Below are 57,186 nucleotides of genomic sequence, written 5' to 3'. Positions count from 1 at the left end.
CTTCGCTCGGCCTCTACGAGGGCCGCCCGACCCTCGCCTTCGGCACGCCGGGCGGCGATCAGCAGGAGCAATGGCAGCTCTCCTTCTTCCTGCGCTATGCCCACCACAGGCTGAACCTGCAGGCGGCGATCGATCAGCCGCTGTTCCACACTGCCCATTTTCCGAGCTCTTTCTATCCGCGCACCCGGGAGCCCGGCAGCCTGATGGCGGAGGCGAATTTCGGCACCGATGTGCTCGATGCGCTGGCGCGCAAGGGCCACAGGCTGACGGTCGCCGAGCCCTGGACCATCGGCCGGCTGACCGCCGCCCGGCGCGATGCCGACGGGCTCATACGCGCCGCAGCCACGCCGCGTTTGATGCAGGCTTACGCGGTCGGACGATAGCCATCGTCAGGCCGCTCCACATCGCGTCAACGGAAGCAAGTATTGCTGAAAATAGCCTGTGCCAGACGGGTGAAAACCTGTCCTTTTGCTGCACTGCTTATATTACTTATCCTAGATAGTATTTCACGGATAATTATTAACACCATCCCTGCCGCTTTTGTGTTCTCTTATCCCTACGAATCAAAAAGGTTTGATTTGCCGGGGGACGCCTACCATGTTGAACCATGGGGCGATGCAACAGTTGGGTAGGAGCCTATGCTGCAACGGATTGAAGACATTGATGCCGCGCTCGTCGACAGGCTGCAGCATTCAGCATTCAAGTACTTCCTGAAATATTCCAATCCCGAAAATGGCCTGGTGGCCGATACCTCGATCGGCGGCGTGCCGGCGAGCATCGCGGCCGTCGGTTTTGCGCTTTCCTCCTATCCCGTCGGTGTCGAACGCTCCTGGATCAGCCGCGGTGAAGCGGCCGAGCGTACGGTCAACACGCTGCGCTTCTTCGCCGAGGCGCGCCAGGGCACGGAGCGCCACGCAACCGGCCATCGCGGTTTCTTCTACCACTTTCTGCACATGGATACCGGCCATCGCGCCTGGAACAGCGAGCTTTCGACCATCGATACCGCCTTGCTCGTCGCCGGCATCCTGACCGCTGCACAGTATTTCAACCGCGAGGACGACGAGACCGAGACCGAGATCCGTGAACTCGCCACCTTCATCTACGAGCGCGTCGACTGGCGCTGGGCGCTGAACAAGGGCGACACCATCTCCATGGGCTGGAAGCCCTCTTCCGGCTTCCTGCGCTGGCGCTATCACGGTTTCGACGAGGCGATCATCCTCTATGCGCTGGCGCTCGCCTCACCGACGCACCCGATCCCGCAATCCTGCTACGACGCCTTCACGTCGAGCTATTCCTGGATGCTGCACGGCGAACAGTCCTATCTCTATGCCGGGCCGCTCTTCATCCACCTCTTCTCGCATGCCTGGATCGATTTCCGCGGCATTCAGGACAAGCCGATGGCGGAGCGGAACTGGGACTATTTCCGCAACACCCAGGTCGTCATCAATCTCCAGCGGGATTATGCCGAGCGCAATCCCGGCCGGTTCGTCGGCTACAACAGGAATATCTGGGGCTTCACCGCCTGCGACGGCCCGCCGCCGACGCGGCGCATGCGCGGCGGCCGCCAGCCGAAGGTTCTGGGCTATGCCGCGCGCGGCGCCCCGCTCGGGCCCGACGACGGCACGATCGCACCCTGGGCGGCGCTCGCCTGCCTGCCCTATGACCGGCAAGCGGCCCTCGACGGCACCAAGGCGCTTCTGACCAGCTATCCGAACCTGCTGTTGGAAGGCGGCTTCCCCGGCGGCTTCAATCCGACGGTCCAGACCAAGCGTCCCGAAGGCTGGGTCGACGACCGCACCGTCGGCATCGACCAGGGCCTCGTCGTCATGACCGTCGAGAACGAGCGTTCCGATTTCATCTGGAAGCTGATGCGGCAATCGCCGACCATCCGCCTCGGGCTCGAGCGCGCCGGCTTTACCGGCGGCTGGCTCGAAGGTATCGAGCCGGAAGAGCTGGTGCGCAAGTTCGGCTGAGATCAGCTTTCGAAGACGTGCGCCTTGCCTGAAATGTCGAGGCGGACGAGATCGCCTCGCGCGGGAAGCGCGACGCTCGAGGTCTTGATCCGGATCGGCGGCAGGGCGACTCCATCCAGCGAGACGGCGACGGTGCAGACCGCGCCGCCGAATTCCACCTCAACGACACGTCCGGCATGGCTGCGGTCGCTTTCATCAGCGACGACGCGGATCTGCTCGGGCCGCAGCATGATCTCAGCCTTGCCCTGACGGCTGCCCTCGACGGCGACGTGGCCGAGAGCGCAGTCCGCAAGGCCGTTTCGGATGATGGCGGGAAGCAGCACGGCATCACCGAGGAAAAGCGCCGTTTCGCGATCCCTGGGATGGAGATACAAGGATTGCGGCGATCCCGCCTGGATCAGCCGCCCTTCCCTCAGCACCGCGACCTGATCGGCAAAAGTCAGCGCCTCTTCCTGATCATGCGTGACGAGGATGGTGGTAATGCCGGCCGCCTGCAATACGCGGGCAACCGCCTTGCGCATGTTTTCGCGCAGGCCCGTATCGAGCGCCGAGAATGGCTCGTCGAGCAGCATCAGCCGGGGCTTGCGGCCGAGCGCGCGGGCAAGCGCCACGCGCTGCTGCTGGCCGCCGGAAAGCTGATGCGGGCGCCTGACCAGCATGCCGCGGTCGAGCTCGACCATGTCGAGAAGCTCGAAGATACGCTTCTCGCGGTCCGCAGCCCTTTTCTCGAAGCCGAAGCCGATATTCTCGGCGACGCTCAGGTGCGGAAACAGCGCCCCATCCTGCGAAACGATGCCGATGCCGCGCTTGTGGGCCGGCACCGCATCCGGACCGTCCGCCAGCACCTCGCCATCCAGCGTCACACTGCCGGCATCCGGCTGCTCGAAGCCGGCGATGATGCGCAACAGCGTCGTCTTGCCCGAACCGGAGGGGCCGACCACCGCCGTGCGGCTGCCCGCCTGCACTTCGAGAGAGATGTTCTTCAGCGCCTGGACCGGGCCATAACGCTTGCTGATAGTGTCGATCGTGAGCAGCGTCATTGGCCGGCGGTCCGTTTCGATTGGGCGTGGAGCGTCAATGTGAGCGGCAGCGACAACACGATCATCATGAAGGCATAGGGAGCCGCCGAAACGTAGTCGATCTCGCTGGTCAGCGACCAGAATTTCGTCGCCAGCGTATCGACGCCGTTGGGCGACAGCATCAGCGTCGCCGTGAGTTCATTGGTGATGCCGAGTGCGGCGAGCGCCACGCTGGCGGCGGCTCCGGGGGCTGCAAGCCGCATGGTGATCTGCCGCACGGCCTGGCCCGGCGTGCGGCCGAGGCCCATCGCCGCGCGTTCCAGTTCCACCGGCGCCTGGGCGATGCTGGCGCGCAGCCCGACCATGGCGCGCGGCAGGAAAAGCATCACATAGGCGACGAGCAGGGTTGCGAAGGTTTGGTAGAGCGGCAGCACGAGGCGCACGGTGATCGTCACCAGCGCCAGCGCCACGACGACGCCGGGCAGAGAGCCGACATAATAATGGCAGGCTTCGAGCACGCGCTGGAAGCGGCCGGGCGCGCGCACGGAAAGCCAGGCCATAGGTGCTGCGGCAATCGTCGCCAGCACGCCGCCGGCAACGGCCAGCACGACCGTCTGCAGGAAAGCGCTGCCGACCTCGATGCGCCAGATATCGATCCCGCCGAGATAGAGCCAACGGCCGAGCGTCGCCAGCGGCACACCGAGCGTCAGCACCGCCAGCGCCACAGGCAGCAGGACGGCCGGCACCGTAAACCAGCCGAGCCGCCGGCGGTCCGCCGGGCGCGGCGAACCGGAGCCGACGCGGGCATAACGTTCGTTGCCGCGCAGCAGCACTTCGAGGCCGAGCAGGAAAAGGCAGCAGCCGACGAGCACACCGCCGAGCATGTTCGAGGCCGGGCTGTTGTAGGAAGACTGGAACTGGTCGACGATCGCGGTCGCGAACGTATCGAAGCGGATCATGACGAACAGGCCGTATTCCGACAGCAGATGCAGCGCGATCAGCAGCGAGCCGCCGCAGATGGCAAATCGCAGCTGCGGCAGCACGGCGCGGAAGAAGACGCGCCAGGGATCGAGGCCGAGCGAGGCTGCGGCATCCTCGATCGCCGGATCGAGACGGCGCAATGCGGCCGCGACCGGCAGATAGAGGAAGGGATAGTAAGCGATCACCGAAACGAAGACGCCGCTCTCAAGACCGCGCATGCCGGGAATGAGGCTGACCCAGGCATAGCTGTGCACAAAGGCAGGCACGGCAAGCGGCGCGATCGCCAGCCAAGCCCAGAGCCGGGCGAAGGGAATATCCGTCCGCTCGGTCAGCCAGGCAAGCGTCACGGCAAGCGCGATCGACAGCGGAATGGTGATCGATTCGAGGAGAACCGTATTGACCAGGAGTTCGCCGACACGCGGCCGGAAGACCAGCGCCTTCACCGTTTCCCAGCCGACATCGCAGGTGATCCAGCCGATGAAGCCGAGCGGCACGAGGCTGAAGATCGCAACCACCGTTGCAAGCAGAATCACGGAAGCGTGCGGCACGCGTCCGCGCGGCAAAACCAGTCGCACGGCCTTCGGCGCGACCGGCGCCTCGTTGCCGGATGCGAGCAATCTGTTGTCCTGCAGCAAGGCCGATGCCTTCACACGCTGAAAAAGGAAGGCAACCGCCTTTGAGGGACGGTTGCCGGATATCGTCATGCCCTAAGGTTTTCTTGAGCCAAAAGCAATAGTTTTGGCCGGATGAAGCCTGCGGCAGAAAAGTCAGATCAGGCCGGCGGCCGTCATCAGTTCCACGACCTTCTTGCTGTCGAGGGTCGAAGCTTCGACCTTGGGAGCGTTGAGATCGGCAAGCGGGACCAGCTTGTCGTTGGAGGCCGCATCCTTGCCGACGGCATATTCATAGGAGGTGCCGTCCTTGAGGACAGCCTGACCCGCCTTGCCGGTGATGAACTTCAGGAAAGCCTGCGCTTCCTTCATGTGCTGCGTGGACTTCAGGATGCCGCCGCCCGAAACGCTGACGAAAGCCCCCGGATCCTGGTTCTTGAAGTAGTGCAGGCCGACATTCTTGCTGTTCTCGCCGGTCTTCGCCTGATCGCCGAACCAGTAATAGTGATAGATGACGGCCCCTTCGACTTCGCCTGCGTTGACGGCCTTCATGGCGACGCTGTTGCCCTTGTAGGGGGTGGCATTGTCCTTGAGGCCCTTCAGCCATGCCTTCGTGGCGTCCTCGCCCTTCAGCTGCAGCAGGGCCGCGACGATCGCCTGGAAATCGGCGCCGGCGGGTGCAGCACCCCAGCGACCCTTCCAGGCCGGATCTGCGAGGTCGAGCAGCGACTTCGGCAGCTTGTCTTCGGTGAGCTTGGTCTTGTCATAGGCAAAGACCGTGGTACGGGCGGCAATGCCGGTCCACATGCCGTCAGCCGGACGATACTGCTCGGGAACCTGGTCCAGCGTTTCCTTTTCGACCGGGGCGAAGAGGCCCGCGCCATCGACCAGCGTAATGGCTGGCGAATTCTCGGTCAGGAACACGTCGGCCGGAGAAGCGTCGCCTTCCTGGATGATCTGGTTGGCGAACTGCATGTCGCTGCCCTGACGCATGGTGACCTTGATGCCGGTCTCCTTGGTGAAGGCATCGATCCATTCGCGGCCCAGGCTTTCGTGCTGGGCGTTGTAAACGACGAGACCGTCATCCTGCGCATGGGCGCTGCCTGCGAACGCGGTGGCAGAGAGAAGCGACGCGGTTAGCGCGAGCACATGGGAAAGACGATTGATAGCAACGTTCATGATGGCCTCCGTGGCGATGTCACCCGGGCTACCCGGCGGTGATATGAGGCGTATATTTTTCCTGACTGCCTATTTCAAGTTTGGCCTTGCCGAAAAAGACATCACAATATCTTGACTAAATCTTTCAAATTTCAGGGAAATAAATCTCAATTCGGTCAAGAAAGGCGCCACTGCGCGAGCAACGCCTTCCTTCTGCACCGGGCTTATTCGACGTCGAACTTGACGCCTTGGGCGAGCGGCAGGGTCCTGCCGTAATTGATCGTGTTGGTGGCGCGGCGCATATAGGCTTTCCAGGCATCCGAGCCGGATTCGCGCCCGCCGCCGGTTTCCTTTTCGCCGCCGAAGGCACCGCCGATCTCAGCGCCAGACGGGCCGAGATTGACATTGGCGATGCCGCAATCCGAGCCGCGCGCCGAGACGAAGGTTTCGGCCTCGCGCATGTCGTTGGTGAAGATCGACGACGACAACCCCTGCGGCACGGCATTGTGCAGCGCCAGCACCGCGTCGAAATCACTGTATTTCATCACGTAAAGGATCGGCGCGAAGGTCTCATGCTCGACCGGGCCGGTCTGCTCCGGCATTTCGACGAGCGCGGGACGAACGTAGAAGGCATCGGTCAGGCCATTGCCGACACGGTCGCCGCCGGTCACCTTGCCGCCGGCCGATTTCGCCTCGTTGAGCGCTGCCTGCATTTTCTCGAAAGCCTGGCCGTCGATCAGCGGTCCGACGAGCGTGCCGGTTTCGAGCGGATTGCCGATCGTGACGGAGCCGTAGGCCTTCTGCAGGCGCGGCACCAGCTGGTCGTAGACGCTGTCATGGACGAAGAGACGGCGCAGCGTCGTGCAGCGCTGACCGGCCGTGCCCATGGCCGAGAAGGCGACGCCGCGCAGCGTCAGGTCGAGATCGGCGCTCGGGCAGACGATGGCCGCATTGTTGCCGCCCAGTTCGAGAATGGCGCGGGCAAAACGCTGCGACAGGCGCGGGCCGACGGCACGGCCCATGGCCGTCGAACCGGTGGCGGAAACGAGCGGGATCTTCGGGTGGTCGACCAGCACTTCGCCGACATCACGGCCGCCGATGATCAGCGTCGACAGATTGGCGGGCGCGGTGCCGCCTTCGGCGACGAAGCGCTTCAGCGCCTTTTCGAACAGCGCCTGCACGGCGAGCGCCGTCAGCGGCGTCTTTTCCGAGGGCTTCCAGACAGTGGAATTGCCGCAGACGATCGCCAGCGCCGCATTCCACGACCAGACGGCGACCGGGAAATTGAAGGCGGAGATGATGCCGACCACGCCGAGCGGATGCCAGCTTTCCATCATCCGGTGTTCGGAGCGCTCGGTGGCGATCGTCAGGCCGTAGAGCTGGCGGGAAAGGCCAACGGCGAAATCGCAGATGTCGATCATCTCCTGCACTTCGCCAAGGCCTTCGGAGGTGATCTTGCCGACTTCGATCGAGACGAGACGGCCGAGCGCCGTCTTCGCGGCGCGCAATTCCTCGCCGAGCAGGCGGATCAGCTCACCGCGCTTCGGCGCCGGAACGTTACGCCATTCGAGGAAAGCCTTGTGCGCCTCTTCGATCGCCGCCTTCGCCTCGGAAACGGAATGCTCCCTGAGCCTGCCGATTTCCTTGCCGGTGACCGGTGAGGCGACGGACAGCGTGCCGCCGTGATAGCGGCCGGCATCGACGCCGAGTTCGGCAAGCAGCTTGGCGGTTTCGGTGGCGAGATCGAGGACGGCGATGGTCATTGTCGTGTTTCCAATCTTATTATTCCCAGAAGCGTTCATCGCTTCCCGGAAGCGCGTATCGCTTCTCAGAAGCGGGCATCGGCGAAATGGGCGACTTGAGCGCCGGCTTCGTACCATATTTCCTTGAGCGCCCGGAAGCTCGGTTCGGTGGGCGCGGTCAGCGGCAGCGGCAGATCGGCTTCCGAAAGCCGGCCAAGGATATGCTCTGCCAGCGTCCGGCCGAAGACCGTGCCGGGGGCGATGCCGCGGCCATTGTAACCGGAAAAGCCGATGACGCCGGGCGCAAATTTGTGGAAGCGCGGCAGCGCGTTGTCGGTCATGCCGATCTGGCCGTACCATTCGCATTCGAATTCGACATCGCCGATCTCAGGGAAAAGCCGCTTCAAAGCACGCTTGGCCCAGCTCTTGTGCACTGTAAGCCCGGTATTGCGCAGCGCCCCGACGCTGCCGAAGACGAGCCGGCCGGCCTGGTCCATGCGGAAGGAGGAGAGGATGTCCTTGGTATCCCATGCGCCTTCCCGTCCCGGCAGGATCGTCTGGCGCAGATTGTGGCCGAGCGGCACGGTGGCGAAATTGAAATAGGGCAGATAGACCTGCTCGTTGCGCACCTGCTCGAACGGGCCGGTGCTGTAGGCATCCGTCGCGACGATGATCCAGTCCGCGCTGACGTCGCCCTTGGCCGTCTTCACGCTCCAGCGGCTGCCGCTGCGCTCGGTTGCAACGACCGGGCTCGATGTGTGGATGGTAACCCCCGCCTCGACCGCGGCATGGGCAAGGCCACGCGCATAGGCCAGCGGCTGCAGCGTTCCGGCGCGCATGTCGAGCAGCGAGCCGGCATAGGCATCGCTGCCGACGCGTTTGGCCGTCTCCGCCGCATCGAGCAGCGTCACCGGCGCGCCGCGGGCGGACCATTGCGCCACGCGCTCTTCGAGTTCCTTCAGCCCATCGTCGCCCACGGCGCAATGCAGCGTGCCGTTCCGTTCGAGCTCGCAGGCAATCCCGTGCTTGTCGATCAGTTCCATGACGAGCTTCGGCGCGCCGCCGAGCAGATTGAGCAGGCGTTCTCCATGTACGGGACCGAGCACGCCGGGCAAGTCGTTCGGCATCACCCACATGCCGGCATTGATCAGCCCGACATTGCGTCCCGCGCCGCCGAAGCCGATTTCCTTCGCCTCCAGCAGCACGACCTTCGATCCGGCTTCGGCAAGATGGAGCGCGGCAGAAAGGCCGGTATAACCGCCGCCGACGATGACGACGTCGGCCGAGACCGCGCCTTCGAGAGGCGAAGTCGCCGGCGCTTGCGGAGCGGTCTTTTCCCAGAGGCCGTGGGAGCGCGGATCATTCAGCATGGCTCGGTCCGATCGAATGGAATGGAATGGAATGGAATGGCGGTAGTCTAATGCATAAAACCAGGACTTGAAGCGCCGGCCCGGCACATCCGCATGGAAATGAAGACTTTCGGCATCGGGAGGCTCCGGCTCATTCCGTTTTTGCAGGATGAAACTCTTTACAAGCTCGACAAAGCCGGAAATATCGACATTTCGGAAATAGCTCATTCTGAACCGGAATGACCATGCTCGCTTCAAGACGTTTTCTGCCGTCGATTTCGCATCTCGCCGCCTTCGAGGCGGTCGCCCGCACCGGCAGCGTCACGGCGGCGGCGCGCGAACTCGACCTGACGCAGAGCGCCGTCAGCCGCCAGGTGAGCGCGCTGGAAGAGCAGCTCGGCGTCGAGCTTTTCCTGCGCGAACGCCAGACCATGCGGCTGACGCTTGCCGGCGACGGCTACGCCCGCGAGATCCGCGAGGCGCTGCGGCGGATATCGAGCGCCTCCTTGAACCTGCGCGCCAATCCGCATGGCGGCACGCTCAACCTCGCCATCCTGCCGACCTTCGGCACGCGCTGGCTGGCGCCCAGGCTGGGACGCTTCCTCGCCGCCAATCCCGGCGTGACGATCAATCTCGTGACCCGGCTTTCGCCCTTCGATTTCCGTCTCGATTCGATCGACGCCGCCATTCACTTCGGCCATCCGCACTGGCCGGGCGCCGAACTGACTTTTCTGATGTCGGAGCGCACGGTGCCGGCCTGCAGCCCCGATTTTCTGAAGCGATATGCGATTTCGAAACCGGAGGATCTGCTCACCGTTCCGCTTCTGCACCTGACGACGCGGCCCGACGCCTGGGAGCAATGGCTCGCCGGCAACGGCGTTGCCTTCGATAGCGTGCACGGCATGCTGTTCGATCAGTTCGCCACCGCAGCACAAGCCGCGATCACCGGTCTCGGCGTCGCGCTATTGCCGACATTCCTCATGCGGGAGGAACTCCGGCGCGGCGACCTCGTCGCTGCCGTCGACCGTGAAATGGAAAGCCGCGAACGCTATTATCTCGCCTTTCCGTCCGAGCGCGCCGACTATGCGCCGCTTGCCGCCTTTCGCGACTGGATCGTCGCGGAAGCGGCCGCCGGCCCCGCCTTGTGAGGAACGGCTTGCATCGGCATGGCGGTTTCGACCATTATGCGCCCCAAACAAACCTTTCAGGAAATCCCCATGAAGCCGATCTTCGTCCAGCTCCAATGCGCCCCCGGCAAGACCTATGAGGTCGCCGACGCCATATACCAGACCGAACTGGTCTCGGAGCTCTATTCCACAAGCGGCGACTACGACCTGCTGTTGAAGGTCTACATCGAGGAAGGTCAGGATATCGGCAAGTTCATCAACGACAACATCGCCAATATACCAGGCATCGTCCGCTCGTTGACGACCCTCACCTTCAAAGCCTTCTGAATTCCCGTCAGATACGGTTAACCCTGTCGCCAAGAATCGCCTCTCCACGACACCGCTGAAACCACGCCTTAACGCCTGAGATATCTGGTCGCTGCTATAAAATCCGCGCCAACACGAGCTTGGCACGCGCAGCGATAGGTGAAAAATGGCGATCGTCGAGGCAGACAGGGAGCACGGGAATCCGCAGCCGGAAACCGCTCCGCTGATCGTCCATGTCGTGCGCCAGTTCCTGCCCAATCGCGGCGGCCTGGAAGACGTGGTCGCCAATCTCGCCCGCCAGACCGTCCGCCGCGGTTATCGCGTCCGCGTCGTGACGCTGGATTCGCTGTTCACCGCACCTGAGAAAAAGCTGCCGCCTCGCGAAGACATCGACGGCATCGAAGTCGTGCGCATTCCCTGGTCGGGCAGCAGCCGTTACCCGCTGGCGCCACAGGTTTTCCGCCATCTCGGCGATGCCGATCTCGTGCATGTCCACGCCATCGACTTCTTCTTCGACGCTCTCGCCTGGGGTCGGCTGCTGCACGGCAAGCCGATGATCGTTACCACCCATGGCGGCTTCTTCCACACCAGGAAATACGCCGCGATCAAGAAGATCTGGTTCAGGACACTGACCCGCGCCTCGGCGATGGCCTACCGGCGCGTCGTCTGTTGCAGCGCCTCCGATCTCAAGCAGTTTTCCGAGATCGCGCCCGACAGCCTGCTGATCGAAAACGGCGCCGATATCGGCAAATTCGCCGATACCGCTTCGCGCCGGCCAAAGCGCCGCGTCGTCACGATCGGCCGTTTCTCGGTGAACAAGCGGCTCGACCACCTGCTCGATGCGATGGCCACGCTGAAGACCCGCGACCCCGAATGGCATCTCGACATCGTCGGCGCCGAATCCGACCTGAACCGGAGGGATGTCGACGGCGAGATCGAAAGCCGCAACCTCACCGGCCGCGTCACGCTGCATGTGTCGCCCGATAACGACACCATCCGCCGCGTTATCGCCGAGGCTTCGCTCTTCGCCTCCGCCTCGGAATATGAAGGTTTCGGGCTGGTGGCACTGGAGGCGATGAGCGCCGGCCTGCTGCCGGTGCTGAACGCCAACGATGCCTTTCAGACGCTCGCCGCCCGACATCCCGCCATCAAACTCACCGATTTCACCCATCCTGAAGCAGCCGCCACGGCGATCGAATCAGCCTACGAGGATCTTTCGCGCGAACCGGACGTCGTCCGCGCGAGACTTCTCGACGCCGCGCGCGGCTATTCCTGGGATATCGTCGCAGGCCGCTATATCGATCTCTACAGATCGCTTGATATCGCCGCGGAAAGCCGCTGATCCCACCTGTACGAAATCCCGATCATGCTCTGGCGAGACGGATGATCTCGTCGAGCACGAATTTCCGCGACTGCGGCGGCGTCAGATTATGGTCGGCATCCGGCAGCATCAGCAGCCGCACGTTCGGATAGCGGGACAGCTTGGCCCCGCGCGGGCCGAAATGGAAATAGACGTGATCGAGCCCGACGTCGCCCTCACTGTAAATCAGCGTCAGCGGCACCTTGCGCTTGCCGAACTGCGCGAAGGAATGCCGGACTTCACGGGCGATATGGCGCCGGTCCGGAAGCAGTTCGAGCAGCGGCGCGACAAAGGGCGACAGACGCCGGCCGCCGGCGATGACGATATTCTGCAGCGCCGACACCACATCCACCTGGCCGCTGATGAGCCGCTTCAGCGTATCGAGCCGCGCCAGGCGCTGGCCGTAATCGTCGAGGCTGCGGGGGACGGAGACGACATGCTCCTTGCGCACCGGCACCTTCGGATCCCAGTAGTAGACGAAGGGATTGATCGAGACGACCGCCTTCAACCGTTCGTCGGCAACGCCGGCGCGGAAGGCGACGTAGCCGCCGCTGCATCGGCCGGCGACCATGACGGGACCGGCGACGAAGCTTTCGAGCAGATCGAGCGCGGCAATCGCATCCTCGGTCTGCGTGCTGGAATAAAGCACCTGCTCCGGCGCATCCGGCCGCGGCGGGCTGTCGCCGACATTGGCGGAATCGAAGCGCAGCGAAACGACGCCTTGGCGTGCGAGCTCGCGCGCCATATCCACCGTCGTCCGTCCCCAGCCGGCATGCCGGTCATAGGCGGTCGACAGGAAGAGCACGCCGTTGCCTTTGATCTCGCCGAGCGGCCGGCTGACGACGCCGACCAGATGATCGTGGCTTCCGAAACGCACGGGCGTTTCCACGAAACCCTCGCCGGCAAGCGGCGCGCTGCCGATCACTGCCGGCGAATGACCGGCTGACGTTTCGCTGGTTGCCGTCTCGAGCCAAGCCGTCAGGGTCTCAATAACGGCCATCGGCGTCTTGGCAAAAAGCGGATTGGTGACGAGTTCGTCGTAGCCTTCGAAAGCCTTCTGTTCTACGTCGGCCCCAAATGTCCGCAACGCATCGGCAAAACCGGTATCCTCGGCCCGGATGGGGCGTTCGAGGATCAGATAGCGGGACGCAGCAAGCCCCTGCGGCGAGGCGATATTGAGCTTGCCGAGTTCGGCGGCGATCTCCTCGGGCATGACGAGCCCGGCGATCTGAACCTTTGCGACAGGCACATGCTCCTTGCCGAGTCCGAGATCGGCGTCGATGATCTTGGACCACATGTTGAGTTCACGCAGATAGGCCCGGCCGCTCAGTACCGGCGCCAGCATGACGAGGCTGTCGATGCCTTCGATCGTGGAGCCGATGCGCTGGGCAAGCGTCGCGCCGAGACCTTGGCCGATGAGGATGACGCGATCGCAGCCGGTGAGCGACTTCAGCTCGGCGGCGGCCGCGCGGATCGAATTTTCCCAGGTTTCCAGGCTTGGCGGCAGCGCATCGAAATCGAGCGCATCGCCGGTGCCGCGATAGTCGAAGCGCAGGCTCGGCACGCCGATATCCGAAAAATGCTCGGCCGCGACACGGAAGAATTTGCGACTGCACATTTCCTCGAAGCCCCAAGGGCTGACGAAGAGCACGGCGGCCGAACGTTTCTTCACGTGAGGATTTTCGGGCATGAACAGCCCGACCGTGCCATCGAAGACGACGGGCAAGGCGGCGCTGCGCCCGGCACCTTCTGCCGGTTCCAGCGAGAATTCGCCCGGCGCGACCTTGGCGCGGTCGGGATCGTCGGGAAGCCGCGGCGCAATGAAATTGATCACATGGCCGGCCGGCCGGCGCAGCACAGACGGCATCTTTTCGAGAAGGGAGCGCATGACCTCCACATCCTCGCGCGGCACGGCGCGCAGCACGCGCAGCGCGGCGAAATGGGCGAATGTGCCGGCGATGATCGCAAAGACGAGACCGATCGGGCCATGGACGAATTCCAGCACTGAGATCGCCGCGCAGGCGCACAATACGGAGGCGAGCGTCACCTTCGTCAGGCTTGCGTAGAGACCCGAAAGCTGAGACCCGAATCCTGTCTGTCTGATCATCATCACCGACATCGCAACGAACACGAGAATGCGCACGAGTGCCGCCCCCTCGGCGGCAAGCCTAGGTATGATCAGTAAACAACCCACTACCATGAGAAGGCCACCTATCACACTGATGTTCAGGCGGGAGCGGGCCCTGTCCATCGATAGAAGATAGAGGCTGAGGATCTGCATGAACGTATAGGCGGGAGCCACGAGCGCGAGCAGCGCGACCACCATACCGCTGCGGCGGAAGGCTTCGCCGAACACGACGAGCACCAGCTCGCTGGAGATCGCGGCAAGCCCGAGGCTCATCGGCAGCACGATATAGGCCATGCTGCGGGTGACGGCGGCGAAGACCTCGACCGGCAAGGTCGAATCGTCGCTGCTGTGGCGCCGTTCGGAATAATAGGGCAGCAGGCTGCCGGTCATCTGGATCGGCAGCTGAAGCGCGATATTGGCGATCGACAGGCCGACGGCATAATAGCCGACCATTTCCACCGACCAGAACTGCTGCAGGAAGAGCAGTTCGAGCCGGTTGAGGAAGATGGAATCGATGATGAACTGGATCGACAGGATGACGGAGGAGGAAGCGAGATATTTCAGCGAGACCCCGCACCAGTCGCGCCGCGCCAGAAGGATCGGCAGCGTCGCGAAAAACAGGACGAGCTGACCGAGCGCATAGCCGACGAGAACCCCCTCGACGCCGTAGAACACGGCGCCGCCGGCGACGCCGGCGAGCTGTATGACGGAGACGGCGACCGTCAGCTTGAAGAAGGTGCCGAGCTTCTTTTCACCGATCAGGTAGAATTTGACGAAAGACCCGATCGCCTGGACGAAGAACAGCGCACCCGTGACCAGGGCGACAGTAGGCGCGGTTTCCGCCCAGTGCATCTCCTCGGAGGTGAGGAAAAACAAGGCGTAGAGCGCCAGCAGCACGACGGTCGAAAACATCATGAAGCTGACGAGGATCGCGGCAAAACCCCGCCGGCGGCGCGCGTCATAGCCCTCCGCCGAAAGCTGCGGCAGCGTCTTCAACAGCGTGATGCTGGAGCCGAGCTCGGCGATCGAGGCGCCTGTCACCACCAGCCACAGCGAAAAAGCGACGATGCCGTTGGCTTCCGGCCCAAGCAGCCGCGCCGTGATGATCGAGGACACGAAGCCCGTCAGCAGCAGCAGCATGCCTGCGGCCGCATTCATCACCGAATTTGCGATAATACCCTTCGACATCCATCCATCCGCCAGGATCGGCCTAAAGCGCGCTGCGATCTTTCAGATTCGCATGCCCGCTATCTCTAATGTGAAAATATTAAAATAAAGCGGAGTGGCGACCTCACCTTAGCTGGCCTGCATCGCCGCCAGCTTCTGGAGCGCCTTTTCATAGCTGTTCTCCGCGAGGTAGCGCAGCAGGAACTCCCGCGCCTTCTCCGCCTTTTCCCGCGCCCGCTCGGGCGCACGGAAGATATCCCTCAGATGCGCGGCCGCGATTTCGGGAGAGGGATCGGCCCAGACCGCACCCGGCAACCCCGCGAATTCGGGATGAGTATCGACGACCGGAATGAGGGGAGAGGCGACGAGCCAGCTATTCTCGGGGTCGCAGAAATCTTCCGTACCCGACCAGGCGGTTGATATGACCGGGGTGCGATGCATGATCGCCTCGGCAACCGTCAGCCCGAAACCTTCCGAGCGATGCAGCGAAAGATAGGCATCGGAAGAGCGGATGAGGCCGTTGATGTCAGCGTTCGAGAGCTTGTCGGTGACGATCCTGATGCGGGTATCGCCGGCGACCGAAGCGATCAGTTCGCGCAAGCCCTCATCCTTGTCGATATTGCCGCTGGCCTTCATCAGCAGGAAGGCGCTCGGGCATTCGGCGCTGAATAGCCTGAAGGCTTCGATGACGGCTTGCGGGTTCTTCCGGTTGATCGAGGAACCGGCGCTGAAGATGAAGCTGACGAGAAAAGCGTCCTTCCCGATGCCGAATTTTTCCCGCATGCCTTCGCTCGCGGCCTTTTCCGTGACGGGATGGGGAACCACGATGACGGGTGCTTTGGTCAACGGCGCGATCGTCCGTCTGGTAAATTCCGAGGGCACGAAAACGGCATTCATGTAACGCAACCCGTTGCGCCACTCCGCCGGCACGACTTCGAGCTCCCAGGCGAAATAGCCGATGTTGAAGGCGCGCGTGAAATTCGCGAGCCCCTTCTTCAGGATGGCGCGCGGCAGCATCGGCGGATTGAGATGCCAGATACGGCCTCCCGGCGGTTCGGTCGAAAGGTGCGACGACACCCATCCGGCAAAGGATTTTTCATCCGGGTGCGTGCTGACGTCCGAGAGCGAAATCGCCCGTCCCGCCTCCGAAAGCGCACCGGCACAAAGCCTTGCCGATTCGCCGATACCGACCGGCATCGAGAGGTAGCCGACAATTTCCACCGGCTTGCGCGGATTGAAGGCGACGCGCGACCGCGGGATCAGCCGCTGCAGGACATGGGCGCGTAAAAAGCGGTATGCCGTTCTCAAATCACGATCTTTCCGGTGGGTTTGCATCGTCGCTCGCGAGCCTCAGCCCGCGAGCCCAACGCGACGTGAACTGCCTAGACTTCTGATTTCGCCCGTCGGCGGAACATCGCTCTCCGTGCCGGACAGCGCGGAGAGCTTGACGCGCCGCACTGGGCCGGGAGCAAGGTGGAACCAGTCGTCGTCGGCCCTGTAGCCTTCGACGTCGATATGGACCGATTGCGCCAGCAGGTCGGTCCTGAGATCGACGACCCAGCTGTCGCCGTCTCTGCCGAGCGACGCCTCGATGCCGGCGTCATGCAGCGCTTTTCCGCGTCCGCAGGGGAAGTGGAAGCTTTCCGCGAGGATGGCGCCGTCGGCGAGCGAGCGCAGGCGCGCCACGCTGGCGTCATGCGACGGCGGCCCGAAACGGAAGGCATAGGTCGTGTCGAAGAAGGCGCCGAACAGCGCGGTCGAGGCAAAACGCTCCGCGCCCCTTGCCGCCAGCTTGAAGGCCATGCTGCCGCTGACGACCTGCTGCCTTCCGTCGCGCAGGCAGGCGACTTCCAATTCCACGTCGAGGGCGGCGTCCGTCTCGTTGACGACATGCACGTCGAGACCGTTGGTTCCCTCGTCGGTGAAGATGGCCTGGATCGGCCGGAACGCACGGCGCATCGCATACCAGACAGGCTTCGGCTCGCCGGTGGAATCGATCACGCCCCAGCCGGGGCCGGGCAGGAGATCCTGCAGCGTCCAGACGAGCGCACCGTTGCAGGCCGAACCCTTGCGCCGCCATTCGGCGAAGGTTTCCTCGATCACTTCGCCGGTGACGGCGCGGGAGAGATCGAGATAACGTTCCGGATCTTCGCGGCGCAGCCGGGCCGGATCGAGGCCGTAGAGAAGCTCCAGGTAGAAGTCGCGAACGTCTTCGAAATCCCACGATGCGCTACGGTCGCGCGGCACGCGCGCTTTCCAGAGCGGGCTGTGGACTGGGGGCACATCGAGATGACGCTGCAGCGTTCTTTGCTGCGGCACATGCGCGAAGGCGAGGCTTTCGGATGCGAAGCGCACATCGGCACGGCGCGCATCCGCAATCGGGCGCATATAGGCGCCGACACCGTAATAATGCGCAATGCCTGAATTGGGCGAAAACGGCATCGCTCCGCCGTAGGGCGAATTCGGAACATAGGGCACGTCCGGGCGCATGCGCGAGACGATGGCCGGGATGATTTCGTCGGTAACGGGCCCGCTCCAGAATTCCATGGGCAGGCCGAGCATTGCCGCCTGCTGATGGATCTCGCTGCCGCCGCAGAGCACGGCAAGCGACGGAGACGCCTGGACACCGTGCAGGAACTCCTCGACCTCGGCATGCACATGGCCGAGGAAGGTCTTGTCGCTGCGGGGATAATCGAAATTGGCGAACATGAAATCCTGCCACACGAGCAGGCCGAGCTCGTCGCAGAGCGCGAAGAAATCGGGCGTCTCGTAAGCCATGGTGCCGCCGATGCGGATCATGTTCATGCCGGCTTGGGCGGCAAGCCGCAGGAACGGCTCGTAATCCGCCCGCCCGCCGGGCAACCGCGCGATATCAGCCGTCGTCCACACCGCCCCGCGGCAGAAGATACGGTCGCCATTGATGAAGAGCGCGAAATCATCGCCATCGGCGCCACGCTCGACTTCGATACGCCGGAAGCCGGTCTGCCCAAGCGGATAGTCCGCACCGTCGGAAACCAGCGTCAGATCGTAGAGACGCGGATTGCCGTGGGTATGCGGCCACCATGGTTCGATATCGGGAAGCTTGAGGATAGCCGAGTAATGATTGTCGCCGATCTTCTCGAAGGGCTGCTCCATGCCGCCGCAGCGCAGCAGCATGACCGGATCCTCCGTATTGCTGTGCAGGGAGACGCTGAGACGGCCGACGCCGCTCTCCTCCAGGATCGCCCGGATGGAGACATTGTCGATCGAGACGGGATTGCGCCGCACGAGCGAAATCGGCCGCCACGGCCCGACCGCATGGATATCGGGGCACCAGCCGGGCATATAGCCGAGCAGCGTGGTGCGGAAATTCTTCAGGCCCGCAGGCGTGATCATCTGCGGCCGCCAGCGCGCGCGGGGGCCGGGCTCGGAGAGACGAGGGCCGAGCGCCCGGAAGCACAGCGCCAGCTCGTCGCCGCCCAAAAGCGTCACCGGGATCTCATGCGCCGTGAACATGCTTTCGGAAAAGAGGATTTCCTCGCCGTTGAGGAAGACGTGGCATAGCGTGGCGAGCCCGCCGAAACGCAGGATCGCTTCGCCGGGTTCGGCATCGAACAGCCGGCAGAGATACCAGGCGTCCTTCGTGTTCAGCGGCTCGGGATTTTCACGGTCGAAGAGCCCGGCTTTTTCGAGCGCTGCCGCAACGGTGCCGGGAACGGGCGCGGGAATGAACTGCGCGGAAAGATGAATGTCATGCGGCACCGCGCAGGCGCCCGGCTCCGTCAGGATCAGGTTCCAGCCTTCGGAAAGCAGGCTTTCCCAGGCTCCGATGCTTGCCAAACGCCCCCGCATGGTCAGATCTCCGGCCTCAGATTCGCTCCGCAAGCGATGCCATCATGGAATCCCATGCATCGGCGGCCGGATCAAGTGCCGCCTGCAGCGGCTCGAACTTCCTGCGGGCAACGGCGCGGGCAAGCTGGAACTGCACCGATTTCGCCGCATCCGAGATGCGCCGGGCATCCTCTGCCGCCGCCGCGAATTCGGGAGAGAGCCAGACCAGGTGGTCGGCCGCCAGCTCGAAATTGGCGCCCACCTGGCGAAGCGTGTTGAAGGCGTATTTGTGGAAGAAGCCGAACGGCCGCTCCGCCACTGCTTCCACCTGCTGCGGAAAGACGCTGGCGAAGGCGCGGATCGGGTTTTCGCGGGGACGCCTGGAGAAATGAAAACCGGCGAGCCGCCGCGCGGTCACGCGCAGATGCGCTTCATCGGCGGGCTTTTCCGGAAACCGCGCGAATTCCGCATAGGGCAGGAACGGCGGATCGCTCTCCGTCAGATGCTGCTGGAACAGCCCATCGAAATCCTCGCCATCGAGCTGGAAATAGCCGGCATTGTGAAAATACTCGACGCGCTTTGCCGCCACATCAAGCCGGTTGATCGCGACCGTCGTCTTGCCATGCTCCTGCCGGTAGGCGGTACCGCGCGTATCCGGCATATAGAAGGAATCCATCTCGATCAGGCAGAGACGGCCCCGCGCGATCTGCACCTCGACATGCCGTTCGACACGGTCGTAGATTGCAAGCTCTGTCGCGCGGATGCCGTAGAGCGCTTCGAGATCTTCGAGCGGCACCTTGAAGAAGGTGAACTGGTCGCCCTCGAAGTCCTGCGCCAGGGTAAAACCCAGCATCGCCTCGGGTGCTGCGCCCGAGGTGTTCAGCACCTCGATCCAGAGATCGACATAGCAGTTGGTTTCCGGCCATGCGCGCTCGCCGGAATGCAGCGCGTGCTGCCGGTAGCTTTCCGGGCTGATCGCCGGGAAGACCGATGTCATCGACGTCATCAGCCCCACAGCGTTTTCCGTACGCTGGCCGGCCACTCCTTCACGTCGAGCCCGTGGTGGTGGAAGAGGGCGAGCGCAATGCGCTCCAGACCGAAGCCGACGCAGGCCGTGTGTGCCACGCTGCCGTCTTCGAGGTTCAGACCCCACTTCAGGCCGAAGGAATCCTGGTGGTAATTGAAGCTCATGCAGGCGGTCGGATTTGCGGCCGATGTGATCGGGATCAAAAGCTCGAACTTCAGGTTCTGGTCGCGCTGGTTGTTGACCATCATCTTGCCGGCACGGCCGAAGAACGGATCGTTGGCGACGTCGATGGTCACATCGAGGCCGAGCTGCTTCATCATCTCGACACCGCGATCCATCCATTTCTGACGGAAATCGGTGACGTGCTGCTCGGTGCCCATGCAGACATATTCGCGCATGCGGAACAGTTGCTGGCGGGCGGGATCTTTCGAAGGCTCATGGCGGAAGCAATAGGATTGCAGATCGAAGAGGCCGCCCGTCTTCGGCAGGTTGCCGCGCTTGGCGACCGTCGGATAGAGCGGATAGCAGGCAGCCGGCGTCAGCACGATATCGGTCGCCTTCTGGTCCTTGGTCCAGTCGTCGCCGACTTCCATGCATTCAAGCAGGCTCATATGGTCGAGCTCGCTGCCGCAGAAACTGTGCACCGTGCCGGCGAGCTGCGGGAAGCTCTTCATGTAACCGCTCTTTTCGAAGAGCGCGACGTTCATCCCGGGCGGGAAACGCATCGCCTCGGCGCCGTCTGCGCCGCCGAACGCATCGATCAGCCGTTCGAAAGCGGTGATGACATCTTCGAACTGGCCGCTGCGGCCATAGAGACCGTCAACGCCGGTATCGATCAGCAGGCCGGACTCGAAGAGCCGGTCCAGAAACGAGGTCTGCATATCCATGACTGTCACCCCAGTAGGCTAGTGTCCTGCTTGTGGACGAGAAGCATGCTCGACGTATTGCCGAGGATGCGGTCGTTCGAGATCATGAGCTGCGCGGAATGCGCATCGCGCAAATGACGTCCGAGGCTGAAGGGCGTGCCGTTCTTGTAGCCCATGATGCCGCAGATCAGCATGGCATGATTGACGATCTCCAGGATCGTCTCGGAAGAGGCGATCTTGACGTTGTTCATCGCCACCGCAAAGCCCATCGACGACAGCCTGTCCGGATCTGATTTGGCGTCTTCATAAGCCTTCAGCCCGGCAACGACGTTGGATTTCACCATCTGCAGCAGGTTCGACACCTCGGCGAGGCGCAGCGCGCCCGGCGGCTGGGCATCCGGCGCCTTACGGGCGGCGGCGCGCACGAAGGCCTGGGCGCGGGCGACGGCATCGACCGCGATGCCGTACCAGACGCCACTCCAGAGCAGATGCGAGGAAGCGAGCATGGACTGCGCCGCGATCTCGGCGAAAGGCTTCGGCAGGATCTGCCGCGCCGGCGCTTCCCCCTTGAAGAGGAAACCGTCGGAGCAGGTGCCGCGCATGCCGAGCGTATTCCAGGCATGCGTCTTTTCGAGTGTGTACTGGTCCTTGAGGAAGGCCGTCAGCACCTGATCGGAAGAGGCTGCCTGCGGATGGCTGCGCGAAGTGATGAGGATGGCGTCGGCATGCGAGCCGTAGGAAATGACGGTCGCGTCCTTTTCGAGGCGGCAGGTATCACCGTCGACTTCGACCGCGCAGATGCTGTTGCGCAGGTTGCCGCCGATGCCGCCCTCGGTGGTGGCCGAGGCGATCAGCAGCTGGTCGGCAGCGATGCGGAGCATGAAGTCACGATGCCATTCGCTGTCGGCGCCGTGTTCGACGAGGCTCGACAGCTTGATATGGTGCATGGCGAAGACCATGGCGCTTGCAGCGCAGGCCTGGCCGAGCATCGAGCACAATTCGGCGATTTCGGTGGTCGAGGCCGATTCACCGCCGAGATGGCGGGGCACCTGGATGCCGAGCAGCCTTTCGGCCTTCATCGCATCCACGGCTTCGCGGGGAAAGCGGCCCTCGGCATCGACGGCATCGGCGTGTTTGGCCGCCACTTCGGCAACGCGGGCGACCCTTGCGACAAGACCGTCCTGCATGATCTTGACGGGGAAGTTCATCAGGCGACCTTCCGGCTGTCCTGGATGATATCGACCGTCTTGGCGATGGCCGAGATGCTCGCGAAGGATTTGCGGTTCAGGAGATTGTCGGGAAATTCGATATCGAACGCTTCTTCGATGCCGAGCATCAGCTGCACCGAGGCAAAGGACGTCAGACCCGCCGCATAGAGATCGGCATCGTCGGCGACCTGGTCGATTGCGACAGGAAGCTTGCCGAATTTGGCTACGAGGTCGCGAATTGTCTTATTCATCCCATCACTCCAAGATTCTCATGATCCCGAACCGGCGTTCATCGCCTTGTCATGGCGTTCTTTTAGTGCGGAAAACAGAACATTCCGCTAATTTGTTGGGTTAAAGATGATTGTTCCTCATAGTTAGGATTTTAGCGATCCCTCCTGCGAAAGCAGAAATACGTATTTGATCTCAATGCCTTGATAAAATTTCATCGCCCGTGCCTAATGTGGTTTCCGGCGTGGCGAGTACAGAAATGACACGGAAAGTAGCGTTTTAGGTCAATCCGCGGGCGGATAGGAATGTTCGCCGCCGCGATAATCCGAGATGGAATAACATCCCTCGCCCGTTGCCCTAACGGTGCTTCCGCTGACGACGGCCTTGCCATGACCGCCTGGGATATCGAGAATGTAGGTCGGCTGGCAGAGACCGGAAATCCGCCCGCGCAGCGCCGCAACGATCCTCTGCCCCTCCTCGATCGTCAGCCGGAAATGGCCGGTGCCCGGCGCAAGATCGGGATGATGCAGGTAATAGGGTTTCACGCGGATCTCGACGAAGGCCTTCATCAGCTCGGCCAGCACGTCTGGATCGTCGTTGACGCCCTTGAGAAGCACCGACTGGCTGACCATGGCGATGCCGTCATCGATAAGGCGGGCGCAGGCCGCGCGCGCTTCCACCGTCAGCTCCCTGGCATGATTGGCATGAAGCGCGACATAAACGGTCTTGCCGCTCGCCTTCAGCGCCTCGATCAGCGCCGCATCGATCTTCTCGGGATCGACGACGGGAACGCGTGTATGGAAGCGCACGATCTTCACATGCGCGATGTCCCTGAGTGCTTCCATGATCTCGCGCAGCCGGCGCGGCGAAAGCACCAGCGGATCGCCGCCGGTGAGGATGACCTCCCAGATTTCCGGATGGCTGCCGATATAGTCGAAGGCCGCCTCCATCGTCGCCGCATCGAGTGTGCCGAGACCCTGCGGCCCGACCATTTCGCGCCGGAAGCAGAAGCGGCAATAGACCGGGCAGACATGCACTGCCTTCAGCAGCACACGGTCGGGATAGCGGTGCACGATGCCTTCGACCGGGCTGTGGGCATGATCGCCGATCGGGTCGGCGCGTTCTTCGGGCGCGACCGTGAGTTCGGCCACATCGGGCACGAATTGCCGGGCGATCGGATCATCGGGATCGGCGCGATCGATCAGCCTGGTGACGGCAGGCGTCAGCGCGATCGCGTAACGCGCAGCAACCGCCTCGAGCGCGGCGCGTTCTGCAGGCGCGGCAAGCCCCGCCTTCACGAGATCGTCGACCCTCTTCACCGGTTTGACGGCATTCATCTTCCATACTCCGCAACCGGCGCCCACAGCACCTGGTCGATGCGCGAAGCCCCCGTCGCCAGCATCACCAGCCGGTCGAAGCCGAGCGCGATGCCGCTTGCCTCGGGCATCAACGACAATGCGGCGAGGAAATCCTCGTCGATCGGATAGGTCTCGCCATAGATCCGCGCCTTCTCGGCCATCTCGATCTCGAAGCGCCGCCGCTGTTCGCCGGCGTTGGTGAGCTCGCCGAAGCCGTTGGCAAGCTCGACGCCACAGGCATAGAGCTCGAAACGCTCCGCGACCCTGGGGTCGCGTGCCGAAGGACGCGCAAGTGCCGCCTCCGAAACAGGATATTCGTCGAGAATGGTGATGCGGCCGAAACCGAGATGCGGTTCGATCTTTTCGACCAGCACCCGGCTGAAAAGATCGGCCCAGCCGTCGTCATCGGCGACCCGCATGCCGACGCGCCTGAGCTCGGCCGCCAGATGATCGCGATCGGTCGAACCGTCGGCAGTGACCGAAGCGAGAAGATCGATGCCGGCATGCCGCTCGAAAGCTTCGGCGACACTGATCCGCTCCGGCCCGGCGAAAGGATCACTTTCAGCGCCGCGATAGGTGAGCTTCGGCGTCTTTACCGTTTCTGCGGCCAGCGCCAGGAGCCGCACGCAATCCATCATCAGGCTCTCGTAGCTTTCGCCGGCCCGATACCATTCGAGCATGGTGAACTCGGGATGATGCAGCGGCCCGCGCTCGCGGTTGCGATAGACATGGGCAAAACACGAGATGCGCTCCTCACCGGCGGCAAGCAGCTTCTTGCAGGCGAATTCCGGCGAGGTATGCAGATAGAAGGGCGCCGTCTGACCGTCCGTCGTCACCGCTTCCGTCGCGAAGGCATGCAGATGCGCCTCATTGCCGGGGGAAACCTGCAGCACCGCCGTATCCACCTCGATGAAATCCTCGCGCGCGAAAAAGCCGCGCAGCGCCGCCTGGATCGCATTGCGCCCGATCAGGAACGGACGGCGATCGGCATGCACGGACGGGGTCCACCAGGGGGACGCTTTCGCCGAAAAGTTCATTCCAAGCTTTCTTCGCCGGAGAAGCCGGTATGGGGGTGGCTATTTCCCGGATTTTAGGTTAGTTGCGCCCCCAAAGAAAAACATTTGCGTCTTCGGGGCGTCTCGACAGTCATCTACGACGCCGAAAGCCGAGTTACAAGGAAGTCTTATGGTCAAGGTCATCGCCTCTTCGGTCCGCAAGGGCAACGTTCTCGATGTCGACGGCAAGCTCTACGTCGTTCTCACCGCCCAGAACTTTCATCCGGGCAAGGGCACGCCGGTCACCCAGGTCGACATGCGCCGCATCGTCGACGGCGTGAAGGTCTCCGAGCGCTGGCGCACCACCGAACAGGTCGAGCGCGCCTTCGTCGAAGACGTCAACTTCCAGTACCTCTATGAAGACGGCGAAGGCTTCCACTTCATGAACCCTGCGAACTACGACCAGGTGGTCGTCAGCCAGGAAACCATGGGCGACCAGAAGGCCTATCTCCAGGAAGGCATGACCTGCATCCTGTCGATCCATGAAGGCATTCCGCTGGCGCTCGAACTGCCGCGCCACGTCACGCTCGAGATCGTCGAGACGGAACCGGTCGTCAAGGGCCAGACGGCATCCTCGTCCTACAAGCCGGCCATGCTCTCCAACGGCATCCGCACCTCGGTCCCGCCGCATATCGACGCCGGCACCCGCGTCGTCATCGCGACTGAAGACAACTCCTACGTCGAACGCGCCAAGGACTGATCCTGGTTTTCATCCATTCAGGAGGCCGGCTCAAGCCGGCCTCTGACTGAAATGTGGAATGCAGGCAAGTTCGATGCCGTGTCCACGCGCAACGCGCGATTGTTCAGCTAAAGCTGCACCCAATTCCAAGAGCCGAATTCAGATAACCTTTCGGACCTCGCTCTCGAAGCTCATGACATGAGCCATAGCGATCTTTTCGGCCTCATCGGCATCCCCTCTGCATACAGCCTCGAGCATGAGGACCTGATCATGCAAGACGTCCTCAAGACGCGGCACCAGCGTCGGAAACCGTTTCATCGCGACATACAGGATTCTCAGCGACAGATTGTGGTAGTGGTCCAGCGTATCGAACAGGAAAGAGTTCTTCGCCACCTTGTAAATGAAGCGGTGAACCCGGCGATCCAGGGCAAGGATGTCTTCCAGCGCCATCGGACCGATTGTTTGCTTGAGCTCATCGATCAGCTGCCGCGCTTCCTGCCGCTCGAACTCGCGCAGCCTTTCCGCAGCTAGCCGGGTCGCCCAGGATTCGATCCGTGCCCGCGCCTCGTAAACGGCGGTAAGATCATTGATATCGATCTTGCTGACGAATGTGCCGCGTCGCGCGCTGACGACGACGAAACCATCATATTGCAGACGCTGAAGCGCCTCCCGGACCGGCGTGCGCCCGACTTCCATGCGCTTCATAAGCTCGGCCTCGCGCAGAAGCGTGCCTGGAGGAAGCAATGTCGTAATGATGTCGTCGCGCAGCCGAATGTATGTCCGCTCCGCCAGCGTTGATTCCGCCGCTTCGTAATCCACTTCGAATGCCGACATATTCACCGCGTTCCTCTCTGTCCATTTCCGCATAGCTAGCGGCTGTTGCGCCTAGAAAAAAGGCGCTCAACGAATCTGCTTGACTTCATATAGTGTCTGCATATTCTCAATATATCAGCAATATATAAACACAAAGAGGGGTTTCAAATGAAACATGCTGAATTGACGAAAAAATCGAAGGCGAATGGGCTCATTGCCTTGGCGATGTTGAGTTTGGGGCTGCTTGCGACGGCCGTGCCGTCCGCGGCCAATGCCGACGATCTGGAGCTGATGAAGCCGGGCACGCTCGTCGTGACTGTGCAGCCCTACATGCCCTATACGGCGGTCAAGGATGGAAAGCTCGTCGGGCTCGACAGCGACATCCTGACAGCCATCGCCGATAAGCTCGGCCTCAAGATGGAAATCAACGTCACCGATTTTCCGGGCATGCTGGCTTCCGTCCAGACACAACGGGCAGACATAACCATCGGCGGAATTGCATGGTCCGACACTCGCCAGAAAGTCGGCCTGTTCACCGACCCGCCGTATTATTCGCCGCCGGCCATGGCCGTAAGCGGCACGGCGAGCTTTCCCGATGTTGCGAGCCTGGAAGGCAAAAATCTCGGCACCGTCACCGGCTATGTCTGGGCGAAATCCATCGCGCAGGTGCCTAACGCATCACCCCATACGTTTCCGAGCGCCGACAGCGTGTTCCAGGATATTTCCGCCGGACGCCTGGACGTCGGCTTTCTCGATCCGCTGCTGATCACCTACCAGCAGCAGCAGCGCCCCGACATGAAGGTCCGCATCGAATACCTGAAACCACCGACAGACGAACAGGTCGCCGCGCACCCCGATTACAAATATTTTCAAGCCTACATGACCGGATTCTACCTTCCCAAGCAGTCGCCGAAGCTGGCCAAGGCCGTTTCCGATCAAATCGACGGCATGTACAAGGATGGATCCCTTGCGGCTTTGATCACGAAATGGGGCGGCGATCCCCAGCAGTTCCTGGTTCCTTCACCCGAGATGGCGGCACAGCGGCGCGGCGTCGACAGGCCCGCCGACTGGAACCCGCCTTCCATCGCGAAGTGAGATCGAAGCATGACGGCGTTGTCATCCTTCACCGATATTTTCCAGGTTCCCTGGAACGACTACGTCGGAAACATTGCCGGGGGTCTGCTCAAGACCCTCGGCTACACCGTAGCCAGCTTCATCGGCGCAACGATCCTTGGCCTTGTCCTTGCGTTGATGAGGCTCAACCGGCTGCGACTGGTCCGCATTCCTGCGGCCTTCTACACCGAGCTTTTTAAAAACGTACCGCTTCTGGCGATCATCTTCCTCACCTATTTCGGCCTGCCTTCCGTAGGCGTCAGGCTGGAGGTTTTCGAAGCGGGAGTCTTGAGCCTGGTGCTCTTTTACGCCGCTTACCTGTCCGAGATCTTTCGGGCGGCTATCGCCGGCGTACACAGAGGACAGCAGGAGGCGTCTCAAGCTCTCGGGCTGGGACGCGGCAAAACGTTCAGCCATGTCATCCTGCCGCAGGCGGTGCGGCTGGCGCTTCCCGGCACGAACACGATGTTCGTCGACCTGATCAAGTCGACCTCGCTGCTTGTGACGATCTCCGCTGCCGAGCTGATGACGCAGGCGCAGTTGATCGCCTCGGAAACATTCCGGGCGCTTGAAGTGTATCTCGTGATCTCGGCCCTTTATTTCCTTATCTGCTACCCGGTTTCACAATGTCTGCTTCTGCTGGAGCGCAAGATCCATGCCGGCGTGCCGTTGTCATTGGCCAGAAGGCGTCGGCTCAAATTAGCCGGGACCTATCTCGCCGAAGGGAAAGCCTGACCGATGACCACCACCCCTGCTCAAACTGCCTTCGTGTCAAAACAGCCGGTCGGTCGCCCCGCCGTCAAAATCAGCGGATTACGCAAGTCTTTCGACGGACGCCTGGTGCTCGACCACGTCGATCTCGAGGTTCCCACAGGCAAAATCGTCAGCATCATTGGCCAGAGCGGTGGAGGAAAGACCACCCTCATGCGCTGCGTCAATTTGCTGGAACGTCCCGATCAGGGAACGATCATCGTCGGCGATGAGACGATCTTCGCCGATGGCAAGATCACCTGCCGCAACCTTGCAAAGCTTCGGCAGCGTGTCGGCATGGTATTTCAGCGCTTCAATCTGTTCCCGCATCTGACGGCTGTGGAGAACGTCGTTCTCGCTCAGATGCATGCAGCCGGGATTGGTGAAAGAGAAGCCGTGGAACGGGCCGTGAAACTTCTGACGAGGGTAGGCCTTGCCAAACGGGCGATGGCTTATCCGGAACAGATGTCGGGCGGCGAGCAGCAGCGTGTGGCGATTGCGCGCGCCCTCGCGCTGGAACCAACGGTGTTGCTGTTCGACGAGCCGACGTCGGCGCTCGATCCTGAATCGACCGGTGAAGTTCTCCGCGTCATGCGGGAACTGGCGGCCGACGGCATGACGATGATCCTGGTCACCCACGAACTGCCCTTTGCAAAGGAAGTGTCGGACTGGGTCGTGTTCATCGATGGTGGCCTCATCATCGAGCAGGGAACCGCCGGAGATGTGCTCGACCATCCCAGAGAAGCACGCACGGCTGCCTATGTCGCGCGCTACGCTTCCCCAGGTTAGCCCTTGAACGGGCATCCAAGCCTCGTTTCTCTAAAGATAAATCCACCTCCGATGAACAAGCTAACAACAGATATCGCCGTCATCGGCGGCGGCGTGATCGGCGTGGCAACCGCTCTGCGGTTGCGTGCCGACGGCCGCGATGTCGTCGTGATCGAACCGAACAAGCCCGGTTCGGGCGCGTCTTACGGCAATGCCGGCACGATCGCCGATTATGCAATCATTCCCGTCGGCACGCCCGCTGTCCTTAAAAACCTGGCCTCGCTGCTTCTGAATTCCGACAGCCCGCTATCCATCCGCAAGGCGGCATTGCCCACCTTGTTTCCATGGCTGATGCGTTTTGCCTACGAATCCCTCCCTCACAGATACAGGGACAATACGAGCCGAATCGCCGGCCTCCTGTCCGACGCTTCATCGGAATGGCTCGAACTCGCAGCAGAGATCGGCGCATCCGATCTCTTGAGCGCGAAGGGATGCCTCTATCTCTACCAAACGCCTGAGGCCTTCAAGGCAGCCGCTTCGGATGTCGAGCTTCGCCGAAACTACGGGATAGCGCAGCAGCTCCTCACCCCCGACGACGTGCAAAGCCTGGAACCTCAGCTGCCGCAGGTCCATGGCGGGGGGCTTTTCTTTCCGAAAGCGATAAACTTCACCGATCCCGGCGAGGTCATGAGCGTGATGGAGACCGCCGCCAGACGAGCGGGCGTCGAGTTCGTCCGAGACGCCGTGACGACTATTTCCCGCGAGCGGAATGGAGTGAGAATGATGGCTTCAGCCCACAGCATTCATACCCAAGCGGCCGTCATCGCTGCCGGCGCACATTCCCGCGGGCTGGCTCTGCAGCTCGGAGAGCGGGTTCTGCTGGATACCGAGCGGGGTTATCATCTCGAGTTCGATATGGAAACGCTGCCGGTGGAACGACCGGTATGTCCGACGCATCATGGATTTTACTTTTGCCCGATGCGTGGCCGCCTGCGCGTGGCCGGTACCGTGGAACTCGGAGGCATCGCTGCGCCTTCGAACCCAAGGCGCCTGGAAGTGTTGCTTGCAAATGCGCGCAGGATTTTCCCGACGCTTGGCGAACCAAGCCGGAGCTGGATGGGCTTTCGCCCTTCCATGCCCGATTCCGTTCCCGTCATCCGGCCTTCGAGAGGAGGAAGGGACGTCGTCTTTGCTTTTGGACACGGGCATATCGGCTTGACGCTGGCGCCGCGGACGGCCCGCATGGTCAGCTCCATTCTCGCCGCTTGATCGCGTCACGAACCGCGCTTGTGACGACGGCAAGCCCATTTATCCGCGATCATCAAAGATGTGGGTTGCGCGGCCGGTATTTCTTGACGAGCTTCTGGTTGATCTCGGCAGCCCCCGGCATGTTGGCGCTGAGATAAACAGGCGCATCGCCGGATTTGGAAAGCTCCGAGGCGACTTCCGCGAAGATCGCATTGATGACCGTCACCCCGACCGCCGTCGAGACCGGCCCGACCCGAAGCCCCGTGCCTTCGAGATCGATGACGGCGTCGCCCGGCGGCAATCCGTTGTCGAGCACGATATCAGCGACTTCGGCGAGCCGCCGGCGGCCATTGGCGATCGCCGAGGAATAGGCGATCGAGGTGATGGCGATCACCTTTGCGCCGATTTCGTGCGCATAATCGGCGGCCTCGATCGGCGCGGCGTTCACGCCCGAGTTGGAGGCGATGATGATGACGTCGCCCGGCTGCATGCCGTAACGCTCCAGCATCGGCCGCACCAGGCCTTGGGTGCGCTCATAGACCGAACTGATGACCGCCCCCTCGTGCAGCATGGCCGATCCGACGAGCACCGGCACGGTGAAGGCGAGCCCGCCGGCGCGGTAGTGCACCTCTTCCGCCAGCATATGCGAATGACCGGTGCCGAAGACATAGACGCGCTTGTCGCCGCGGGCAGCATCGAGGATGACGTCAGCCGCCTGTGCCATCGGCTCGGCAAGCGCCTGCTTCAACGTCTCCAGCCGGCCGATCAGGTTGGAGAAATAGGCATCCGTGATATTAGTCATTCCTTGGCTCCTCGATCTCAGGCCGCCTCGCCGGCAAGCCAGGTGGCGGTGACGGCAAGAGCGTCGGTGAGATGGACGAGATCGGCGCGCGCCCCCGGCGAGAGATGGCCGCGGTCGGCAAGCCTGAGGAAGCGCGCGGGATAAAGCGTCGCCATGCGCAAAGCCTCGGCAAGCGTCAGGTCGAGATAGGTGACGCCGTAGCGGATCGTCGAGATCATATCGACGTCGGAGCCGGCGAGCGTCCCGTCGGAAAGCACGAGCTTCGAGCAGAAGCCGCCCCGCTCGCGCCGGACAGTGCGCCCGTTGAGCGTGAACGAATCCTTTTCCGACCCGACGAGCGACATCGCGTCGGTGACGAAGAACAGCTTGCCCTCGCCGCGCTTGGCCCGCAGCGCCGTGCGCAGGGCCTTGGGATCGACGTGATGACCATCGGCGATGATGCCGCACCAGACCGCGGGATGATCGATCGCCGCGCCGACGAGGCCCGGCGCGCGGTGCCCCATCTGGCTCATGGCGTTGAAGAGATGCGTGACCCCACGCGCGCCGGCATCGAAACGCTCCTCCGCCGCCTCGCTCGAACAATCGGAATGGCCGATGCTGACGGTGACGCCGCCTTCCGCAAGTTCACGCACCTGGGAGACCGTCACCTGCTCGGCGGCGATGGTGACGAGCAGCGTTCCGATCGCCTCGCGCGCCCGGATGAAAGCCTTGACGTCGCGGTCTTCCACCGGGCGCATCAGTTCGGCCAGATGCGCGCCCTTGCGGGCGGGCGCCAGATGCGGGCCTTCGAGATGCAGGCCGGCGACGCCGTGGTTCACCCTCACGGCTTCCTTCGCCGCCTCGATGGCAGCGGCGGAGGCTTCCGATGTATCGGTAATCAGCGTCGGCAGCAGCGATGTCGTGCCGTAGGGCCGATGCCCGCCGGCAATGATATCCATCGAAGCGGCGGAGGGTTCGTCGTTCAGCATCCGGCCGCCGCCGCCATTGACCTGCGCATCGATGAAGCCCGCCGACAGCACACCGCCTTCAAGCGTCACCATCTCGCCGTCAGGCAGACCGTTGCGCGCGACGATCGCTTCGACACGGCCGTCGATAACGATGAGTGCCTTGTCGTCATGGAAACGCTCGCCATCGAAGATGCGGGCGCCGACGAAGATCTTGCGCCTCATCAGACCGTCTCCGTCACCTTGAGCAGATTCGCCGGCCGGTCGGGATCGAAGCCCTTGCGGCGCGTCACCGACTCGATCAGCCTGTAATAGACGAGCAGCGACACCAGCGGATCGACGAGGCCGTTGCCCGTCGTCGGCACGCGCAGATTGATGCCGGAGAGCGGCTGCGTGGAGAAGCCGACGGTGGTGGCGCCGAGCTTCTGCAGACGCTCCAGCGCCTGGCCGTTATTGGCGAAGGCCGCGTCATCGGGCGCGAAGGCGACGATCGGAAAGCCCGGCTGCACCAGGCGCATCGGGCCGTGCATCAGTTCCGCCAGCGAAAAGGCCTCGGCATGCAGGCCCGAGGTTTCCTTCGCCTTCAGCGCTGCTTCGAGTGCAATGGCAAAAGCGGGGCCGCGGCCGGCGGTATAGAGTGAGGTCGCATGGAACAGCACCTCTTCGGCCGCCGCCGTATCGATCCCGGCGGTTGCCGCAAGCGCCTCCGGCAGTTTTTCCAGCGCTGCCTGCAGGCCGGACGCGCCGCCGATCGCGGCCGTCACGCCGGAAAGGGCTGCGACGGAAGCGATGAAGGATTTCGTCGCAGCCACGCTCTTTTCCGCGCCGGCATTGAGGCCGAGAACGATATCGGCCTGTTTGGCAAGCGGGCTGTCGGTGACGTTGACGACGGCGATCGTCGTCGCTCCGCCCTTCTTCGCCGCTTCCTGCAGCGCCACGATATCGGGGCTCGCACCCGATTGCGAGACGGTGAAATGAACGCCGCCCTTCAGGTGGAGGGCAGCACCGTAGACGGAAGCGATCGACGGGCCGACCGAGGCGACCGGAACGCCGCAGGTGATCTCGAAGAGATATTTGAAGAAGGTGGCGGCGTGGTCCGAGGAGCCGCGCGCCGCCGTCGTCACCACGCTTGGGCGGGCAGACGAAAACAGGCGGGCGATTTCGGCAAAGACCGGCTTTTCCTTTTCGAGAAGCGTGGCCACCACCTCCGGCGATTGGCCGGCTTCCTGCAGCATCAGCGACTGGTTCTCACTCATAGGTCATCTCCAATTCTCAATTCGGCAACGAAATCATAGGCATCGCCGCGATAATGCGAGCGGGTGTATTCGACGACGCGCTGGTCTTCCAAGCGCGAGACGCGTTCGATCAGAAGCGCCGGCGCGCCTGTTTTGACGTTCAGCATCGCGGCGTAAGACGCATCGAGCGTCACGGCCGTCAGCCGCTGCAGCGCGCGCACCGGCCTGTGCCCACTGGCCGCCAGCGCATCGTAAAGCGATCCTTCGCCGCCGGCATCTTCGCCTAAGAACTTGACCGGCACCACGGCGCGCTCGATCGCCAGCGGCAGGCCATCGGCGAGACGCAGCCGGTCGAGCCTCAGCACCGGCTCGTCGCCGCCGAGGCCGAGCAGGAAGGACTCCTCCGGCGACGGCCTGTTGACCTCCCGCGACAATATCCGCGCAGCCGGTAGACGCCCGCGTGAACGCATGTCGGCCGAGAAGGAGGAAAGCCGCCAGAGCGACTGCTCCATGCGCTCCACCTTGCTCGATACGAAAGTACCGCTCCCGTGTCGCGATTCCAGTGCGCCCGAAGCCATCAGGTCGCGGTAGGCGGTACGCACGGTGACGCGGCCGAGCTGCAGGGCCTCGGCAAGGTCGCGCTCACCCGGCAGCGCCGTGCCGGGCTTCAGCAGGCCTTCCTGGACGAGGCTGGTCAGCGCCTGCGCCAACCGCTTGTAAAGCGGGCCGGCCAGCGCTTCACCGCGCAGGCCGCGCCTGTTCAGTTCTGCTATCAGACTGGTTCTATCCATGGGAATACAATAGAACCTATATAGGACCAATCGGCAAGCCTGAATCGGAAGACGCAGAAGAAAAAACCCTCTCCGGCAAGCCAGAGAGGGTTCATAGCGATCAAATTTGACAGCCGTGCGTCTCTAAACGCTCAGCTCTTGGTGAAGATATAATCCGTCTCCTGGCGCAGCACCTCGCCAGGGCGCAGCACTGCATTTGGGAAACCTTCGTGATTGATGGCATCCGGCCAGACCTGCGTCTCCAGGCAGAAGCCGGCGAACGGGCCGTATTTGCGCCCGCCGAGGCCGGGAGCCCCCGTGTTGAGCTTGAAGCCGGCATAGAACTGCACGCCCGGCTCGGTGCTGCGCACCTCCAGCGACACGCCGGAATAGAGGCTGCGGGCGAGTGCCACGGTCCGCTTGGCGGTGCGCTCGCCGGACAGGCAGAAATTATGGTCGTACAGCGCCTGTTCGCTGCCGGCGAAACGCTTCATCGGCGCCATCTCGCGGAAATCGAATTCCGTGCCGGCGACGGACCGGATCTCGCCGGTCGGCACCTGCTTCTCGTCGGTCGGCAGGTAGTGATCCGCGGCGATCATGATGTCGTGGCCGAGCGCGTCTTCGCGGCCGTCGAGATTGAAATAGGCGTGCTGGCAGACATTGGCGAGCGTCGGCTGGTCGCTGGTCGATTCGTAGGTGATCGACAGTTCACCGTTGCCGTGCACCCGGAACGTCGCCTGGATGGTGCAATTGCCGGGATAGCCGGCGCGGCCGTCGGGATCGACGATCTTCATCACCAGGCGGTCGACGTCATGCTCGACGATCGTCCAGTTGCGCTTGCCGATATTATCGCTGCCGCCATGCAGATGCGTGACGCCGTTTTCGTTCGGCTCGAGCTGATAATCCTTGCCGTCGAGCGTGAACCTGCCGCCGCCGACACGGTTGGCGCAACGGCCGGGCGTCGCGCCGAAATAGGCCGAATGGAGAGGATAGCTGTCGAAATCCTCGAAGCCGAGCTGCAGCGGCGCATCATGTCCCTCAAGGCGCAGGTCCTGGATGACCGCGCCCCAGGTCATGATCTTGGCCGTCAGCCCGCCGCCCTTGATGACGACACGATAGACGGTCTCGCCCGCCTTCGTCTGCCCGAAAACTTCCCGCTCCAACTTGTCCGACATGATCGACCGTCCGTTCTATTCCTGGGTTTAGGACCGGAACCTGCCCGCATTTGTTCCAAACCGCAACCGGGCAGATGAGAAAGAAACGCCGCTCAGAGGTCCATGCCGATCTCTTCGACGTCATAGGGCGTCGTCTGGTAGATTTCGTTGATCCAGTTGCCGAACAACAGATGCGCGTGGCTGCGCCAGCGGTTCTGCGGCGCAATCGCCGGATCGTTATGCGGGAAGTAGTTGTGCGGCATCTTGATCGGCACACCGGCATTCACGTCGCGGAAATACTCGTCGGAAAGCGAGGTGGAATCATATTCCACATGATTGAACATGTAGAGCCGCCGGCCTCTCTTCTCGTGCACGAGGCAGACGCCCATCTCGCTGGATTCCATCAGGATTTCCAGGCTTTCGGATTTCTCGATATCGGCGCGGCGCACCTCGGTCCAGCGTGACACCGGCACTTCGAAATTGTCGGAAAAACCATTGAGATAAATCGACGACGGCTTCAGGTTCCGGTGGCGATAGATGCCGAAAGCCTTCTCCTTCAGCTCGTATTTCGGGACGCCGTGGAAGTGATAGATCGCCGCCATCGCGCCCCAGCAGACGTTCATCGTCGAATGGACGTTCGTTTCAGTCCAGTCGAGAATCTCCCGCATCTCCGCCCAATAGGTGACGTCCTCATAGGGCAGGAGCTCGATCGGCGCGCCGGTGATGATGAAACCGTCGAATTTGCGCTGTTTCACCTCTTCCCAGGTCTGGTAGAAGGCGAGCAGGTGATCTTCGGAGGTGTTCTTCGCCTTGTGGCCGCCGATGCGGATGAGCGACAGTTCCACCTGCAGCGGCGAGGCGCCGACGAGGCGGGCCATCTGCACTTCGGTCTTGATCTTGTTCGGCATCAAGTTGAGCAGCCCGATCTGCAGCGGACGGATATCCTGGCGGATCGCCATCGTCTCGGTCATCACCCGCACGCCTTCCTGAACCAGGGTTTCGAAGGCGGGCAGCGTATCGGGGATCTTGATGGGCATTGCGGTCACTCGATCAAAAACAAAAAACCGGCGGCGACAAAAAATCGCTACCGGTCCGCACGCGGCCCTTTAGCGACTTTTTTAACGTGGCTGCAAGCCGGCCGGCCAAATCACCACGGAATGTTAATTAGCCCCTGTCGGGCCGCGAATCAACTGCCGAATGCATGCGGGAGCGGGCCGCGCAAGCATCATCACAGTTTAATGACTGATAGAATCTGTTGATAGACCGGTAACGCCACCATGTTAATAATGACATATGGGCGGTGTTGGAAAAGCATGATGGCAGATAAGACTGAGGGGAGGCCGGGCATCCGGAGGCAAGATAGGGTAGGTTACGATTTCAGCCTGACATATCGCCTCGGGGTGATGTTCTCCGCATTCTGGAATTCAGCTGTGCGTGGCAAGGTGCTGTTTCTGGCGACCGTGCTGATCCTCGTCATCCTGGCGACGGCCTATGGCCAGGTCATCCTCAACGAGTGGAATGCCCCCTTCTACGATTCGCTGGAACGCCGCGACCTCGGCGAATTCTTCCACCAGCTCGAAATCTTCGCGATGATCGCCGGCACGCTGCTGCTGCTCAATGTGCTGCAGGCCTGGCTGAACCAGATGACCGCGCTCTATATGCGCGAGGGCCTGTCGCGTGATCTCGTCGACCAGTGGCTGAAGCGCAAGCGGGCGCTGCGGCTCGCCTCCAGCGGCCTGATCGGCGTCAACCCGGACCAGCGCCTGCATGAGGATTCCCGCAACCTTGCCGAAAGCACGACCGGTCTCGTCCTCGGCCTCCTGCAATCGACCATTCTTCTGGTGAGCTTCATCGGCGTGCTCTGGGAGCTTTCGAGCGGCTTCATCTTCCACATCAGCGGCCACAGCTTCTCCATTCCGGGCTATATGGTCTGGGCGGCGATTTTCTATGCCGCTTCCGCCTCGGTGCTGAGCCAGGTCGTCGGCCGCAAGCTGGTGAAGCTCAATGCCGACCGCTTCTCGAAAGAGGCCGAGCTCCGCTTCACGCTGATGCACGCCAACGAGAACATGCCGGCCATCACCGTCGCCCGCGGCGAGGAGAACGAACGCCGGCGCATCAACACCGACATCAGTTCGGTGCTGCGGGTCGTCAAGCGGCTCGCCATGGCCAATACCAACCTCACCTGGGTTTCGGCAGGATACGGCTGGCTGGTGATCGTCATCCCGATCATCGTCGCCGCTCCCGCCTATTTCTCCGGCGGCCTCACCCTCGGTCAGCTGATGATGTCCGTCGGCGCCTTCAACCAGGTCAACACGGCGCTGCGCTGGTACGTCGCCAATTTCGGCCCGATCGCCGAATGGCGCGCCACCCTGATGCGCGTCACCGATTTCCGCCAGGCGCTGCTCGACATGGACGAGGATTTCGACCTGAAGGGCAGCATCGCCTATGAAAACACCGCGCCCGACACGCTGACGCTGAAGGATGTGGTGATCAATGCCAAGATCGGCGAAGACATCGAGGAATGCGGCGGCTTCCGCCTGCGCGAAACCGATGTGGTGATCAAGGCCGGCGAAAAAATCATGATCAACGGCGATCACAGCGTCAACCGCAAGCTGCTCTTCCAGGCGATGGCTGGCCTCTGGCCATGCGGCAGCGGCACGATGGGCCTGCCGCCGGCCGACGACATGCTGTTCGTTCCGCAGATCGCCTATGTTCCCGGCGGGACGCTGCGCGAAGCGCTGGCCTTTCCCGAAAGCCCCGATGCCTATGAGAAGGCAACCGTCGAGACGGCCCTCGAAAAGGCCGGCCTGCATTCCCTGATCGCAAGGCTCGATACCCGCGCCCGCTGGGACAAGCTGCTCGACGGCGACGAGCAGAAGGCGATCGGCTTCGCCCGCCTGCTTCTGGTGCGCCCGCGCTGGATCGTTTTCGATGAAGTGCTTGAGGGCATGGAGCCGGAATGGCAGGAAATGATGTGCAGGGTGCTGACCGCCATGCCGGAAACCGCCATGATCTATATCGGCCGCTCCGAAACCTATCTCGAGGCCCTGCAGCCGCGCGTCCTGCATCTGCAGGCCCTGCCGGCAAAATCCGAGGAGCCGGCGCCAGTCGCCCAGACCGGCGCCAGCGCCGGTGCAGGCGCTGCTGCCGTTCCCGCACCGGCGCTGTAAACCACCAGTCACATTGGCGGCATGATACCGTTGAGACCGACGGCGACCTGGCCAGCCGAGATGCTGCCGTCCGCCGCCTTTTCGCCGGTGACGATGACGCCGGCGCCGGTCTTCAGATCGTCCTTGGTAGCAGGCGCCAAGGTCACGATCGGCGTCTCATCGGCGATCGTGATGGTCTTTTCCTTGCCCTGATAAGTCAGCGTGATCGTGTGGCCGTCGACGGATTTGACGGCATTGCTGACGGTGGCGTTGGTCATCTGGCTGTTCGGCTGTGCGTCCCAGGGGCGATTGCCCTCGCCCGTCCCTTTCATCGACGCCGGGAAGATCAGCACTTCGATCGCCCCATCCGGGCCGCTGCCCTTCGGGAGCGAGGCGACTCCGACGAAATCGCCGGGCTTGATATCCTCGACCGAGGCTTTCGTGACGCCGCCGACCTTCCAGCCGGCTTTCAGCGTGATCGTCGCATCGCCGCCTTCGCGCGTCTTGACGACGAGCGTATCGCCGCTCAGGCTTTCGATGGTGCCGCGAACACGAACGCGCTCAGCATCCTGCGCCAGCGCCGCCTGCGAGAAGGCAAGTGCGGCAAAGCCGCCTGCGGCAAGTGCCGCAAAAATTCCGGAACGAAGCTTGCGAGACATGTGACTTTCCTTGTCGCCATTGCGATCGTCGATATCCCCGGCTGCCGGACGGCACCTTATGCCCGGCGACGACAGGCTGACGAATCAAGGAAAAGTGAGCCGCGAAGGAGAACTCAGCCCTCCAGCTCTTCCCGCAGCATTTCGAGCTCCAGCCACTCCTCTTCCATCTTGGTCAGACCGGCGCGCAGCTTCTCCATCTCGCTGGCAAGCCGGTTGAAAGCTGAGGGATCGCGCGTGAAGAGATTGGGATCGGCCATCACCTGTTCGCGCTTGGCGATCTCGGCTTCGGCCTTGGCCATCTCCTTCGGCAGATTTTCCAGCGCGAATTTCTGCTTGAACGACAGCTTGCCCTTCGAGCCTCCGCCCGAAGGTGCCGTCTCCTGGGTCTTCGGCTTCTCCGCCGCCTTTTCGGCCTTCCTGCGCTCTTCGAGCGCGCCTTTGCGCTGCGCCAGCATATCCGTGTAGCCGCCGGCATATTCGATCCATCGGCCGTCGGGCGCGTCCGGCATGGCGGGGGCGATCGTCGAGGTCACGGTGCGGTCGAGGAAGTCGCGATCGTGGCTGACGAGGATGACCGTGCCGGGAAAACCGGCGACGATTTCCTGCAACAGGTCGAGCGTCTCGATATCGAGATCGTTTGTGGGTTCGTCGAGGATCAGGAGGTTTGCCGGACGCGAGAGGATGCGCGCCAGCATCAGCCGGGCGCGCTCGCCGCCCGAAAGGCTCCTGATCGGTGTGCGCGCCTGTTCCGGCTGGAACAGGAATTCCTTCATATAGCCGGTGACATGGCGCTGCTCGCCGTTGACGAGCAGGTTTTCACCGCGCCCGTCCGTCAGATAGTTGGCGAGCGTATCCTCGGGATCGAGATCCTCGCGCTTCTGGTCGAGGGTGGCGATCTCCAGATTGGTGCCGAGCTTCACCGTGCCGCTGTCGGGAGAAAGCTGCCCCGTCAGCATTTTCAGGAGCGTCGTCTTGCCGGCGCCGTTCGGCCCGACCAGGCCGATGCAATCGCCGCGATGTACGCGGATCGAGAAGGGCGTGACGATCGGCCGGTCGCCGAAGCTCTTGGTAATCTTCTCAGCCTCGATCACCAGCTTGCCGGATTCCTGCGCATCCGAAACCGTCGCCTGCACCGTGCCCTGCGGGCCTTTGTGGCCGCGATATTGCGAACGCATCGTCTGCAGCTCGCCGAGGCGGCGCATGTTGCGCTTGCGCCGCGCCGTGACGCCGTAGCGCAGCCAGTGTTCCTCGCGCTCGATCGCCTTGCCGAGCTTGTGCTGCTCCAGCTCCTCGGCCTCCAGCACCTGATCGCGCCAGGCTTCGAAATGCCCGAAACCCCTGTCGAGCCGGCGCGACGTGCCGCGGTCGAGCCAGACGGTTGCCGTCGAGACCTTTTCGAGGAAACGCCGGTCGTGCGAGATCAGCACCAGAGCGCTGCGGGTTTTCTGCAGCTCGCCTTCCAGCCATTCGATTGTGGGAAGGTCGAGATGGTTGGTCGGCTCGTCGAGCAGGAGAATGTCAGGTTCCGGCGCGAGCACCCGCGCAAGCGCCGCACGGCGCGATTCACCGCCGGAAAGGGTGCTCGGATCTTCCTCGCCGGTCAGGCCGAGATGGGACAGAAGATAGGTGACGCGATAGGGATCGTCGCCCGGCCCGAGGCCCGCCTCGGCATAGGCCTGAACCGTGCTGAAGCCGGCAAAATCGGGGGCCTGTTCAAGATAACGCACCGTCGAGGATGGATGGCGGAAGACCTCACCCGACTGCGCCTCGACCATGCCGGCGGCGATCTTCAACAGCGTCGACTTTCCCGAGCCGTTGCGCCCGACGAGACAGATCTTGTCGCCGGGCTCGACCTGCAGCGAAGCGCCCGCCAGCAGCGGCGCGCCGCCGAAGCTCAGGAAGATACCGTCGAGTTTCAGAATGGGAGGGGCCAAAAATCAGACTCCGGAAAGATCGTAGGGCCGGGCAAGCACGATCGCCCGACCGCTGATGAGCGAAAAGCGAACCTTGCCTTCCGCGACGTTGGAAATGGTGCGCGACGAGCCGAAAGGCAGGTGGAAATCCGCCAGCGGATAACGCGCATTCTCGATGGAAAGCCCTGTCAGCTCGCTGAAGCCGGGCACGGAAAACAGGCTGCCCTTGGGAAGGTCGATTTCGATCGTGCCGGCAGGCAGCGGCACTGCCTCTTCCCTACCCGAGGTCAGCAGCACGTCGAAACCCTCTTCGGCCAGGCTGACGGCAGACAGGAGATGCTGAAGCGCGTGGTCGGAGCGTTCGCCGCCGAGCGCACCGGCCAGGATGAGACGCCGCGCGCCCCGGGCGATCGCTTCGGAGACCGCGATTTCGCCGTCCGTCGCCGCCTTCGCCGCCGGATAAGGCTGTTTCGGCACATCCGGGAATGCGCCCTCTAAGTCGGCTGATGTCGAATCGAAATCGCCGACCCAGAGCTCCGGCGTAACACCAAGGGCTGCCGCATGCCGCATGCCGCCGTCGGCCGCAATGAAGCGGCTGCCGCCGATGGCGCGGCGCAGCCGTTCCGTCAGGCTGAGTTCGCCGCCGAGCAGGATGGTGAAGGTGGATTGGCTCATGGGCATTGCCCTTAGCGCAAACGGGGGGTCGAGGGGAAGGGGCCTAGGGATCGGCGGGTTTCTTCAGCCCGGCGTATCCTTGTCGCGCGACAGGAAGACCGCCTCGTAACCGCCGATGAAACGCTCGAAAAGCGCTGCGAAACGTTCGACATCCTCTTCCGGCCAGTCGGAGACGATCTCGGAGATGAACGCAAGCTTCTGCGCCACGATCTCGGCAAGCAAATCCTGGCCGGCCTTGGTGATGACGACGACGATCCGCCGTGCATCGGCTTGTGAGGCCTCGCGGCGCAGCACGTTGCGCGCAACCATCTCGGCCACCACCCGGCTTGCCCGCGACGGATCGATGCGCAGCATCTCCGCGATCATGCCGACTGTGACCTCGCCGGCGGGCTGAGCCCTGCGCACGGCATCGAGCACATCGAGATGCGAAAGCTCGAGACCTGGCGCAGCACTCTGGATCGCCAGCCGCCCGATCAGCCGCCTCCCGGTCATCAGCCGCATGCGCGTCATGCTCCGGCCGATGCGCGGCACGTTTTCGCCGTCCGGATCGGCCGGGCTTTTGGATAGGATCTTCGTCATGGCTTCATTCATCACAGGACCATAACAGAGCGGAACGAAGAATTGAATATGCCGATGTCATTCATGTGCTATTGACAGTTATATGCTGACAGCACATAAAAACACATCAATCGGAATGTCGCTCCCATGGACATGCAACTCGCGCCTGCGCCGCTTGTGACGGATCCTCGTCGCCGGCTTATCCTCTTCTTCTTCCTGATGACCGCCATGTTCATGGCGACGCTGGACAATCAGATCGTTTCCACGGCGCTGCCGACCATCGTCGGCGAATTCGGCCATCTCGAGCGCTTCGGCTGGATCGGTTCGGCCTATCTGCTTTCGCTCAGCGCCGTCATGCCCGTTTACGGCAAGCTCGGCGATCTCTTCGGCCGCAAATATGTGATGATGACGGCGATCGCCATCTTCACGGTCGGCTCGACGGTCTGCGGCCTTGCGGTGTCGATGAACACGCTGATCGCCGCCCGTGTGCTGCAGGGCCTTGGCGGCGGCGGCATCATGGTGTCGATCTTCGCCGTCAACGCCGACCTGTTCGAGCCACGGGAGCGGGCGCGCTACCAGAGCTATTCCAGCCTCGTGCTGATGGCGTCGGGCGCCATCGGACCAGTGCTCGGCGGCACGATGAGCGATCTCTTCGGCTGGCGCTCGATCTTCCTCGTCAACGTGCCGATCGGCTTCATCGTGCTCACCGGCCTTGCCTTCATGCTGCCTTACCGCAAGCCGCATCGCCGCCCCAGGATCGATTATGCCGGCGCACTTCTGCTCGCGCTGACGGCGACCAGCATCGTGCTTGCCACCGACAGCAGCGAATTGTTCGGCTCGTTGATTTCTCCGCAGAGTATCGGCATCGTCGCCTTCGGCGTCGTCTCAGCCATCGCCTGGGTATTCGTCGAGCGCCGCGCGCCGGAGCCGATCGTTCCGCTGCAGCTGTTTCGCAATTCGACCTTCAGCCTGCTCCTGGTGATATCGGTCATGGGCGGCGCCATCGCCATCGGCATGGTCAACTATCTCGCCCTCTTCCTGCAGACCACGACCGGCCTTTCGCCGTCCGCCGCCGGGCTTCTCTTCATTCTTCTGACCGGCGGCATCGTCTGCGGATCGCTGTCGGCCGGCCGCATCATCTCGACGACCGGCCGCTACAAGCCCTTCGCCATCGCAAGCCTGACCTGCAGCGCCATTGCCTTCGCATTGATGTCGCAGGTCCACGCGGGAACGCCGATCGCCTTCATCGGCGCGATCATGATGCTGCATGGCATCGGCATCGGCCTTGCGCAGCAGGTTCCCGTCATCGGCGTGCAGAATACCGCGCCCGCCCGCGACGTCGGCGCGGCGACCGGTGCCGTGACGCTGTCGCGCATGGGAGGCGCGTCGATCGCCATATCCATCTATGGCGCGATTATCGCTTCCGGGCTCGGCAAGGTCGGAGTGGCCATTCCGGGCGTCGCCGATATCGAGCAGCTGACACCGAAGATGATGGCCGCCCTGCCCGAAGCAAGCCGTCAGGCCGTCGCCGATCTCTATGCCGCCGCCTTTTCACCGCTCTTCATGACCTCCTGCGCCATCGCCATTCTCGGTCTTATGGCCGCAATCATGCTGAAGCCCGTGCAACTGCCTCGCGCCGGCAAACCGATGGCGCAAACGCCGACGACGGAAGCCGCGGAATAGTCGAATCGCCCGCCGGATGCTTCATCAGCAGGCATTCGTATGCACATCACGCATCGTTAGTTGTAAATTTCCCGCTGAATTGCCCTGATCGGGCCGGTTATTTCAATCGGCCCGTTCTTTTTCTGTGCCGCCGACGAATCTCATGCGTGTGGTGGAACTTTCGCCATAATTTCATCCGAGCGAAGGAGAGCTTCAATCTCTGAGGCTTGCCAAAATGCAACGCCGCGACATTTAAACAGAGTCTCGCTATGCAACCGATGCGTAAATCAGCTACAGCAATGACTTGTATCGGCCGTTTGTGCAGTGCGAGATCAGGGGTACGCACCTGTTGAATTCCCCTTGCGACGGCCGGTCCGAACATGCGGCAAACCGGCAAAACAGCGACATGACGCGGAGAACCAGACTGGACTGCTTGACGACGTGGAAATCGCCCGCGCTTTCCAGTGATGCCATCTCCGTGCCGTGCCGCTTCGCGCGCAGCCTGATGCTGCTTTCGGCTATGGCATTGGCGTTGAACGGTTGTCAGTCGCTGATCGAACAATCCTATCAGCCGAGCGTGTCGCCCTCTTCCAATCCGCAGATCGTCGACGAAGTGCAGAAGAACGATCCGCGCGCGGCGATGGGCGCCCGCGAGCATCCGCGCATCGTAGCAAGCTATGGCGGCGAATATAAGGACGCCAAGACCGAGCGCCTCGTCGCCCGCATCGCCGGCGCCCTGACGGCAGTGTCGGAAAATCCGAGCCAGTCCTATCGCATCACCATCCTGAATTCGCCTGCCATCAACGCCTTTGCGCTGCCCGGCGGCTATCTCTACGTCACCCGCGGCCTGCTCGCCCTTGCCAACGACGCCTCCGAGGTCGCCGCCGTCCTGTCGCACGAGATGGGCCACGTGACGGCGAACCACGGCATCGAGCGGCAGAAGCGCGAAGAAGCCGAGGTCATTGCCAGCCGCGTCGTCGCCGAGGTTCTTTCCAGCGATATCGCCGGCAAACAGGCGCTTGCCCGCGGCAAGCTCAGGCTCGCCGCCTTCTCCCGCCAGCAGGAGCTTCAGGCCGATGTCATCGGCGTGCGCATGCTCGGCGAAGCCGGCTACGATCCCTATGCCGCCGCCCGCTTCCTCGATTCCATGGCGGCCTACAGCCGCTTCATGTCGGTCGATCCCGAGGCCGACCAGAGCCTCGACTTTCTGTCGAGCCATCCGAATTCCGCCCAGCGCATCGAGCTTGCCCGCACCCACGCCCGCGCTTTCGGCCAGGAAGGCTCTGTCGGCGACAAGGGCCGCGACTATTATCTCGACGGCATAGACGGCCTGCTCTATGGCGACAGCCCGGAAGAAGGCTATGTGCGCGGCCAGACCTTCCTGCATGGCGGTCTCGGCATCCGCTTCGACGTGCCGCCGGACTTCAAGATCGACAATAAGGTCGAAGCGGTCATGGCCACCGGCCCGAACGATATCGCCGTCCGCTTCGACGGCGTTGCCGACAACCAGAATCAGAGTCTCACCAACTATATCTCCAGCGGCTGGGTGACCGGCCTCGATCCGTCGACCATCCAGCCGGTCACCATCAACGGCATGGAAGCAGCCACCGCACGCGCCAGCGCCGATCGCTGGGATTTCGACGTGACCGTCATCCGCAACAATTCGCAGATCTTCCGTTTCCTGACCGCCGTCCCGAAAGGCAGCGATGCCCTCGAACCGACCGCCAACGTCCTGCGCGCGAGCTTCAGGCGCATGACACCGGCGGAGACGGCCTCGCTTAAGCCGCTGCGCATCCGCGTCGTCACCGTTCGGCCGGGCGAGAACATCTCGACGCTCGCCGCCCGCATGATGGGCACCGACCGCAAGCTCGATCTCTTCAAGCTCATCAACGCCCTGCCGACGGGTGCGGCCGTTTCGCCTGGCGACCGCGTCAAGATCATTGCCGAATAAAAAAAGCCCGGCTTGCGCCGGGCCAGTCGGTGCTGCTGGAATGAAAAGGGTTAGGCGTAGGCCGCCATGTGCGGGTCGGCGCTGACGAGTGCGCTGCGAAGCTTCTCCATCGCCCGGCTTTCGATCTGGCGCACGCGTTCCTTGGAAATGCCGAGATCGGCGCCGAGTTCTTCGAGCGTGGCGCCGTCTTCCGCCAGCCGCCGCGCGCTGATGATCTTCATCTCGCGTTCGTTGAGATGTTTCAGCGCCGAGGCCAGCCAGACGCGGCGGCGCTCGCCGTCGATCATGTTGGAAACCTGCTCGTCCGGCAGGGGATCGTCGCTGACGAGGAAATCCATCTTCTCCGCACTCTCGGCATCGCCGGAGACGGAAGGCGCCTGCAGCGACGCGTCGTTGCCGGAAAGCCTGGCATCCATGGTCTGCACGTCGGCGAGGCTGACGCCCAGCGCCGCGGCGATTTCCTGATGGATGGATTGCAGCGTCAGCTGTGTATCGCCCTTGGCAAGCTTGGCGCGCAGACGGCGCAGATTGAAGAACAGCGCCTTCTGCGCCGAACTCGTGCCGCCGCGCACGATCGACCAGTTGCGCAGGATGTAGTCCTGGATCGACGCCCTGATCCACCAGCTTGCATAGGTCGAAAAGCGCACGTCGCGCTCCGGCTCGAAACGGGCAGCGGCCTCCAGCAGGCCGACATAGCCCTCCTGCACGAGATCGCTCATCGGCAGGCCGAAATTGCGGAACTTGCCGGCCATGGAGATGACGAGGCGCATATGGGCCATGGCGATCTGGTTACGTGCGCCCCGGTCGTCGTGATCCTTCCAGCGGGTGGCAAGATCGTGCTCTTCCTGACGGGCGAGATAGGGGGCGGCCATCGCGATTTTGATCATGCGCCGATCTGCAGACATGTTCTTCATTTCGATCTCCTGAAACAGGCCTCTCGCCCTAAATGAACAATAAAACGCACATTCCGGAACATCGCTGTCCGGACCGAATTGAGTTCTGAATGCATAAAAACCTCGCCCCTGGACTTTTCAGGGGGAGGCCCTATGTCTCATCATGTGCCGGTAAGACGGCTGGGCTGGACCTGTTTCTTCACGTTGCCGGATGGGCACAACTGAAAAGGCATGATCCGCTCCTCATCGAACATTGACGGAAAAACGGTTCGCTCGTCCAGGCCATTGCCTCGGCGAGCAGTCCGCAATTACGTGTGTTAACGCGGCAGCCAGGAAAAGGTTCCAATAAAAAACCCGGCTCGAAGGCCGGGTTTTTGAAGGAGCAGCAGGAGCGCCTTATGCGGCTTCGTCCTGCTCGTCTTCTTCGATTGCCTTGCCGCGCTTCGGCCCCTTGTTGAGATTGGTCTCCACGAGGCGGACGGCTTCGGTTTCCGACATCTTGTTGACGGCGGCGATTTCGCGCGCCATGCGGTCGAGCGCAGCCTCATAGAGCTGGCGCTCGGAATAGGACTGCTCGGGCTGGTTTTCGGCACGATAGAGATCGCGCACGACCTCAGCGATGGAAATCAGGTCGCCGGAATTGATCTTGGCATCATATTCCTGGGCGCGGCGGGACCACATGGTACGCTTGACGCGCGCCTTGCCCTGCACGACCTTCAAAGCACGCTCGACGAAATCCGTTTCCGAAAGCTTGCGCATGCCGATGCTCATGGCCTTTGCGACCGGCACCTTCAGGCGCATCTTGTCCTTCTCGAAATCGATAACGAAAAGTTCGAGCTTCATGCCGGCGACTTCTTGCTCTTCGATAGCGGTGATGGTACCGACGCCATGAGCGGGGTAGACGATCGATTCACCGGTCTTGAAGCCGTGGCGTGCTGTAGAAGGCTTTTTCTGCTGAGTCGTCATTCTATTCAAAAACTCCCTGTTACGCTTCCGGCGGCGGCCGGAGCCGGGTCAGTCAGGCCCGGATGAGACGGGTAGATCCGTCGGGTGACTTCACTCTGGTCCCATCAGGCAAAAGCAAATATGTCTTGCGCGCGATCTTGGGATGCGACGCTCAAGGCGTTGATATGTCACGGAAACCGTGGGACGGATTTGTTTTGCTTTCGTGATGGTTTTGGGCATGCGTCATGCCACAAATGGAACAGTGCACGAAACCTATCATAAAAATATGAGGAAATCAATAATTTGCTTCGCTTGAGTCATGCGGGCAACACAAGTCACCCATATGCCGCGCGCAGGATTTAAAACGTTTCACCGCATGGACGCCCGAATTCGGGCGCCGAATGCGGCGGCTGTTTCAATCGCCGGAACCCGGCTTCTCAGAGAAATACTTCTCGAACTTTCCGGTCTCGCCATCCATTTCCTTGGCCTCGGGCAAAGGATCCTTCTTGACCGTGATATTCGGCCAGATGCTGGCATATTCCGTGTTGATCTTCAGCCACTTGTCGAGACCGGGCTCGGTATCCGGCTTGATCGCCTCGGCGGGACATTCAGGCTCGCAGACGCCGCAATCGATGCATTCATCCGGATGGATGACGAGGAAATTCTCGCCTTCATAGAAGCAGTCGACGGGGCAGACTTCCACGCAATCGGTGTATTTGCACTTGATGCAATTGTCGGTCACGACATAGGTCATGAAGAACTCCAGGATTTCCATGCAGATGGGGCCGGCCAACCTGGAACGTCGCGCCTATCCCCGTGCCGGAGGAACAGCGTAGGCAGGCTTGAGAGGCAAGTACGCGTCCGGCGGGTTGTCAGTCACGTATCGGCTTTGGCGCCTAATTTCAAGGATAAACGATCTGCAAAAGCCGCCGCCGCAGGCAGAGTTTTCTAATCCTCGTCCGACATCAGTCTATCGATTGCGCGTCTTTCCTTTTTGGTCGGACGGCCGCTGCCGGTCGCCCTGATCGCCTGCTCATAGGGGGTGAGGCGTTTTGCCTCACCCGGCGGCGGCGACAGGTCTTCATAGAGCAGCCGCGCCTCCTCGTAAGGCCCTCGCCGCTCGCCGGCAAGACGCACGACGAGAATAACATCGCGCCGATCGAGCGTCAGCTCGACGCGGTCGCCCGGCTTGACCATCTGGCTCGGCTGGCTGCAGCGCTCGCCGTTGATGCGGACATGGCCCGACTGCACATGACTTTGCGCCAGCGAGCGCGACTTCACCATGCGCGTGAAGAACAGCCATTTGTCGATGCGCTGGCGCGAACCGCTTGTCGGCTGTGTCTCCCCGCTCATGACTACTTCTTCATCTGCTCCTTGAGGGCAGCGAGCTTGGCGAAAGGCGAATCCGGATCGATCGGCTTCTCCTTGCGCGGCGGCTTGGCCTCGAAGCGCAGCGGCTGCGAGCCGCGATTGTTATTGCGGTCGTTGCGCTCGCCGCGATCCTTGCGGTCGCCACGGTCCTGCCGGTCGCCGCGCGGCTGGTCGCCCCGCGATTGGTTGTTGCGGTCGCCCCTTGCCTGCTGCGGCCTGCCGCCGTCGCGGCCGTCGCCGTCCTTGCCACGGTTGGGGCGGTTGTTGTCCCGGCCGTCACCGCCGCGATTGCCTTCACCACCGCCCGGGCGGCGATTGCGGTCGCCGCGTTCCTGGTTCTGGCCGCGCTCCTGGCCATGACCGCCACGGCGTTCGCCATGCCCGCCGCGCGCCTGGCGCTGGTTGTCGTTGCGGCCACCGAGACGCCACAGAAGAACCGGTTTCGGTTCGGCCGGCTCGCCGGCTTCTCCAGAAGCGGATGCGGCGTCCGCGGAAGCAGAAGCCTCCGCCGGAGCATCTGTTTCGGCCGCTTCCGGCGCCGTGCTCTCAACGGCTTCCGCGGCAGTCGCCTCGGCAGCTGCCGAAACCGCCTCGGCAGCGGTCTCGTCGGTCGCCCCGTCAGCATCGTCGTGATCGGCCTTTTCGGCCGTCTCTTCCGCAGGCGCGTCAGCGGCGGCAGGCGCAGAAGCCGCATCCTGTGTCGCAAGATGGGCCGACGCCTCTTCCGCCTTCACCGCATCGGCGCGATAGCCGAGGCCCTTGAGGATTTCCTCCATGTCCTCCAGCGTCGCGCCGAGGATCGACAGCATCGCCGTCGTTGTCGTGAAGCGGCGGCCGTCATAGGCGCCCTCCGGACGGTTGTTCTGGCCGGGCTTCCATTGCAGCAGCGGACGGATGATGTCTGCCAGCCGTTCGAGAATATCGATGCGCACGGCGCGCTTGCCGAGGAAGCGGAAGCCGGCGAGCTTGTAGAACATTCGCTCGAAGCTTGGATCGGTGACGACGGAGGTGCGGCCGGCCGCGAGCACGGGGATGAGATCGCCGTAGCCGGGTTTGTCGAGACCATCGTTCTTCAGAGCCCAGAGAAGCGTGATGAGCTCGGCCGGGGCCGGCTTCAGCAGCGCCGGGACGAAGATGTGGTAAGCGCCGAACCGCACGCCGTAACGGCGCATCGAGGCGCGCGCCTCCTGGTCCAGCGACTTCACCTCTTCAGTCACGTCGCGACGGAAGAGCACGCCGAGATTCTCGACGAGCTGGAAGGCAAGCCCCTTGGCAAGACCCTGCAGGTCTTCGGCGCGGGACAGATCGTCCAGCGGCTTCAGCACCGTGCTGATGTGATGATTGACGAAGCGCTCGATGCGGGCCGCAACGTGATCGCGGGCATTGCCCGTCAACTGCTCGTCGGCGAGCAGAATCACCCGCGGGCGCATGACGTGATCGCTGCCGGAAAGCCGCGCCACGGGATCGCCGACCCAGCGGATCAATCCATCCGAGCCGATCGCCAGATCGCTGTTGCCAGCGGCATGCAGCCGGGCCGCGCGGGCTTCGAACTCGAGCGCGAGCGCCTTCTGCGACGCAGCCTGAACCGCCTTGGCATCCGGTCCATCCGTTCCCGCCACCGGCGTGAAGCGGAATCCGCTCAACTGCCCTACATGATGTCCTTCAACGAAGACATCGCCATTCACACTGATTTCAGCTTCCAGCATCGCATTCTCTCTCAGGCGCTTCATGAGCACAGATGTCCTGCGATCAACAAAGCGTTTCGTCAACCTTTCATGTAACGCATCGGACAATCGATCTTCGATTTCCCGCGTCTTTTCCTGCCAATGTGTCGGATCGGCCAGCCAGCCGGGCCGATTCGAGACATAGGTCCAGGTTCTTATCTGCGCGATTCGCGCCGAAAGCGTGTCAATTTCCCCATCAGTTCGATCCGAGCGATGAACCTGCTCCGCAAGAAACTGCTCGTTCACCGTGCCATAGCGCACGAGATCGGAAAAGAGGGTCGAAATAAGATCGGCATGTTGTGCCGGAGTGATACGCCGGTAGTCGGGCAGCGCGCAAGCCTCCCAGAGTTTTTCGACGCGGGCCGGCCTGTCGGCGAGGTCGATCACCTCGGGATAGCGCGAAAGCTGTTCCAGCGCCTGCTGGTCGACCGCCGGCAGCGCCCGCGTCAGTCCCGGCACGCGCGGCCCGGCCTCCAGGCTGGCGCGCAACGACTGGATCGAGGAGAAGTCCATCTCCGTCGTGCGCCACTGCAGAACCTTGACGTTGTCGAATTCATGTCCCTCGATCCGCTGCACCAGCTCCTCGTCGAAGGGCGAGACCTGTCCGGTGACGCCGAAGGTGCCGTCCCGCACATGCCGCCCGGCGCGGCCGGCGATCTGGCCGAGTTCGGCCGGATTGAGATTGCGGAACTGGTAGCCGTCGAATTTCCGGTCCTGGGCGAAAGCGACGTGATCGACGTCGAGATTGAGGCCCATGCCGATCGCATCGGTCGCCACCAGATATTCGACGTCGCCCGCCTGGTAGAGCGCGACCTGCGCATTTCGGGTGCGCGGGCTGAGCGCCCCCAGCACGACGGCAGCCCCGCCGCGCTGCCGGCGGATGAGCTCGGCGATGGCATAGACCTCGTCGGCGGAAAAGGCGACGATGGCCGAGCGCTGCGGCAGCCGGGTGATCTTCTTCTGCCCGGCGTAAAGGAGATGGGAAAGCCGCGGCCGCTCGACGATCGTGATGCCGGGCAGGATATGCTGCAGGATCGGCCGCATTGTCGCAGCACCCAGCAGCAGCGTTTCATCACGGCCGCGAAGATGCAGGATGCGGTCTGTGAAGATATGGCCGCGCTCGAGATCGCCGGCGAGCTGCACCTCGTCGATCGCGACGAAGGCGGCCTTGGTCTCCCGCGGCATCGCTTCGACCGTGCAGACGGAAAAGCGCGCATTGGGCGGCGAAATTTTTTCCTCGCCGGTGACCAGCGCCACGTTCTGCACGCCGACCTTCTCCACCACCCGCGTATAGACCTCGCGCGCCAACAGCCTGAGCGGCAGGCCGATCACGCCGGTTCCGTGCGCAACCATGCGCTCGATGGCATAATGGGTCTTGCCGGTATTGGTCGGCCCGAGCACGGCGGTCACACCGCGCCCGCTCAGAATCATCGGCTGCGAAGTCAGAGTCATCGGTCCATGCAAACGAGGCGGGCGGCCCCAGGAAAATTTCGGCCTCCGGATGGAAGCACAGAACACATGGACAGCCGCCGCCGCAAACGCAAGGGAAGATTTCAAATTGCTAACGGAATTACGACCTTTGCGAGTCGTTCGGAACGCCGGAATTTCCGATTCGGAACAGCTTGAGAACGAATCAGCGACGAATCGCTGACTCCGGCTGATTCAGCTTTTGTTCACGGCTAACTATTGATTTTGAATCACTTTTTCCCACTAGATGCTGAATCTTGGGATTCTTGCTCGTTCGCATTTTCACCATCACGATCGACGATTCCGACCGGGCATCGGCAATCGAAAATTGCGCCCGAAATTAACCTCTCGATCAAAGCCGGAACGAATCGGCGACGAATCGCCGACCGTCTCGTTTTCGCCTTTCGTTCACGGCCATATCTGGTGGTCGAGTCTGGCTGGAGCGCTAGATGCGGATCGCCGGCGGATCTTCTTGCCCCGCATCATCGCATCGCCATTAATCTTTCAAGAGCCGGATTCATAAGGCGTTAAATCGAATTCGCCGAAGCCTGCGCGCCGATCAAAAACGGAACGAATCGCTGACGAATCGGCGACATCGGGATCTTCTCGCTTTGTTCACCGCAACATATTGTATTTAAATGACTTTTTAACCATGCGAACAGGTTTCGATATGACGCAAATCGGGCGGCGTCACATTTCCTGGCCTAACCGGGAACAAAAATCGCCAATACGGGTTTCTGGTCCATCAGATTGCGGATGAAATGAAGGAAACACACCCATGCTTGGCACAATACTTCTCATTATCCTCATTCTGCTCCTGATCGGAGCCTTGCCGAATTGGGGTTACAGCCGTGGCTGGGGCTATGGACCTTCTGGCGGTTTGGGGCTAGTTCTCGTGATTATCATTATCCTTGTACTAATGGGCCGCATCTAAGGCCCACCTAACCTGGGGAGTTACGACATGATGAAGAAGATCGTTCTTATTGGCGCGCTCGTCGGCGCTCTGGCGTCCTGCACCGCGACCGAGCAAGGCACCGCGATCGGCGCCGGCACCGGCGCTATCATCGGCGGCGCCGTCACCAACAGCTGGGGTGGTGCCGCAGTCGGCGCCGTTGCCGGCGGCCTGACCGGCGCTCTCATCGGCCAGTCGGTCGAACGCCGCGGCTACTGCATCTATCGCGACCGCTACGGCCGCCGCTACGAGGCTCGCTGCCGCTACTGACCGGCGAAAGCATATCGGACTCCCAACGGGCGCTTCTGCGCCCGTTTTTCTTTGCCGCGGGTCCGTCAACATGACGTTGACGATCGGTCGCGAAAGTCAAATCTACCGGCGCCCGCTAGCCAGGCGCATATTTCCTTCATGAGCGCAGGGCAGGCACCATCGCCCGACGCACTGAAAGGAATATTTCCATGGACCAGATTGTCCTGAATTCCGTCATGGCCGCCCTTATCGCCGCGGCTTTCCTGACAGCCGCGATCTCAGCTCTTCGCAGCAGAGATCGCTCGCGGCAACGAGTGCCGGTCAAGATTAGGGTTCAGCGGGACCGGAACATCGGCAGCCGCCTCTGACTCCCGAACAAAAAGCAAAGGCGCGTCCTGCAACGCGCCTTTGCAAATCGATAAGCGTTCGCTGCGTTAAACGAAGAACTGCCCGCCATTGGCCGTCAGCGTCGAACCGGTGATGAAGCCGGCATCGTCGGAGGCGAGGAAGGTGACGCAGCGCGCGATCTCTTCAGGCTCGCCGAGGCGGCCGACCGGGATCTGCGGAATGATGCGTTCGTTCAGCACCTTCTCCGGCACGGCAAGCACCATCTCGGTTCCGATATAACCGGGGCAGATGGCGTTGACGGTGATATTCTTCGCCGCCCCTTCCTGGGCGAGCGCCTTGGTGAAGCCGAGATCGCCGGCCTTGGCGGCCGAATAATTCGCCTGTCCCATCTGGCCCTTCTGGCCGTTGATCGACGAGATATTGACGATACGGCCGAAGCTGCGGTCGCGCATGCCCGTCCAGACCTGATGCGTCATGTTGAACAGGCCAGTGAGGTTGGTGTTGATCACCTCATGCCACTGCTGCGGCGTCATCTTGTGGAACATCGCGTCACGGGTGATGCCGGCATTGTTGACGAGGATTTCGACCGGCCCGATCTCGCTTTCGATCCTGGCTATTCCCTCGCCGCAGGCGGCGTAGTCCGAAACGTCCCATTTGAACACCGGAACGCCAGTGGCCTCATGGAAGGCGTTGGCCTTCTCGTCGTTGCCGGCGTAGTTGGCCGCAACCCTGTATCCGGCATTTTTCAGCGCTACGGAAATCGCCGCGCCGATGCCGCGTGTACCACCAGTGACCAGAGCCACTCTGCTCATGTTCCACTCCCCTTCTTTGTTTTTTGCCCGCCTCACGGCGGGCTTTTCAATCAATGACGGATAGTATGCTGTTTAAAGCGCCTCAAAGCACATGGCGACACCCATGCCGCCGCCGATGCAAAGCGTGGCGAGGCCCTTCTTCGCGCCGCGGCGCTTCATTTCGAACAGCAGCGTGTTGAGAACGCGCGCGCCGGAGGCGCCGATCGGATGGCCGATCGCGATCGCCCCGCCGTTGACGTTGACGATCGAAGGATCCCAGCCGAGATCCTTGGTGACGGCGCAGGCCTGCGCCGCAAAAGCTTCGTTGGCTTCGACGAGATCAAGATCGCCGACCGACCAGCCTGCCTTTTCGAGCGCCTTGCGCGACGCCGGGATCGGGCCGGTGCCCATGATCGAAGGATCGACGCCCGCCGTTGCCCAGGAAACGATGCGGGCGAGCGGCTGGATGCCGCGCCGGACCGCTTCCGCTTCGCTCATCAGCACGGCGGCGGCAGCGCCGTCATTGAGGCCGGAGGCATTCGCGGCCGTGACCGTGCCCTCCTTGTCGAAGGCCGGGCGCAGCTTGCCCATCGCTTCCAGCGTGGCGCCGTGACGGATATATTCGTCGGCGTCGACGGTCACGTCGCCCTTACGCGTCTGGATGACGTAGGGGATGATCTCGTCGGTGAAGCGGCCGGCCTTCTGCGCGGCTTCAGCCTTGTTCTGCGAAGCGACGGCAAACTGATCCTGCTCGTCACGCGAAAGCTGCCACTGCCGCGCGACATTCTCGGCGGTGATGCCCATGTGATAGCCATGGAAGGCGTCGGTCAGGCCGTCCTTGATCATCGTGTCGACCATCTTCATGTCGCCCATCTTCGTGCCGCTGCGCAGGTGCGCGGCATGCGGCGCCATCGACATGGATTCCTGGCCGCCGGCAACGATGATCTTGGCGTCACCGGTGGCGATCTGCTGCATGCCGAGCGCGACGGCGCGAAGGCCGGAGCCGCAGAGCTGGTTGACACCCCAGGCGGTCGCTTCCTTCGGAATGCCGGCTTTGATCGCGGCCTGGCGGGCCGGGTTCTGGCCCTCGCCGGCGGCGAGCACCTGGCCGAGGATCACTTCATCCACTTCGCCGGCATCGACGCCGGCGCGCGCGAGCGCACCCTTGATCACGGCCGCGCCGAGTTCGTGCGCGGGGACCGTTGCGAATGCGCCGTTGAACGAGCCGACGGCTGTCCGACCTGCGCTGGCGATGACGATGGATGAATTGCTCATGGGGAGGCTCCTCGTTTTTTTCGTCCCACTTACATAAGTGGAAACTGGCAAAGCTTTGAGCGCAAGTCAAACGCGAAGACCGCCTGCCGCCATTTTTCAGCGGCACACCGTCAAAGCCGATTCATCTGCTCTGTTAAAGGTTTGCCGCAACGCACAAAGAGATTGTCACCGGCCTTCTTTTGCGTTTACAGTCTCAGGTGGAGGAACATCCATAAATCAGACGGGGTACAGGAGACTGATATGGCGAAGAATGAGGGTCAGATCGTTATCAAGAAATACGCCAATCGCCGCCTGTATAACACAGGCACCAGCACCTATGTGACGCTGGAAGATTTGGCGGAGATGGTGAAGAAGGGCGAAGATTTTATCGTCCAGGATGCAAAAAGCGGAGATGATATCACGCATTCCGTGCTGACCCAGATCATCTTCGAACAGGAATCGAAGACCGGCAACACGCTGCTTCCGATCTCCTTCCTGCGCCAGCTCATCACCTATTACGGCGATCAGATGCAGATGGTCGTGCCGAGCTTCCTCGAGCATTCGATGCGCGCCTTTACCGAGCAGCAGTCCCAGATGCGCGAGCAGGTGAACCGCGCTTTCGGCGAGACGCCGCTCGGCAAGAACCTGCAATTGCCGATGCAGATGGTGGAAGACCAGGTTCGCCGCAACACCGAGCTGTTTCAGCAGGCGATGCAGATGTTCTCGCCCTTCATGACGCCGCCCGCCAAGGAAAGCCGCAAGGCTGAGGCCAAGGATATCGACGAGCTGAAAGAACAGCTCCGCGCCCTTCAGAACAAGCTCGATAACCTATAATCCGATAGAGACATCCCGCCCGGCGCTTCGGATCGAGACGGCAAAACCACCGATCACATCGATCAGAGCGATCGTCATCAAGATGAAGAAAACCTGCGTCGCAGCATCCTGGACGAGCAGAAACTCGACCAGGAAGGCGATGAACACCAGCATCGACAAGATGTGGTTCATCAGGTTGCCGGAACCGGGCCTGGTCGCTCTCAGGATTTCGAAGAACAGCACGATAAGGGCGACGACGATGAAGAGATCGCCGAGCGCCATGCTCCAGATCGCGCCCGAGAGCATCGACAGCACGATGATGTCATTATGCAGCGCCGCAATGCCGCCGCCGCCCATCAGGCCGAGCATCGCCAGATTGTAAAGAATAAACGGGATAATCATCAGAGGCACGGCGGCTATCATCGGCAATCTCCTAGCGGAGAAAGAATACTGCCGCAAACCGTTGTCTCACTTCAAGCCATTGCAAATATTATATCGCCGAAATGCAAAAGGCCGACGTGACGCCGGCCTTTGAAACTTTCGATCGGACGAGCCGTATCGGAAAATTATGCGCTTTCCTTCGGCGTCAGAACCTGACGGCCGCGATACATGCCGGTCTTCAGATCGATATGGTGCGGACGGCGCAGTTCGCCGGAGTTCTTGTCTTCGACGTAGGTCGGAGCCTTCAGCGCATCAGCCGAACGGCGCATGCCGCGCTTGGACGGGCTCGTTTTTCTCTTCGGTACAGCCATTTTTCTTACTCCACTTGCGGGCAAAACATTCCCACGGCCAGACTGGCGGCCGAAACGGACATGTCGCGATTTCGGAAATTTTGCGCGCTTATACATGCATGGGGCGGCCTTGACCAGTCCCCATGCGTATTTTTTGCGAGGCCGATGATTCGAGGCTCAGACCTCGTCTTCCGGCACGCTCCAGGGCTCGGCGCGGGCCGCCTCTTCCCATTTCCGCCAGGCCGGATGCGCCTTCATCGTCTCCATATAGGCGAACGTATCCTCCCGGCTGACGAGTTCATAGATGTCGAACCGGTTGACGACCGGCGCAA

Annotated in this window: 51 protein-coding genes and 1 riboswitch (2 of these 52 running past the window's edge); of the genes, 16 read left to right on the top strand and 35 right to left on the bottom strand. The window is 62.3% G+C overall.

All coding sequences use genetic code 11. The annotated features are described in order from the left end of the window. Nucleotides 1-383: the 3' portion of a gamma-glutamyltransferase family protein gene (locus QD408_RS12140; RefSeq protein ID WP_414139474.1), read on the top strand. The gene continues 1,402 nt to the left of window position 1, outside the view; 383 of the gene's 1,785 nt are visible here — the last part of the coding sequence; the start codon falls outside the window, past its left edge; its stop codon occupies nt 381-383. Nucleotides 384-638: 255 nt separating this feature from the next. Further along, nucleotides 639-1,973, top strand: coding sequence for a glucoamylase family protein (locus QD408_RS12135; RefSeq protein WP_414139473.1), 1,335 nt, complete (start codon nt 639-641; stop codon nt 1,971-1,973). A gap of 2 nt (nt 1,974-1,975) precedes the next feature. Here the strand turns inward: QD408_RS12135 and QD408_RS12130 are convergent, their stop codons facing one another. From QD408_RS12130 to QD408_RS12110, 5 genes are all read right to left on the bottom strand, one after another. After that, entirely contained in the window at nt 1,976-3,013 is a 1,038-nt protein-coding gene (locus QD408_RS12130; protein ID WP_414139472.1) for an ABC transporter ATP-binding protein, read from the bottom strand. Continuing rightward, the gene (locus QD408_RS12125) at nt 3,010-4,677 is read right to left on the bottom strand and encodes an ABC transporter permease (protein WP_414139471.1); all 1,668 of its coding nucleotides are present in this window, start codon (nt 4,675-4,677) and stop codon (nt 3,010-3,012) included. The genes QD408_RS12130 and QD408_RS12125 overlap by 4 nt, the downstream gene beginning before the upstream one ends. 63 nt (nt 4,678-4,740) lie before the next feature. After that, on the bottom strand, nt 4,741-5,763 hold the full coding sequence (locus QD408_RS12120; protein ID WP_414139470.1) for an iron ABC transporter substrate-binding protein: 1,023 nt from the start codon (nt 5,761-5,763) through the stop codon (nt 4,741-4,743). A gap of 203 nt (nt 5,764-5,966) precedes the next feature. After that, the gene (locus QD408_RS12115) at nt 5,967-7,505 is read right to left on the bottom strand and encodes an aldehyde dehydrogenase family protein (protein ID WP_414139469.1); all 1,539 of its coding nucleotides are present in this window, start codon (nt 7,503-7,505) and stop codon (nt 5,967-5,969) included. 65 nt (nt 7,506-7,570) lie between these two features. Then, entirely contained in the window at nt 7,571-8,854 is a 1,284-nt protein-coding gene (locus QD408_RS12110) for an NAD(P)/FAD-dependent oxidoreductase (RefSeq protein ID WP_414139468.1), read from the bottom strand. Between the two features lie 218 nt (nt 8,855-9,072). Between QD408_RS12110 and QD408_RS12105 the strand changes: the two genes are divergently transcribed. From QD408_RS12105 to QD408_RS12095, 3 genes are all read left to right on the top strand, one after another. Further along, on the top strand, nt 9,073-9,981 hold the full coding sequence (locus QD408_RS12105) for a LysR family transcriptional regulator (RefSeq protein WP_414139467.1): 909 nt from the start codon (nt 9,073-9,075) through the stop codon (nt 9,979-9,981). A 69-nt stretch (nt 9,982-10,050) separates the two neighbouring features. Then, a complete protein-coding gene (locus tag QD408_RS12100) occupies nt 10,051-10,287 on the top strand; it encodes an Lrp/AsnC ligand binding domain-containing protein (RefSeq protein ID WP_003567502.1) in 237 nt (78 codons plus the stop codon). A 145-nt stretch (nt 10,288-10,432) separates the two neighbouring features. Continuing rightward, complete coding sequence (locus tag QD408_RS12095; RefSeq protein WP_414139466.1) at nt 10,433-11,608, top strand: glycosyltransferase family 4 protein; 1,176 nt, start codon at nt 10,433-10,435, stop codon at nt 11,606-11,608. Nucleotides 11,609-11,630: 22 nt separating this feature from the next. On the opposite strand, the gene QD408_RS12090 is transcribed toward QD408_RS12095, so the two are convergent. The 9 genes from QD408_RS12090 to epmA form a co-directional block, all read right to left on the bottom strand. Next, complete coding sequence (locus QD408_RS12090) at nt 11,631-14,942, bottom strand: oligosaccharide flippase family protein (protein WP_414139465.1); 3,312 nt, start codon at nt 14,940-14,942, stop codon at nt 11,631-11,633. 108 nt (nt 14,943-15,050) lie between these two features. Beyond that, nucleotides 15,051-16,229 (bottom strand): glycosyltransferase family 4 protein, encoded by a 1,179-nt coding sequence (locus tag QD408_RS12085; protein WP_414139464.1) that lies wholly within the window; start codon nt 16,227-16,229, stop codon nt 15,051-15,053. A gap of 42 nt (nt 16,230-16,271) precedes the next feature. Beyond that, entirely contained in the window at nt 16,272-18,752 is a 2,481-nt protein-coding gene (locus QD408_RS12080; protein WP_414139463.1) for a glycosyl hydrolase 2 galactose-binding domain-containing protein, read from the bottom strand. Nucleotides 18,753-18,768: 16 nt separating this feature from the next. Next, a complete protein-coding gene (locus QD408_RS12075) occupies nt 18,769-19,728 on the bottom strand; it encodes a DUF1839 family protein (protein WP_414139484.1) in 960 nt (319 codons plus the stop codon). Nucleotides 19,729-19,736: 8 nt separating this feature from the next. Next, a complete protein-coding gene (locus tag QD408_RS12070; RefSeq protein ID WP_414139462.1) occupies nt 19,737-20,645 on the bottom strand; it encodes an amino acid--[acyl-carrier-protein] ligase in 909 nt (302 codons plus the stop codon). A gap of 5 nt (nt 20,646-20,650) precedes the next feature. After that, a complete protein-coding gene (locus QD408_RS12065; RefSeq protein ID WP_414139461.1) occupies nt 20,651-21,832 on the bottom strand; it encodes an acyl-CoA dehydrogenase family protein in 1,182 nt (393 codons plus the stop codon). Continuing rightward, nucleotides 21,832-22,083: an acyl carrier protein gene (locus QD408_RS12060; RefSeq protein ID WP_003567517.1), complete on the bottom strand. Its 252-nt coding sequence runs from the start codon at nt 22,081-22,083 to the stop codon at nt 21,832-21,834. The genes QD408_RS12065 and QD408_RS12060 overlap by 1 nt, the downstream gene beginning before the upstream one ends. Nucleotides 22,084-22,344: 261 nt before the next feature. Beyond that, nucleotides 22,345-23,397 (bottom strand): lysine-2,3-aminomutase-like protein, encoded by a 1,053-nt coding sequence (locus QD408_RS12055; RefSeq protein ID WP_414139460.1) that lies wholly within the window; start codon nt 23,395-23,397, stop codon nt 22,345-22,347. Continuing rightward, nucleotides 23,394-24,455 carry an EF-P lysine aminoacylase EpmA gene (epmA, locus tag QD408_RS12050; protein ID WP_414139459.1) on the bottom strand — a complete coding sequence of 354 codons (1,062 nt, stop codon included), beginning with the start codon at nt 24,453-24,455 and terminating at the stop codon, nt 23,394-23,396. The genes QD408_RS12055 and epmA overlap by 4 nt, the downstream gene beginning before the upstream one ends. Nucleotides 24,456-24,603: 148 nt before the next feature. Here epmA and efp point away from each other — a divergent pair, with 148 nt between their 5' ends. After that, complete coding sequence (efp, locus tag QD408_RS12045) at nt 24,604-25,173, top strand: elongation factor P (protein WP_008528334.1); 570 nt, start codon at nt 24,604-24,606, stop codon at nt 25,171-25,173. A 138-nt stretch (nt 25,174-25,311) separates the two neighbouring features. On the opposite strand, the gene QD408_RS12040 is transcribed toward efp, so the two are convergent. Next, nucleotides 25,312-25,986 (bottom strand): GntR family transcriptional regulator, encoded by a 675-nt coding sequence (locus QD408_RS12040; protein ID WP_088683828.1) that lies wholly within the window; start codon nt 25,984-25,986, stop codon nt 25,312-25,314. A gap of 147 nt (nt 25,987-26,133) precedes the next feature. On the opposite strand from QD408_RS12040, the gene QD408_RS12035 reads away from it, so the two are divergent. From QD408_RS12035 to QD408_RS12020, 4 genes are read left to right on the top strand one after another with little or no spacing between them, the layout of a single operon-like run. Then, nucleotides 26,134-27,060 carry a substrate-binding periplasmic protein gene (locus QD408_RS12035; protein ID WP_414139458.1) on the top strand — a complete coding sequence of 309 codons (927 nt, stop codon included), beginning with the start codon at nt 26,134-26,136 and terminating at the stop codon, nt 27,058-27,060. A gap of 9 nt (nt 27,061-27,069) precedes the next feature. Next, a complete protein-coding gene (locus QD408_RS12030; RefSeq protein ID WP_088677477.1) occupies nt 27,070-27,813 on the top strand; it encodes an amino acid ABC transporter permease in 744 nt (247 codons plus the stop codon). Nucleotides 27,814-27,816: 3 nt separating this feature from the next. Continuing rightward, on the top strand, nt 27,817-28,617 hold the full coding sequence (locus tag QD408_RS12025; protein ID WP_414139457.1) for an amino acid ABC transporter ATP-binding protein: 801 nt from the start codon (nt 27,817-27,819) through the stop codon (nt 28,615-28,617). Between the two features lie 51 nt (nt 28,618-28,668). Next, complete coding sequence (locus QD408_RS12020) at nt 28,669-29,865, top strand: NAD(P)/FAD-dependent oxidoreductase (RefSeq protein ID WP_414139456.1); 1,197 nt, start codon at nt 28,669-28,671, stop codon at nt 29,863-29,865. Nucleotides 29,866-29,917: 52 nt separating this feature from the next. Here the strand turns inward: QD408_RS12020 and QD408_RS12015 are convergent, their stop codons facing one another. From QD408_RS12015 to metA, 6 genes are all read right to left on the bottom strand, one after another. Then, nucleotides 29,918-30,646: an SIS domain-containing protein gene (locus QD408_RS12015; protein WP_088683833.1), complete on the bottom strand. Its 729-nt coding sequence runs from the start codon at nt 30,644-30,646 to the stop codon at nt 29,918-29,920. A 17-nt stretch (nt 30,647-30,663) separates the two neighbouring features. After that, on the bottom strand, nt 30,664-31,815 hold the full coding sequence (gene nagA, locus QD408_RS12010; RefSeq protein ID WP_414139455.1) for an N-acetylglucosamine-6-phosphate deacetylase: 1,152 nt from the start codon (nt 31,813-31,815) through the stop codon (nt 30,664-30,666). Next, nucleotides 31,815-32,846: an SIS domain-containing protein gene (locus QD408_RS12005; RefSeq protein WP_414139454.1), complete on the bottom strand. Its 1,032-nt coding sequence runs from the start codon at nt 32,844-32,846 to the stop codon at nt 31,815-31,817. Before QD408_RS12005 ends, nagA begins: the two co-directional genes overlap by 1 nt. Next, entirely contained in the window at nt 32,843-33,616 is a 774-nt protein-coding gene (locus tag QD408_RS12000; protein WP_088683836.1) for a GntR family transcriptional regulator, read from the bottom strand. Before QD408_RS12000 ends, QD408_RS12005 begins: the two co-directional genes overlap by 4 nt. Before the next feature lie 131 nt (nt 33,617-33,747). Beyond that, nucleotides 33,748-34,770 (bottom strand): aldose epimerase family protein, encoded by a 1,023-nt coding sequence (locus tag QD408_RS11995; RefSeq protein WP_414139453.1) that lies wholly within the window; start codon nt 34,768-34,770, stop codon nt 33,748-33,750. A 92-nt stretch (nt 34,771-34,862) separates the two neighbouring features. After that, on the bottom strand, nt 34,863-35,786 hold the full coding sequence (metA, locus tag QD408_RS11990) for a homoserine O-acetyltransferase MetA (protein ID WP_088682931.1): 924 nt from the start codon (nt 35,784-35,786) through the stop codon (nt 34,863-34,865). A 49-nt stretch (nt 35,787-35,835) separates the two neighbouring features. After that, nucleotides 35,836-35,913: riboswitch (SAM riboswitch) on the bottom strand. Between the two features lie 152 nt (nt 35,914-36,065). On the opposite strand from metA, the gene QD408_RS11985 reads away from it, so the two are divergent. Then, nucleotides 36,066-37,919: an ABC transporter ATP-binding protein/permease gene (locus QD408_RS11985; RefSeq protein WP_414139452.1), complete on the top strand. Its 1,854-nt coding sequence runs from the start codon at nt 36,066-36,068 to the stop codon at nt 37,917-37,919. Between the two features lie 8 nt (nt 37,920-37,927). On the opposite strand, the gene QD408_RS11980 is transcribed toward QD408_RS11985, so the two are convergent. From QD408_RS11980 to QD408_RS11965, 4 genes are all read right to left on the bottom strand, one after another. Continuing rightward, a complete protein-coding gene (locus QD408_RS11980) occupies nt 37,928-38,557 on the bottom strand; it encodes a hypothetical protein (RefSeq protein ID WP_414139451.1) in 630 nt (209 codons plus the stop codon). A 113-nt stretch (nt 38,558-38,670) separates the two neighbouring features. Continuing rightward, on the bottom strand, nt 38,671-40,491 hold the full coding sequence (locus QD408_RS11975; RefSeq protein WP_414139450.1) for an ABC-F family ATP-binding cassette domain-containing protein: 1,821 nt from the start codon (nt 40,489-40,491) through the stop codon (nt 38,671-38,673). Between the two features lie 3 nt (nt 40,492-40,494). After that, nucleotides 40,495-41,151: a thiamine diphosphokinase gene (locus QD408_RS11970; RefSeq protein ID WP_414139449.1), complete on the bottom strand. Its 657-nt coding sequence runs from the start codon at nt 41,149-41,151 to the stop codon at nt 40,495-40,497. A 57-nt stretch (nt 41,152-41,208) separates the two neighbouring features. Further along, entirely contained in the window at nt 41,209-41,736 is a 528-nt protein-coding gene (locus QD408_RS11965; RefSeq protein WP_414139448.1) for a MarR family winged helix-turn-helix transcriptional regulator, read from the bottom strand. Nucleotides 41,737-41,850: 114 nt separating this feature from the next. Here QD408_RS11965 and QD408_RS11960 point away from each other — a divergent pair, with 114 nt between their 5' ends. Both QD408_RS11960 and QD408_RS11955 read left to right on the top strand, forming a co-directional pair. Beyond that, a complete protein-coding gene (locus QD408_RS11960) occupies nt 41,851-43,386 on the top strand; it encodes an MDR family MFS transporter (protein WP_414139447.1) in 1,536 nt (511 codons plus the stop codon). Between the two features lie 385 nt (nt 43,387-43,771). Beyond that, nucleotides 43,772-45,316 carry a M48 family metalloprotease gene (locus QD408_RS11955; protein WP_414139446.1) on the top strand — a complete coding sequence of 515 codons (1,545 nt, stop codon included), beginning with the start codon at nt 43,772-43,774 and terminating at the stop codon, nt 45,314-45,316. A 50-nt stretch (nt 45,317-45,366) separates the two neighbouring features. Here the strand turns inward: QD408_RS11955 and QD408_RS11950 are convergent, their stop codons facing one another. From QD408_RS11950 to QD408_RS11930, 5 genes are all read right to left on the bottom strand, one after another. Then, entirely contained in the window at nt 45,367-46,230 is an 864-nt protein-coding gene (locus tag QD408_RS11950) for an RNA polymerase factor sigma-32 (RefSeq protein WP_018244054.1), read from the bottom strand. Between the two features lie 375 nt (nt 46,231-46,605). Beyond that, complete coding sequence (locus QD408_RS11945) at nt 46,606-47,175, bottom strand: CarD family transcriptional regulator (protein ID WP_088682939.1); 570 nt, start codon at nt 47,173-47,175, stop codon at nt 46,606-46,608. 394 nt (nt 47,176-47,569) lie between these two features. Continuing rightward, nucleotides 47,570-47,908 (bottom strand): ferredoxin FdxA, encoded by a 339-nt coding sequence (gene fdxA / locus QD408_RS11940; protein WP_049733327.1) that lies wholly within the window; start codon nt 47,906-47,908, stop codon nt 47,570-47,572. A 194-nt stretch (nt 47,909-48,102) separates the two neighbouring features. Then, entirely contained in the window at nt 48,103-48,507 is a 405-nt protein-coding gene (locus QD408_RS11935) for an RNA-binding S4 domain-containing protein (RefSeq protein ID WP_414139445.1), read from the bottom strand. Between the two features lie 2 nt (nt 48,508-48,509). Beyond that, on the bottom strand, nt 48,510-51,701 hold the full coding sequence (locus QD408_RS11930; protein ID WP_414139444.1) for a helicase-related protein: 3,192 nt from the start codon (nt 51,699-51,701) through the stop codon (nt 48,510-48,512). Nucleotides 51,702-52,494: 793 nt separating this feature from the next. On the opposite strand from QD408_RS11930, the gene QD408_RS11925 reads away from it, so the two are divergent. After that, nucleotides 52,495-52,650 carry a DUF3309 family protein gene (locus tag QD408_RS11925; protein WP_017962528.1) on the top strand — a complete coding sequence of 52 codons (156 nt, stop codon included), beginning with the start codon at nt 52,495-52,497 and terminating at the stop codon, nt 52,648-52,650. A gap of 27 nt (nt 52,651-52,677) precedes the next feature. Then, nucleotides 52,678-52,938: a YMGG-like glycine zipper-containing protein gene (locus QD408_RS11920; protein ID WP_004674249.1), complete on the top strand. Its 261-nt coding sequence runs from the start codon at nt 52,678-52,680 to the stop codon at nt 52,936-52,938. A gap of 413 nt (nt 52,939-53,351) precedes the next feature. Here the strand turns inward: QD408_RS11920 and QD408_RS11915 are convergent, their stop codons facing one another. Together QD408_RS11915 and QD408_RS11910 are read right to left on the bottom strand one after the other, a co-directional pair. After that, nucleotides 53,352-54,077, bottom strand: a complete 726-nt coding sequence (locus QD408_RS11915; RefSeq protein ID WP_088682942.1) for a beta-ketoacyl-ACP reductase — start codon at nt 54,075-54,077, stop codon at nt 53,352-53,354. A gap of 72 nt (nt 54,078-54,149) precedes the next feature. Continuing rightward, nucleotides 54,150-55,331 carry an acetyl-CoA C-acetyltransferase gene (locus tag QD408_RS11910; RefSeq protein WP_414139443.1) on the bottom strand — a complete coding sequence of 394 codons (1,182 nt, stop codon included), beginning with the start codon at nt 55,329-55,331 and terminating at the stop codon, nt 54,150-54,152. A gap of 240 nt (nt 55,332-55,571) precedes the next feature. Between QD408_RS11910 and phaR the strand changes: the two genes are divergently transcribed. Then, entirely contained in the window at nt 55,572-56,144 is a 573-nt protein-coding gene (phaR, locus tag QD408_RS11905; protein ID WP_008528469.1) for a polyhydroxyalkanoate synthesis repressor PhaR, read from the top strand. Here phaR and QD408_RS11900 read toward each other — a convergent pair. The 3 genes from QD408_RS11900 to QD408_RS11890 all read right to left on the bottom strand — a co-directional run. Next, nucleotides 56,139-56,546 (bottom strand): hypothetical protein, encoded by a 408-nt coding sequence (locus QD408_RS11900; RefSeq protein WP_088682944.1) that lies wholly within the window; start codon nt 56,544-56,546, stop codon nt 56,139-56,141. The two genes, phaR and QD408_RS11900, sit on opposite strands and share 6 nt — an antisense overlap. A gap of 143 nt (nt 56,547-56,689) precedes the next feature. Further along, complete coding sequence (rpmF, locus tag QD408_RS11895) at nt 56,690-56,875, bottom strand: 50S ribosomal protein L32 (protein WP_003543812.1); 186 nt, start codon at nt 56,873-56,875, stop codon at nt 56,690-56,692. Between the two features lie 156 nt (nt 56,876-57,031). Then, nucleotides 57,032-57,186: the 3' end of a glutathione S-transferase family protein gene (locus tag QD408_RS11890; RefSeq protein ID WP_414139442.1), read on the bottom strand. It continues 493 nt past the right edge of the window; 155 of the gene's 648 nt are visible here — the last part of the coding sequence; its start codon lies beyond the right edge, outside the window; the stop codon is at nt 57,032-57,034.

The organism is Rhizobium sp. BR 249 (assembly GCF_047445895.1).
GTDB lineage: Bacteria > Pseudomonadota > Alphaproteobacteria > Rhizobiales > Rhizobiaceae > Rhizobium.
This window is presented reverse-complemented; position numbering and strand designations above follow the sequence as displayed.

Excerpts from the sequence above, each read along its gene's own strand:
- QD408_RS12135 (WP_414139473.1), top strand. The coding sequence starts at position 639 with ATGCTGCAACGGATTGAAGACATTGATGCCGCGCTCGTCGACAGGCTG.
- QD408_RS12130 (WP_414139472.1), bottom strand. The coding sequence starts at position 3,013 with ATGACGCTGCTCACGATCGACACTATCAGCAAGCGTTATGGCCCGGTC.
- QD408_RS12125 (WP_414139471.1), bottom strand. The coding sequence starts at position 4,677 with ATGACGATATCCGGCAACCGTCCCTCAAAGGCGGTTGCCTTCCTTTTT.
- QD408_RS12120 (WP_414139470.1), bottom strand. The coding sequence starts at position 5,763 with ATGAACGTTGCTATCAATCGTCTTTCCCATGTGCTCGCGCTAACCGCG.
- QD408_RS12115 (WP_414139469.1), bottom strand. The coding sequence starts at position 7,505 with ATGACCATCGCCGTCCTCGATCTCGCCACCGAAACCGCCAAGCTGCTT.
- QD408_RS12110 (WP_414139468.1), bottom strand. The coding sequence starts at position 8,854 with ATGCTGAATGATCCGCGCTCCCACGGCCTCTGGGAAAAGACCGCTCCG.
- QD408_RS12105 (WP_414139467.1), top strand. The coding sequence starts at position 9,073 with ATGACCATGCTCGCTTCAAGACGTTTTCTGCCGTCGATTTCGCATCTC.
- QD408_RS12100 (WP_003567502.1), top strand. The coding sequence starts at position 10,051 with ATGAAGCCGATCTTCGTCCAGCTCCAATGCGCCCCCGGCAAGACCTAT.
- QD408_RS12095 (WP_414139466.1), top strand. The coding sequence starts at position 10,433 with ATGGCGATCGTCGAGGCAGACAGGGAGCACGGGAATCCGCAGCCGGAA.
- QD408_RS12090 (WP_414139465.1), bottom strand. The coding sequence starts at position 14,942 with ATGTCGAAGGGTATTATCGCAAATTCGGTGATGAATGCGGCCGCAGGC.
- QD408_RS12080 (WP_414139463.1), bottom strand. The coding sequence starts at position 18,752 with ATGCGGGGGCGTTTGGCAAGCATCGGAGCCTGGGAAAGCCTGCTTTCC.
- QD408_RS12075 (WP_414139484.1), bottom strand. The coding sequence starts at position 19,728 with ATGACATCGGTCTTCCCGGCGATCAGCCCGGAAAGCTACCGGCAGCAC.
- QD408_RS12070 (WP_414139462.1), bottom strand. The coding sequence starts at position 20,645 with ATGGATATGCAGACCTCGTTTCTGGACCGGCTCTTCGAGTCCGGCCTG.
- QD408_RS12065 (WP_414139461.1), bottom strand. The coding sequence starts at position 21,832 with ATGAACTTCCCCGTCAAGATCATGCAGGACGGTCTTGTCGCAAGGGTC.
- QD408_RS12060 (WP_003567517.1), bottom strand. The coding sequence starts at position 22,083 with ATGAATAAGACAATTCGCGACCTCGTAGCCAAATTCGGCAAGCTTCCT.
- QD408_RS12055 (WP_414139460.1), bottom strand. The coding sequence starts at position 23,397 with ATGAATGCCGTCAAACCGGTGAAGAGGGTCGACGATCTCGTGAAGGCG.
- epmA (WP_414139459.1), bottom strand. The coding sequence starts at position 24,455 with ATGAACTTTTCGGCGAAAGCGTCCCCCTGGTGGACCCCGTCCGTGCAT.
- efp (WP_008528334.1), top strand. The coding sequence starts at position 24,604 with ATGGTCAAGGTCATCGCCTCTTCGGTCCGCAAGGGCAACGTTCTCGAT.
- QD408_RS12040 (WP_088683828.1), bottom strand. The coding sequence starts at position 25,986 with ATGTCGGCATTCGAAGTGGATTACGAAGCGGCGGAATCAACGCTGGCG.
- QD408_RS12035 (WP_414139458.1), top strand. The coding sequence starts at position 26,134 with ATGAAACATGCTGAATTGACGAAAAAATCGAAGGCGAATGGGCTCATT.
- QD408_RS12030 (WP_088677477.1), top strand. The coding sequence starts at position 27,070 with ATGACGGCGTTGTCATCCTTCACCGATATTTTCCAGGTTCCCTGGAAC.
- QD408_RS12025 (WP_414139457.1), top strand. The coding sequence starts at position 27,817 with ATGACCACCACCCCTGCTCAAACTGCCTTCGTGTCAAAACAGCCGGTC.
- QD408_RS12020 (WP_414139456.1), top strand. The coding sequence starts at position 28,669 with ATGAACAAGCTAACAACAGATATCGCCGTCATCGGCGGCGGCGTGATC.
- QD408_RS12015 (WP_088683833.1), bottom strand. The coding sequence starts at position 30,646 with ATGACTAATATCACGGATGCCTATTTCTCCAACCTGATCGGCCGGCTG.
- nagA (WP_414139455.1), bottom strand. The coding sequence starts at position 31,815 with ATGAGGCGCAAGATCTTCGTCGGCGCCCGCATCTTCGATGGCGAGCGT.
- QD408_RS12005 (WP_414139454.1), bottom strand. The coding sequence starts at position 32,846 with ATGAGTGAGAACCAGTCGCTGATGCTGCAGGAAGCCGGCCAATCGCCG.
- QD408_RS12000 (WP_088683836.1), bottom strand. The coding sequence starts at position 33,616 with ATGGATAGAACCAGTCTGATAGCAGAACTGAACAGGCGCGGCCTGCGC.
- QD408_RS11995 (WP_414139453.1), bottom strand. The coding sequence starts at position 34,770 with ATGTCGGACAAGTTGGAGCGGGAAGTTTTCGGGCAGACGAAGGCGGGC.
- metA (WP_088682931.1), bottom strand. The coding sequence starts at position 35,786 with ATGCCCATCAAGATCCCCGATACGCTGCCCGCCTTCGAAACCCTGGTT.
- QD408_RS11985 (WP_414139452.1), top strand. The coding sequence starts at position 36,066 with ATGGCAGATAAGACTGAGGGGAGGCCGGGCATCCGGAGGCAAGATAGG.
- QD408_RS11980 (WP_414139451.1), bottom strand. The coding sequence starts at position 38,557 with ATGTCTCGCAAGCTTCGTTCCGGAATTTTTGCGGCACTTGCCGCAGGC.
- QD408_RS11970 (WP_414139449.1), bottom strand. The coding sequence starts at position 41,151 with ATGCCCATGAGCCAATCCACCTTCACCATCCTGCTCGGCGGCGAACTC.
- QD408_RS11965 (WP_414139448.1), bottom strand. The coding sequence starts at position 41,736 with ATGAATGAAGCCATGACGAAGATCCTATCCAAAAGCCCGGCCGATCCG.
- QD408_RS11960 (WP_414139447.1), top strand. The coding sequence starts at position 41,851 with ATGGACATGCAACTCGCGCCTGCGCCGCTTGTGACGGATCCTCGTCGC.
- QD408_RS11955 (WP_414139446.1), top strand. The coding sequence starts at position 43,772 with ATGACGCGGAGAACCAGACTGGACTGCTTGACGACGTGGAAATCGCCC.
- QD408_RS11950 (WP_018244054.1), bottom strand. The coding sequence starts at position 46,230 with ATGAAGAACATGTCTGCAGATCGGCGCATGATCAAAATCGCGATGGCC.
- QD408_RS11945 (WP_088682939.1), bottom strand. The coding sequence starts at position 47,175 with ATGACGACTCAGCAGAAAAAGCCTTCTACAGCACGCCACGGCTTCAAG.
- fdxA (WP_049733327.1), bottom strand. The coding sequence starts at position 47,908 with ATGACCTATGTCGTGACCGACAATTGCATCAAGTGCAAATACACCGAT.
- QD408_RS11935 (WP_414139445.1), bottom strand. The coding sequence starts at position 48,507 with ATGAGCGGGGAGACACAGCCGACAAGCGGTTCGCGCCAGCGCATCGAC.
- QD408_RS11930 (WP_414139444.1), bottom strand. The coding sequence starts at position 51,701 with ATGACTCTGACTTCGCAGCCGATGATTCTGAGCGGGCGCGGTGTGACC.
- QD408_RS11925 (WP_017962528.1), top strand. The coding sequence starts at position 52,495 with ATGCTTGGCACAATACTTCTCATTATCCTCATTCTGCTCCTGATCGGA.
- QD408_RS11920 (WP_004674249.1), top strand. The coding sequence starts at position 52,678 with ATGATGAAGAAGATCGTTCTTATTGGCGCGCTCGTCGGCGCTCTGGCG.
- QD408_RS11915 (WP_088682942.1), bottom strand. The coding sequence starts at position 54,077 with ATGAGCAGAGTGGCTCTGGTCACTGGTGGTACACGCGGCATCGGCGCG.
- QD408_RS11910 (WP_414139443.1), bottom strand. The coding sequence starts at position 55,331 with ATGAGCAATTCATCCATCGTCATCGCCAGCGCAGGTCGGACAGCCGTC.
- phaR (WP_008528469.1), top strand. The coding sequence starts at position 55,572 with ATGGCGAAGAATGAGGGTCAGATCGTTATCAAGAAATACGCCAATCGC.
- QD408_RS11900 (WP_088682944.1), bottom strand. The coding sequence starts at position 56,546 with ATGATAGCCGCCGTGCCTCTGATGATTATCCCGTTTATTCTTTACAAT.
- rpmF (WP_003543812.1), bottom strand. The coding sequence starts at position 56,875 with ATGGCTGTACCGAAGAGAAAAACGAGCCCGTCCAAGCGCGGCATGCGC.